Source organism: Nocardia sp. NPDC050793 (assembly GCF_040654065.1).
GTDB lineage: Bacteria > Actinomycetota > Actinomycetes > Mycobacteriales > Mycobacteriaceae > Nocardia.
This window is the reverse complement of record NZ_JBFAHG010000017.1, coordinates 18,234-75,904: the sequence shown is the minus strand read 5'-3', so window position 1 is coordinate 75,904 and position 57,671 is coordinate 18,234. Positions and strand designations below refer to the sequence as shown.

Annotated in this window: 39 protein-coding genes (1 of these 39 only partly in view); 23 read left to right on the top strand and 16 right to left on the bottom strand. The window is 67.8% G+C overall.

Annotation, left to right across the window (positions count from 1 at the left end; all coding sequences use genetic code 11):
* Window positions 1-385, top strand: the 3' portion of a protein-coding gene (locus AB0H50_RS34215) for a YafY family protein (protein WP_357461070.1). It extends 314 nt beyond the left edge of the window; 385 of the gene's 699 nt are visible here — the last part of the coding sequence; its start codon lies beyond the left edge, outside the window; its stop codon occupies window positions 383-385.
* A gap of 89 nt (window positions 386-474) precedes the next feature.
* Complete coding sequence (locus AB0H50_RS34210) at window positions 475-855, top strand: VOC family protein (RefSeq protein WP_357461068.1); 381 nt, start codon at window positions 475-477, stop codon at window positions 853-855.
* A 123-nt stretch (window positions 856-978) separates the two neighbouring features.
* Here the strand turns inward: AB0H50_RS34210 and AB0H50_RS34205 are convergent, their stop codons facing one another.
* Complete coding sequence (locus AB0H50_RS34205; RefSeq protein ID WP_357461066.1) at window positions 979-1,851, bottom strand: LLM class F420-dependent oxidoreductase; 873 nt, start codon at window positions 1,849-1,851, stop codon at window positions 979-981.
* A gap of 41 nt (window positions 1,852-1,892) precedes the next feature.
* Window positions 1,893-3,215, bottom strand: a complete 1,323-nt coding sequence (locus AB0H50_RS34200; RefSeq protein ID WP_357461064.1) for an NAD(P)/FAD-dependent oxidoreductase — start codon at window positions 3,213-3,215, stop codon at window positions 1,893-1,895.
* A gap of 63 nt (window positions 3,216-3,278) precedes the next feature.
* On the opposite strand from AB0H50_RS34200, the gene AB0H50_RS34195 reads away from it, so the two are divergent.
* Both AB0H50_RS34195 and AB0H50_RS34190 read left to right on the top strand, forming a co-directional pair.
* Window positions 3,279-3,848: a TetR family transcriptional regulator C-terminal domain-containing protein gene (locus AB0H50_RS34195; RefSeq protein WP_357461062.1), complete on the top strand. Its 570-nt coding sequence runs from the start codon at window positions 3,279-3,281 to the stop codon at window positions 3,846-3,848.
* Between the two features lie 138 nt (window positions 3,849-3,986).
* A complete protein-coding gene (locus tag AB0H50_RS34190; RefSeq protein ID WP_357461060.1) occupies window positions 3,987-4,889 on the top strand; it encodes a tetratricopeptide repeat protein in 903 nt (300 codons plus the stop codon).
* 243 nt (window positions 4,890-5,132) lie between these two features.
* Here the strand turns inward: AB0H50_RS34190 and AB0H50_RS34185 are convergent, their stop codons facing one another.
* The gene (locus tag AB0H50_RS34185) at window positions 5,133-5,339 is read right to left on the bottom strand and encodes an EF-hand domain-containing protein (protein WP_357461058.1); all 207 of its coding nucleotides are present in this window, start codon (window positions 5,337-5,339) and stop codon (window positions 5,133-5,135) included.
* Window positions 5,340-5,476: 137 nt separating this feature from the next.
* Window positions 5,477-5,812 (bottom strand): hypothetical protein, encoded by a 336-nt coding sequence (locus AB0H50_RS34180; protein WP_357461055.1) that lies wholly within the window; start codon window positions 5,810-5,812, stop codon window positions 5,477-5,479.
* Between the two features lie 177 nt (window positions 5,813-5,989).
* On the opposite strand from AB0H50_RS34180, the gene AB0H50_RS34175 reads away from it, so the two are divergent.
* The 8 genes from AB0H50_RS34175 (at window position 5,990) to fadD8 (ending at window position 14,218) form a co-directional block, all read left to right on the top strand.
* A complete protein-coding gene (locus AB0H50_RS34175; RefSeq protein ID WP_357461052.1) occupies window positions 5,990-6,838 on the top strand; it encodes a hypothetical protein in 849 nt (282 codons plus the stop codon).
* 272 nt (window positions 6,839-7,110) lie between these two features.
* On the top strand, window positions 7,111-8,028 hold the full coding sequence (locus tag AB0H50_RS34170) for a nitronate monooxygenase (RefSeq protein WP_357461050.1): 918 nt from the start codon (window positions 7,111-7,113) through the stop codon (window positions 8,026-8,028).
* 77 nt (window positions 8,029-8,105) lie between these two features.
* On the top strand, window positions 8,106-8,564 hold the full coding sequence (locus AB0H50_RS34165) for an OB-fold domain-containing protein (protein WP_357461047.1): 459 nt from the start codon (window positions 8,106-8,108) through the stop codon (window positions 8,562-8,564).
* Complete coding sequence (locus AB0H50_RS34160; protein ID WP_357461045.1) at window positions 8,557-9,042, top strand: Zn-ribbon domain-containing OB-fold protein; 486 nt, start codon at window positions 8,557-8,559, stop codon at window positions 9,040-9,042. The genes AB0H50_RS34165 and AB0H50_RS34160 overlap by 8 nt, the downstream gene beginning before the upstream one ends.
* Window positions 9,035-10,111 (top strand): lipid-transfer protein, encoded by a 1,077-nt coding sequence (locus AB0H50_RS34155; protein WP_357461043.1) that lies wholly within the window; start codon window positions 9,035-9,037, stop codon window positions 10,109-10,111. Before AB0H50_RS34160 ends, AB0H50_RS34155 begins: the two co-directional genes overlap by 8 nt.
* A complete protein-coding gene (locus AB0H50_RS34150; protein WP_357461040.1) occupies window positions 10,108-11,268 on the top strand; it encodes a thiolase domain-containing protein in 1,161 nt (386 codons plus the stop codon). Before AB0H50_RS34155 ends, AB0H50_RS34150 begins: the two co-directional genes overlap by 4 nt.
* Before the next feature lie 106 nt (window positions 11,269-11,374).
* Complete coding sequence (locus tag AB0H50_RS34145) at window positions 11,375-12,565, top strand: Nonspecific lipid-transfer protein (RefSeq protein ID WP_357461037.1); 1,191 nt, start codon at window positions 11,375-11,377, stop codon at window positions 12,563-12,565.
* Between the two features lie 48 nt (window positions 12,566-12,613).
* Entirely contained in the window at window positions 12,614-14,218 is a 1,605-nt protein-coding gene (fadD8, locus tag AB0H50_RS34140; RefSeq protein ID WP_357461035.1) for a fatty-acid--CoA ligase FadD8, read from the top strand.
* A 61-nt stretch (window positions 14,219-14,279) separates the two neighbouring features.
* Here the strand turns inward: fadD8 and AB0H50_RS34135 are convergent, their stop codons facing one another.
* Window positions 14,280-15,830: a succinic semialdehyde dehydrogenase gene (locus AB0H50_RS34135; protein ID WP_357461033.1), complete on the bottom strand. Its 1,551-nt coding sequence runs from the start codon at window positions 15,828-15,830 to the stop codon at window positions 14,280-14,282.
* 134 nt (window positions 15,831-15,964) lie between these two features.
* Here AB0H50_RS34135 and AB0H50_RS34130 point away from each other — a divergent pair, with 134 nt between their 5' ends.
* From AB0H50_RS34130 to AB0H50_RS34110, 5 genes are all read left to right on the top strand, one after another.
* Complete coding sequence (locus AB0H50_RS34130) at window positions 15,965-16,597, top strand: TetR/AcrR family transcriptional regulator (RefSeq protein ID WP_357461080.1); 633 nt, start codon at window positions 15,965-15,967, stop codon at window positions 16,595-16,597.
* Between the two features lie 65 nt (window positions 16,598-16,662).
* Complete coding sequence (locus tag AB0H50_RS34125) at window positions 16,663-17,889, top strand: cytochrome P450 (protein ID WP_357461030.1); 1,227 nt, start codon at window positions 16,663-16,665, stop codon at window positions 17,887-17,889.
* The gene (locus AB0H50_RS34120) at window positions 17,886-18,620 is read left to right on the top strand and encodes a TetR/AcrR family transcriptional regulator (RefSeq protein ID WP_357461027.1); all 735 of its coding nucleotides are present in this window, start codon (window positions 17,886-17,888) and stop codon (window positions 18,618-18,620) included. Before AB0H50_RS34125 ends, AB0H50_RS34120 begins: the two co-directional genes overlap by 4 nt.
* 253 nt (window positions 18,621-18,873) lie before the next feature.
* Window positions 18,874-20,664 carry a S8 family peptidase gene (locus AB0H50_RS34115; RefSeq protein ID WP_357461025.1) on the top strand — a complete coding sequence of 597 codons (1,791 nt, stop codon included), beginning with the start codon at window positions 18,874-18,876 and terminating at the stop codon, window positions 20,662-20,664.
* A 22-nt stretch (window positions 20,665-20,686) separates the two neighbouring features.
* Window positions 20,687-22,024, top strand: a complete 1,338-nt coding sequence (locus tag AB0H50_RS34110; RefSeq protein ID WP_357461022.1) for a serine-threonine protein kinase — start codon at window positions 20,687-20,689, stop codon at window positions 22,022-22,024.
* Window positions 22,025-22,034: 10 nt separating this feature from the next.
* On the opposite strand, the gene AB0H50_RS34105 is transcribed toward AB0H50_RS34110, so the two are convergent.
* The 5 genes from AB0H50_RS34105 to AB0H50_RS34085 all read right to left on the bottom strand — a co-directional run bounded on the left by AB0H50_RS34105 (window position 22,035) and on the right by AB0H50_RS34085 (window position 35,615).
* Entirely contained in the window at window positions 22,035-23,651 is a 1,617-nt protein-coding gene (locus AB0H50_RS34105; RefSeq protein WP_357461019.1) for a hypothetical protein, read from the bottom strand.
* A gap of 4 nt (window positions 23,652-23,655) precedes the next feature.
* A complete protein-coding gene (locus tag AB0H50_RS34100; RefSeq protein WP_357461017.1) occupies window positions 23,656-28,926 on the bottom strand; it encodes a LysM peptidoglycan-binding domain-containing protein in 5,271 nt (1,756 codons plus the stop codon).
* A gap of 22 nt (window positions 28,927-28,948) precedes the next feature.
* Window positions 28,949-31,831: a hypothetical protein gene (locus AB0H50_RS34095; RefSeq protein ID WP_357461014.1), complete on the bottom strand. Its 2,883-nt coding sequence runs from the start codon at window positions 31,829-31,831 to the stop codon at window positions 28,949-28,951.
* Window positions 31,828-34,560 carry a DUF6603 domain-containing protein gene (locus AB0H50_RS34090; RefSeq protein WP_357461011.1) on the bottom strand — a complete coding sequence of 911 codons (2,733 nt, stop codon included), beginning with the start codon at window positions 34,558-34,560 and terminating at the stop codon, window positions 31,828-31,830. The genes AB0H50_RS34095 and AB0H50_RS34090 overlap by 4 nt, the downstream gene beginning before the upstream one ends.
* 233 nt (window positions 34,561-34,793) lie before the next feature.
* On the bottom strand, window positions 34,794-35,615 hold the full coding sequence (locus AB0H50_RS34085) for an SDR family NAD(P)-dependent oxidoreductase (protein WP_357461008.1): 822 nt from the start codon (window positions 35,613-35,615) through the stop codon (window positions 34,794-34,796).
* A 116-nt stretch (window positions 35,616-35,731) separates the two neighbouring features.
* Here AB0H50_RS34085 and AB0H50_RS34080 point away from each other — a divergent pair, with 116 nt between their 5' ends.
* A complete protein-coding gene (locus AB0H50_RS34080; RefSeq protein ID WP_357461005.1) occupies window positions 35,732-36,331 on the top strand; it encodes a TetR/AcrR family transcriptional regulator in 600 nt (199 codons plus the stop codon).
* Window positions 36,332-36,338: 7 nt separating this feature from the next.
* On the opposite strand, the gene AB0H50_RS34075 is transcribed toward AB0H50_RS34080, so the two are convergent.
* Window positions 36,339-36,977, bottom strand: coding sequence for a helix-turn-helix domain-containing protein (locus AB0H50_RS34075; RefSeq protein ID WP_357461002.1), 639 nt, complete (start codon window positions 36,975-36,977; stop codon window positions 36,339-36,341).
* 194 nt (window positions 36,978-37,171) lie between these two features.
* Between AB0H50_RS34075 and AB0H50_RS34070 the strand changes: the two genes are divergently transcribed.
* Window positions 37,172-37,849 carry an alpha/beta fold hydrolase gene (locus tag AB0H50_RS34070; RefSeq protein ID WP_357461078.1) on the top strand — a complete coding sequence of 226 codons (678 nt, stop codon included), beginning with the start codon at window positions 37,172-37,174 and terminating at the stop codon, window positions 37,847-37,849.
* A 5-nt stretch (window positions 37,850-37,854) separates the two neighbouring features.
* Window positions 37,855-38,139, top strand: a complete 285-nt coding sequence (locus AB0H50_RS34065) for a hypothetical protein (protein ID WP_357460999.1) — start codon at window positions 37,855-37,857, stop codon at window positions 38,137-38,139.
* Window positions 38,140-38,165: 26 nt separating this feature from the next.
* On the opposite strand, the gene AB0H50_RS34060 is transcribed toward AB0H50_RS34065, so the two are convergent.
* From AB0H50_RS34060 to AB0H50_RS34050, 3 genes are read right to left on the bottom strand one after another with little or no spacing between them, the layout of a single operon-like run.
* Entirely contained in the window at window positions 38,166-41,531 is a 3,366-nt protein-coding gene (locus tag AB0H50_RS34060; protein WP_357460996.1) for a Swt1 family HEPN domain-containing protein, read from the bottom strand.
* A gap of 48 nt (window positions 41,532-41,579) precedes the next feature.
* A complete protein-coding gene (locus AB0H50_RS34055) occupies window positions 41,580-44,348 on the bottom strand; it encodes a DUF1156 domain-containing protein (RefSeq protein ID WP_357460993.1) in 2,769 nt (922 codons plus the stop codon).
* Window positions 44,349-44,406: 58 nt separating this feature from the next.
* Window positions 44,407-47,817 carry a helicase-related protein gene (locus AB0H50_RS34050; RefSeq protein ID WP_357460991.1) on the bottom strand — a complete coding sequence of 1,137 codons (3,411 nt, stop codon included), beginning with the start codon at window positions 47,815-47,817 and terminating at the stop codon, window positions 44,407-44,409.
* A 159-nt stretch (window positions 47,818-47,976) separates the two neighbouring features.
* Here AB0H50_RS34050 and AB0H50_RS34045 point away from each other — a divergent pair, with 159 nt between their 5' ends.
* On the top strand, window positions 47,977-50,610 hold the full coding sequence (locus tag AB0H50_RS34045; protein WP_357460988.1) for a DEAD/DEAH box helicase: 2,634 nt from the start codon (window positions 47,977-47,979) through the stop codon (window positions 50,608-50,610).
* A 192-nt stretch (window positions 50,611-50,802) separates the two neighbouring features.
* Here AB0H50_RS34045 and AB0H50_RS34040 read toward each other — a convergent pair whose 3' ends face one another.
* Window positions 50,803-50,994 (bottom strand): hypothetical protein, encoded by a 192-nt coding sequence (locus AB0H50_RS34040; protein WP_357460986.1) that lies wholly within the window; start codon window positions 50,992-50,994, stop codon window positions 50,803-50,805.
* A gap of 216 nt (window positions 50,995-51,210) precedes the next feature.
* On the opposite strand from AB0H50_RS34040, the gene AB0H50_RS34035 reads away from it, so the two are divergent.
* The gene (locus AB0H50_RS34035) at window positions 51,211-55,008 is read left to right on the top strand and encodes a hypothetical protein (protein WP_357460983.1); all 3,798 of its coding nucleotides are present in this window, start codon (window positions 51,211-51,213) and stop codon (window positions 55,006-55,008) included.
* A 253-nt stretch (window positions 55,009-55,261) separates the two neighbouring features.
* Here the strand turns inward: AB0H50_RS34035 and AB0H50_RS34030 are convergent, their stop codons facing one another.
* A complete protein-coding gene (locus AB0H50_RS34030; protein WP_357460980.1) occupies window positions 55,262-56,161 on the bottom strand; it encodes a hypothetical protein in 900 nt (299 codons plus the stop codon).
* A 638-nt stretch (window positions 56,162-56,799) separates the two neighbouring features.
* On the opposite strand from AB0H50_RS34030, the gene AB0H50_RS34025 reads away from it, so the two are divergent.
* Entirely contained in the window at window positions 56,800-57,198 is a 399-nt protein-coding gene (locus tag AB0H50_RS34025; RefSeq protein ID WP_357460977.1) for a hypothetical protein, read from the top strand.
* Window positions 57,199-57,671: the final 473 nt, after the last annotated feature.

Here is a 57,671-nt window from a genome sequence, read left to right as displayed (position 1 = left end):
GATCGTCGCGGTGCTGCCGGAACGCAACGCGGTCGCCGCCCGAGATCTCGCGGCGCGCATCCGTGTGCTGGATCGCGTTGACGCACAACAGCATCACCAGATCACGGCGGTGATCGAACGGGCCATCGAGGTCGGCAGGGTGGTGCGGATCGGCTATCTCGACCGGTTCGGCGCGCGCACCGAACGCGACGTCGAGCCGTTCGCGTTGTTGAGCGGGACCAACGGCTGGTATCTGGCGGCCTGGTGCCGGATGCGCGACCGTCCGCGCTGTTTCCGGCTGGATCGGATCGCGTCGGCGGCGGCGACCGAGCTGCCCGCGCCGCACCGCCCGTTCGACGGCACGGCCTGGGACATTCCGGACGGGCATCGAGTCGTCGCGCTCTGAAACCGATTCGAAAACACCGACAGGGGGTTGTCGCCGCGGCGGGAGATCGTGATCGGGCAAGACAACGACCCGAGATTCGGAGACGATAGATGACCACTCCCCCGTACAACACGGTGACCTGGTTCCAGGTCGGCAGCGACAAACCCGAGCAGATCAAGAAGTTCTACGGCGAGCTGTTCGGCTGGTCCTTCCGTCCCTACGGGAGCGACGACGAGGGCTACGACGTGATCCACTACCCCGGCAGCGAGGCGCCGAGCGGCGGTATCGCGCATACCCCGGACAGCGCGGCCAATCACGCCACCTTCTTTGTCATGGTCGAGGATGTCGCGGCCACCGTGGCCGCGGCGGAGGCACTGGGAGGCAAGGTGCTGAATCCGCCCGAGACCGCCCCGGACGGTCTGGTGTCGGCCGATCTGCTGGACGCCTCCGGCAACCATTTCGGCGTCTTCAGCCCGGCGCCGTCGGCGTGATCCAGCGGTGAGCTCGGCTCCCGGCGCATCGATGACGATGCGCCGGGAAGCGAGACGAACCACTAGGGCTGGCCAAGGGCGTCCGCAGAAAACGTATGGCCGGAGCGAAGGCGGAGGTAACGCCTAGCCGAGCTCGGCCAGTTGCGGAACGGCAGGCGCGAAACCATCGATCCACGCGGCCGGGGATCCGGTGGTCGGGACGACGATGGCGGCCTGCACGCCGAGCTTGGCGTAATCGGCCATCGCGCGGACGAATTCGTCGCGGGTGTCCAGGGTTGGCCGCGGGCTGCTCGCCATGATCGTCTTGCGGATCTCGTCGTAGTCGCGACCGACCTCGTCGCAGTGCCTGCGCAAGACGTCGAGCTTGTGTTCGACGTCCTGGGGCGTACCGAACAGGTTGCACGCGTCGGCGTACTGCGCGACCAGTCGCAGCGTCTTACGCTCGCCGCCGCCACCGATCATCACCGTGGGGCGGTTGATCGGCTGCGGCGAACACAGTGTCTCGGCCAGCTGGTAGTGCTTGCCCTCGAACGGTCCGTTGTTCGCCGGATCCCACATCTGCCCGCAGATGCGCAAGGTCTCCTCGAGTCGCTCGAACCGCTCGGCGATCGGAGGGAACGGCACGCCGAGCCCGTGGTGCTCGCGCTCGAACCACGCGGCGCCGAGCCCGAGCACGGCCCGTCCGCCCGACAGCACGTCGAGCGTGGTGACGATCTTGGCGAGCAGACCGGGATGCCGGTACATCACGCCCGTGACGAGCAGGCCGATGTCGATCGTCGAGGTGTGCGCGGCAAGGAAGCCGAGCGTGGTGTAGCCCTCCATCATGTTCGCTTCCGCGGGACGGCCGGTCTGCGCGATCTGAAAATAGTGATCCATGAAGGACAGCCAGGTCGCGCCCGACGCTTCCGCCGCGGCGCCCACCCTGGCCAATTCACCGGCGATGGCGGTGGTCCCACCGTCGATGTCGAAGATCGGTATGTGAAAGCCGAGCTCCATCTTGTGATCTCCTCGTGTGTCGGCAAGGCTGCGCCCCCACGCTACGACTTGGAGTGCACTCCAAGGCAAGTCGAGCGCAACGCCGCGCGAACCTCGTCGGCGGCGCGTTCACCGGAGAGGACCGCGCCTTCCAGGTAACCGCTCCACTTCGACGCGGTTTCGGTGCCCGCCCAATGGATCGGGACGGTCGGGCGTGCCGCGTCGGCGAGCGCGTCGAGCGCGCCGGGGCGCGGGATCGCGGTGTAGCCGCCGCCGACGTAGGGATCGAGGTGCCAGGACTTCTCGTGCCAGCTCAGCGGATTCAGCGCGGCGTCCCCGAGCTGGCCCGCCACCGCCGCCAGCACGGTGTCGCGCCGCTCGGCGCCGGTGAGCCGGTCGAGCGCTTCGGCGGCCCCGCCGGGAATCAGCACGCACAGGTGGCCGGGACCGCCGGGCGGTGAGATGTCGAAGGACGCGGGCACCGGCCCGTCCAGGGCGATGATCTCGCCGTTGAGCCCGCGCTCGCGCCAGAACGGCCTGTCGTAGACGGCGATCGCCTTGTAGATAGTGCCCATCCTGAGGTTGTCCTGGACGTACATGCGTTCGGAGGGCAGCGGCGGATGGTGCCGTATCTCGGCCGCGACGGGCGGGGGCACGGCGACGATCGCGCGCGCCGCGCGCACCGGACCGGCCGGGGTGGCGATGGTGACGCCGTCTGCCGACCGAGTGATCGCGGTGGCGGGCCGGCCGAGATGGACGGCGGAGCCCAGCTCGGCGGCCAGCTTCTCGGCCAGCCCGCCCGCCCCGCCCGAGAGCAGCGATTCCTGGGCGCCGCCCGCCGTGCCGAGCATGACCCGCAGCCCGCCCGCCGAGCGAATGCCGACGGCGAGCGCGCCGACGGAGATGCGGTCGAGGTCGCAGGCCGTCGCCTCGGGCAGGACCGCCTCGACCAGGCGACGCGCGCGTCCGCGGAGAACCCGGGCCAGCCAGTCCGCCACCGTCACCTCGTCCCAGCGGGAGCTTGCGCCCTTGCGCGCCAGCAACTCCAGCCGCAGCAGCGCCGCCCCCGCCGCCGCTGCGGTGAGCGGGCCGATCCGCAGCCGTCGCCCGCCGTCGACGACGACGGCTTTGCCGACCTCGGGAGTCGGGAACAGGGTCATGCCGAATTCCCTTGCGAGCGTGGTCATTCGCGCGTGCTGGTGGCCGACCCACTGGCCGCCGAGATCCACCGGCGTGCCCGCCGCCGAACGCTCGGTCTGCGCCCGGCCGCCGACCCGATCGGCCGCCTCCAGGACGCGCACGTCGATGCCGTGCGCACGCAAAGCGCGTGCCGCGGCCAGTCCCGCGAATCCTGCGCCGATGACCGCGACCGTCGTCTGTTCCATCGCCAACTCCTTTATGCAACGCCCGTTGTAAAACAAGTGTTGCACAAATGCTAGGCTGTGGCCATGCCCCGCACCGTCGACCGCACCGCCCGCCTGTCCGCCATCGGCGACGCCGTCGTCGCCCTCGCCGTCGACTCGGGATTCGCGGCGGTGACCATCCGCTCGGTGGCCGAACGCGTCGGCGCGTCCACCTCGGTGGTGACGCACTACGTCGGCGGCCGGGACGAGATGCTGCGCGTCGCGGTGCGCCGCGAGATCGAAGCGCGTCGCGAGCAGGCCGAGAACGCCATGGCGAACCACCGCGGCGCGAGGGCCGTACGCGCCCTGATCGATTGGGCGGTGCTCACCGCGGACGAAGCGACCCACCGGTTCTGGCTCGCGCTGATCGTCGCCGCCCCCACCGAACCGGTCCTGCGCGCGGAACTGGACGCGTTCAACGCCTGGTGGGACGCCCGGCTCCGAAACATGTTGCGCGAGGCCGGAGTCACGGAGCTCGAGCACGCGGCCGATCTGCTGAACGTCGTCGTGGACGGCCTCGTCGTCGGCGCGTTCGACGAGGGCGCGCCGTGGCCGCAGGCCCGCCGTCGACAGGTTCTCGCCACGACGTGGCGCGCGTTGGGCATCGCCGGGTGACCGGCGCACCCGCGCTGCCACGTCACCTACGAAAAATATTGCACACAAAGGCATTTCAGATTTTGGCCGAGCGGTAACGAACGCCTCGTCGCCGACGACGTGCTGGTACGAGCTCCGTCGGTGAAAAGGGGTATGGCGATGCCGGATCCGCGTTACGAGCATGCGAAGACGTTGCGGCGCGAGGGGCGCGCCGCGGAGGCGAGTTCGGTGTTGACGGCACTCCTAGCGGAACGGCCCGGCGATATCGGTGCGCTGTACGCCCTGGCGGTGTGTCAGATCGACATGGGCGAGCGGGGCCATGCGCGCGAGAATCTCCGGCGCATCGCCGGCGCGCACGCCGATCACTATGGCGCGCACTATCAATTGGGCCGCCTGTCGCAGGACGAGGGCGACCTGCGCGCCGCGGCCGTCCATTACCGGCAGGTGCTCGCGGTCAACGATTACGCGGACGCGGCGGCGCGGCTGGCGCAGTGCGAGCGGGCCACCGCGGTGCCGCCGGTGCGGAAGATGATCGAGCAGTCCTACGTCGCCGACCGCGGCAATCTCGTGCACAGCCTGCGGCTCAAAGCGCGGCACATCCTTCCGCTCGGCTCGATCGCGGGCGTACTGCTCGCGTTCGTCGCGGTTCGGCTCCTGGACACCACTGGCGCCGGTCTCGAGATGGCGTATCCGCTGGTGCTGATCGTTCTGGCGCTGCTGCTGAACGTGGCGCTGTCGCCGATCACGATCTACATCCGGACCCGCATGTACACCGCCCAGTTGTACGACTACGGCATGGATGTGAGCGCGGGTGTGTTCCGGCGGTCCAAGCAGTTCGTGTGGTACTACCAGATCACCGAGCCGCCGACGTATGTGCGCCGACCGGCGAATTACCTCACCCACACCGCGTCGCTGATCGTCAGCTACAACGACACCGCGGCGACCACGGTGCGAGTTCAGTTGCGCGGCTTCGGCTCTCCCCGGCAGGTGGACCAGATCCGGTCCTATTTGCAGTCGCGCATTCCGTCCGAGCGTCTGCCGATCCGCGGCCCCTGGACCTGACGCCCGTCACACGCCGGGCATCGGGCCGAACTCGGGCGGGCCCCCGCCGTCCGCCCACCCCGCGGTCCCGCCCCCGTAGTGTTCCGCTAAGGGGTTTCACCATAGATCGGCGGAGCCCTGAGCGCCGCTACCGCGCAGCTCCTATCGGCATGCCGCGAGGACCCCTCGGCCAGAGGGGCCCTCGCGGGTTTCGATCGCGACGCTCGCGGCGCGCAGCGGGCGCTCCGTCGACGCCGGGTCTGCTCAGAGCGGCGCGCGAGCGGCGGTCAGGAATTCATCCCTGCTGATCCTGCCGTCGCCGTCGATGTCGACTTCGTCGAACCGGGACATCAGGATGTCGATGTCCCGCACCCGGTCGCCGTAGTGCTGGATGAATTCCTCTCGGTCGATGTAGCCATCGCCGTCGATGTCCAGCATGTCGAATTTCTGGTGAATGTCCTGAATATCCATGCGGTTCTCTCCCTAGCTTCTAGGGGGCGGCGTCCGCCACCCCGAGAGGACAGGTATCGAGCCGTGTTGGAGAAACTGACCCGTCAAGGATAGTCGGGTGCGGTAACGCATGTACGGGAATCGCGCGACCGCGAAAACTACCCGCCGACCTCTTTCCTGGCCGACCCCGCGATCGCCGACACCCGCCACAACTCGACGGCGAGCAGGAACGCCTGCACGCGCCCCTCGGTTTCGTCGAGCACGACTCCGTCGGGCCAGGACACCCGGCAGTGATACCAGCAGCACCGCGCGCGGTCGCACCGCCCCGGCTCCGGCGAGAGCAGATCTCGGCAGACGCGCCTGGCGAGTTCGGCGAGCGCCGCCGACGTCTGCGCCGGTGTGCCCACGTTGCCGACGCGCCACCACAGCTCCTGCGTCCGGCCGGGGCGGGAGATCTCTACGAGGTAGATCAGTTCGGTGTCCTGATCGCTCATACCCATGCACTTTGCCAGAAACCGACCGGTCTTCCGCTACCTCGATGTGCGCGTGTTCTTCGCTTCCGAAAAGCCGGCCGTGTTGATTACCGGTTCGACAGGAGAATGCGGTTACTTTTCAGTTCGGCGCCGCACACCGAGGTTCGGCGCGAGCGACTGGACCCTGAATGGAACGCGATGAGCACACCTGTTGTCCCCGGTACTGCCGTTTCACCGCCCGGGTACCTCTGGCGGTGGGTTTGGCCCGAATCCCGGGCCGTCGCATGGTTGTTGGCGTCCTCGGCCGGGCTGGTCGGGGCGGCGGCGTTCTCCGTCGTGGGAATGCTGGCCGGCAACGACTTCGTCGCGCGCGTCGGCGGCCTTCTGCTGCTGGTGGCGGCCACGACCGGGGTGATCTATCTCGTCACCAGAATCGAGGATCGACCCTGGGTGCGCCAGGGTGACGAGGCGTCCACCTTCGTGCTGCGATACCTGCCGATCCGTGTGGCGCCCGTGCTCGCCGCACTCACGGCGCTGGCGATCGCGGCGCTGTGGATCGGTGTCCTCGAAAGAGCGCTCGAACCGATGTTCTTCGGGATCGCGCTGCTCGTCGCGGTCCTCGTCCTCGCCTGCCTCGGCATCCGATACCGGCGCACCGCGCGACTCTGCTTGTCCCCGCACACCATTCGCGTCACCACCCGTAACTTCGATTGGGAGTTTCCCTGGGAGGCAGTCGATTTCGCGGCCGGATTCGACGCGAAAGGCACCGAGACCATCGCGATCCGCTGCCCGCGCACCGCGGTGACCACCCGGCCGACACGGGGAAAGACCCCGACCCACCTGCGGCCCCCGGAGGACAGCCCGGACGGCCCGTGGAAGCTCGCGCCGATCATGTGGGGCGTCAGCCCGAACTCACTGTTCTCCACCCTCGAACACCTACGGACCGACCCCGATCTCCGCGCCGAACTGACCCACGCCCAACTCACCGCCATGCTCACCCCACCACCGTGGCAAACCCGCCGTCCACTCGACATCGACCCGCTGTGAGCGCGAGTACTGCCATCAGGCGCTGGAGCCCGTCCTCGACGGATCGCCGGCCCGGTTGCGGGAGCCGGCGAGCCGCGCGGAACGGCGCGCGCGTCTGGATCGACGACCTTGCGGTTCGCGACTCATGAGGTAGGTGCGGGCGGGAGACCCTGCTGCGCGAGCTGACCGGGCGGACGAGGCGCTGACATCATGGGCGGATGTCGTCGCAACGGGAATCGTTTTCTTCGGATGATCGAGTCGCGTCGCGCCTGAGTACCGAATGGTCGCGGGCGATGGGCTTGCGGGTGCCGGTGGTCAATGCGCCGATGGGTGGGGTGGCGGGCGGTCGGTTGGCCGCCGCGGTCACCTCGGCGGGCGGGCTGGGCATGATCGGGATGGGGAGCGCCGGATCGGCGGCGGCGCTGCGCGAGGAACTCCGGCACACGGCGTCGCTCGGCGGGCGATTCGGCATCGGCCTCGTGAAGTGGGTCGTCGACGCCGATCCCGAGTTGCTCGACGTGGCGATCGCGGCGGCTCCCACGCTGATCGCGGTGAGTTTCGGGAGCGATCCGTCCTGGATCGCTCGCGTGCGCGACAGCGGAATCCGCACGGCCACCCAGGTTTACAACGCGGCCGAGGCGCGCCGGGCGGCAGACGCCGGGATCGACGTGCTGGTCGCGCGTGGCGCCGAGGGCGGCGGGCACGGTGCGATGGAGATGGCGACGCTGCCGCTGCTGGACGCGGTGCTCGACGCCGTCTCGACGCCGGTCCTGGCCGCGGGCGGCATCGGGTCGCCCGCCAGTTTCGCCGCCGCGCTCGCCGCGGGCGCCGACGGCGTGTGGCTGGGCACGCGCCTCGCCGCCTGCGCGGAGTCGTCGCTGCCGGAGGCGGGCCGGCGCGCGCTGATCGCGGCCGAAGGAACGGACACGGTCGTCACGACGGCGTTCGATGTGGCGATGCGACTGCCCTGGCCCGCCCGGTTCCCGGCGCGCGTGTTGCGCAACGACTTCACGGCCAGATGGGCGGGTCACGAAGACGCGCTGGACGAGCAGGCGCGAGCGGAGCTGGCGGCCGCGGTCGCCGCCGACGATCCGCGGACCGCACCGATCGACGCGGGTCAAGGGGTCGGCGCGATCACCGCGGTCACCCCCGCCGCCCAGGTGATCGACGAGCTCTGCTCCGGCGCGGCGGAACTGCTCGCCCGGCACTGAGCGGCGGCGCCCACACTCTCAAGCACTTGATTGAATCAAGTGATTGAGGCAGACTCCAGCCGTGAAAGGAGCTGCCGATGTCCGCTGATGTCGACGAGGGCCTGCGCGCCCCGTATGAGATCGAGTTCCCGTTCGAGCGAACCGTGGGGCCGGTCGTCGGAACGTTCCTGGCGGGCCTGCGCGAACGCCGTCTCTTCGGCGCGCGGACCGAGCGCGGCACGGTGATCTGCCCACCGCCCGAGTTCGATCCGGTGACCGGCCGGGAGCTCGGCGAACTCGTCGAGCTGGCCCCGGTCGGCGCCGTCGAGTCGTGGACCTGGGTGCGGGGCCGCCCCGGCGATCCGATCGACGGCGACTTCGCCTGGGCGCTGATCGCCATCGACGGCGCCGAGGGCACGTTCTTCCACGCCCTCGACGCCTGCGGCGATCCGGCGCGAATCCGGCGGGGCCTGCGGGTGCGGGCGCGGTGGGCGGACGAACGCCACGGCACGCTGTCCGACCTGCGCTGTTTCGAGCCGGAGGAGGACGATGAATAGCCCACTGCCGGAACCGGTTTCGCTGATGCCGACCCCGCTGCGGATGGAGTACACGTTCGTCGCGGGCGTCGGGCGCTCACGGTTCCTGCGCGGTCTGGCCGAACGCAGGCTGCTGGCGGCCACCTGCCCGTCGTGCCGTCACGTCTACCTGCCCGCGCCGGAATTCTGCGCGCGCTGCCTCGTCGAGCTCGGCGAACCCACCGAACTCGACGGGCGCGGTATCGTCTCCACCTTCTGCGTCGTCAGCTTCCCGTTCCCGGGGCAGGAGATCGATCCGCCCTACGTGGTGGCCTACATCCAGCCGCACGGCGCCGACACCCGCCTGATGCACCTGATCCGCGAAGTCGAGATCGCCGAGGTCCACATCGGCATGGAAGTCGAACCGGTCTGGCGCGAGGGCGCCGATCTCGAGCCGTCCTGGATGAGCATTCGCCACTACCGCCCCGTCTCGCCCGGCCAGGAGGTTCCGCATGCGTGAGGTCGCCGTCGTCGGCTCCGCACAGTCCGCGTGCCTGGCCGCCAACAGGCGCGACGACATGGCGGGCATCCTGCTTCCGGTGATCCGCGAAGCGCTCGCCGGCATCCCGCTCGACCGCGACCGGGTCGATTTCGTGTGCTCCGGCAGTCACGACTTCCACGAGGGACGCACCTTCGCCTACATCGACTCGCTCGACGCCGTCGGCGCCTGGCCGCCGATCGTGGAGTCGCACGTGGAGATGGACGCGGCGTGGGCGTTCTACGAGGCGTGGGCGTGGCTTCAGCTCGGGCACGGCGATATCGCCCTGGTGTACGGGATCGGCCGCGGTTCCCTGCCGCGCGATCTCGACCAGGTCGTGCCGACCCAGCTGGATCCGTACTACCTGACGCCGCTGCGACCGCACCGCGACGCGATCGCGGGCATCCAGGCCCGCGCGCTGCTCCTGTCCGAGCTGACGGCCGAACGCGAGATGGCACGGATCGTCGCGCGCAGCCTGGCCGCTGCCACGAAGAACCCGCACGCCCAGGTCTCGGGCGACTACGAGATCGACGAGCTGCTCGCCGAACCTTATGTCGCGGCGCCGCTGCGCGGCCACGACGTGTCGCCGGTCGGCGACGCGGCGGCCGTGGTCGTGCTCGCCGCCGGTGACGTGGCCAGGTCGCTGTGCGAACGTCCGGCCTGGGTGCGCGGCATCGACCACCGGATGGACGGGCACTATCCGGGATCGCGCGATCTGACCAGGGCCCCCTCGGCGGGACTCGCGGCCGTCCGCGCGGCCGCGGCAGCGGGCTTCGACGCAAGCCGGGTCGAGATCGCCGAGCTGCACGTCGAATACTCCGCGCAGGAACCCCTGCTGGTCCGCGAGCTCGGCCTCGGCGCGGCGACGGCGATCAATCCGTCGGGCGGGCCACTGGCGGGCAGGCCGACCACCGCGACGGGCCTGATCCGAATCGCCGAGGCCGCCAAGGGCATTCACTCGGGGCGGGCGCGGCGCTCGCTCGCGCATGCCACGAACGGCCAAGCGCTACAGCAGAATCTGGTCTGCCTGCTGGAAGGAGACCCGGCATGAGTGAACCCGTCGCCGTCATCGGCATCGGTCAGGGCAAGCAGGCCAAGCGCCGCGAGGTGACCATCGGCGCGCTGGTGCGCGAAGCGGTCGCCGCCGCGATGGCCGACGCCGAGCTCGAACTGGGCGATGTCGACGCCGTCGTGCTGTCCAAGACACCGGACCTGTTCGACGGGGTGATGAACCCGGAGCTCTATCTCGCCGACGCGCTCGGCGCCCGCGGGCTCCCCGTGACCAGGGTCTTCACCGGCGGCAGCGTCGGCGGGCACGCGGCCATCTACGGCGCGCACCTGATCGAGGCGGGGTTGGCGAGGCGCGTGCTGGTCGCGGCGTATTCCAAAGAGTCCGAAGGCAATTTCACCTGGGCGCTGTCGCGTGGACTTCCGTTCAGCGCCAAACTCGGCGCGGGCGCGGGCGGTCATTTCGCGCCCGTCATCCGCGAGTACATCCGCAGGTCCGGGGCGCCGGAGCACATCGGCTGGCAGGTTGCGGTCAATCACTGGCTCAACGCGATTCGCAACCCGTATGCGCACGTGCATATGCCCGACATCACGGTGCGGAAGGTCAAGGAGTCCCGCATGCTGTGGGACCCGATCCGCTACCTGGAGTCGTGTCCCTCCTCCGACGGCGCCGCCGCGATCGTGCTGTCCGCGGGATCGGACATCGGGAATCCGGCCCGACCGCCCGCGTGGATCCACGGCATGGCGTTCCGTACCGAGACCGGACACTTCGCCGGACGCGACGAGGTCAATCCGCGCGCGGGCGCCGAGTGTGCCGCCGACGCCTACCGGCAGGCCGGAATCACCGACCCCGCAAGCGAAGTCGACGTCGCCGAGCTGTACATCCCGTACAGCTGGTACGAACCGATGTGGCTGGAGAACATCGGCCTCGCCCCGCTGCACCAAGGCTGGAAACTCGTCGACGACGGCACCACCCGGTTCGGCGGGTCACTGCCGATCAACCCGTCCGGCGGTGTGCTGTCCGGCAACCCCACCGGAGCGACCGGCCTGATCCGCTTCCTCGAGGCCGCCCTCCAGGTCCGCGGCCTGGCCGGCGAGCACCAGGTCCCCGACGCCCGGCTGGCCATCGGCCACGCCATGGGCGGCGCCTCCCAATTCCACGCCCTCTGGGTCGTCGGAGCCGAAAGGCCGACCACGTGAACCGGATTCCGCGCAGACCTCCCGCACGCCTCGCAGCGGCCACGACCCGTGCGAGGCGTTCGAAACCTCTGCGAGAGCGGCGATGAACCGAGACAGGAGTGCGAAAATGCGGCGGGTGTTCGTCGTCGGCGTCGGCATGACGCCATTCGTCAAAATCGGGTCCAAGGCGTGGACCTATCCGGAGATGGTCGGCGCGGCGGTGCGCGACGCGCTCGGCGACGCGGGCCTCGGTTACGAGCGGGTCCAGCGTGCGGCCGTCGGCTACGTGTTCCAGCCCTCCGCGGCGGGGCAGCGCGCCCTGTACGACGTCGGCATGACCGGCATTCCGGTGGTCAATGTCAACAACAACTGTGCCACCGGCTCCACCGCGCTCATGCTGGCGCGCGAATGGGTCGGCGCGGGCCTCACGGACGTGGCGCTCGCCGTCGGGTTCGAGCAGATGACCAAGGAGGCGATGGCCGGGCCCGCGACACCGCCGAAGACCACCACCGTCGACGCGCACCTGCGAGTCATGGCCGCGCAGTACGACTTCGGCCGCGCGCCGATGACCACGCAGTTCTTCGGCAACGCCGCGCTCGAGCACAGCAAGCGCTACGGCACGACGCCCGAGCAATTGGCCGCCGTCGCGGTGAAGAATCACGCACACTCGACGCGTAATCCTTTGGCGCAGTTCCAGAATGCCTACACGTTGGAGCAGGTCCTCGGCGACGCGCCCGTGCACGGCCCGCTGACCCGCTCGCAGTGCTCGCCCATGTCGGACGGCGCGGCGGCGGCCGTGCTCGTGAGCGAGGACGTGGTGCGCGAGCACGGGCTCGCGGCGCAGGCCGTGGAGATCCTCGCGCAGGAATTGGTCACCGACGGCGAGACCGCGTTCTCCACCGCGTCGATGATCGATGTCGTCGGAGCTCCGATGACCCGCACCGCGTCCCGGCGCGCTCTCGGCACCGCGGGGATCACCATCGGCGAAGTGGACGTGATCGAATTGCACGACTGCTTCTCGATCAACGAACTCATCACCTACGAGGCGTTCGGCCTGTGCGGGGAGGGCGAATCGGGCCCGCTGGTGGAATCCGGCGCCACCACCTACGGCGGCGACTGGGTGGTCAACCCGTCCGGCGGACTCATCTCCAAGGGACATCCGCTCGGCGCCACCGGGCTGGCGCAGACGGCCGAACTCTCCTGGCAGCTGCGCGGACTCGCCGCCGAGCGGCAAGTACCGGACGCGCGGATCGCCTTGGCGCACAACCTCGGTCTCGGCGGCGCCTGCGTCGTTACCCTCTACGCCGGACCGGCATGAGTCCACGACAGACAATGGTCAACGACGAGCCTCGGAGCTGAAACACCCATGACGACAATCGATCCCGACACGCACCTGCGACTGCCGGTACACAACGGTCACAGCCTGGTGGCCGGGCTCCGCAGGCACCGGCACGATCCGGTGCTGACCCTCGGCGACACCGTCCTCACCGGCGCCGATGTGCTCGACGCGATCGGCCGCTACGCGGCAGCGTTCGCGGCCAACGGCGTCGACACCGGAACGCCCGTTGGCGTGCTGGCTCTCAATCGGCCCGAGGTGCTCTTCACCATCGCCGCGGGGCAAGTCCGCGGCTATCGGCGCACCGCGCTGCATCCGATGGGCGGACTGGACGACCACGCCTACATGCTGGACGACGCGGGCATCACCACTTTGGTGCTCGACCCGGTACCCGCTTTCGTGCAGCGGGCACGCGAACTGATCGACAAGGTGCCACAACTGAATCGCGTTCTGGTGCTCGGCGCGGTGCCGCCGGAGCTGGCCGACGTCGGCATCGATCTGACGGCGGCCGCCGCGGCGGTCGATCCGGAACCGATCGAGGCCACCGACCTGCCGCCGGACGCGGTGATCTCGATCAGCTACACCGGCGGCACCACCGGAAAGCCCAAGGGCGTCATCGGCTCCGCGCTCACCATGGCGACGATGACCCAGATCCAGCTGTCGGAATGGGAGTGGCCGCAACGACCGAAATTCCTGATCTGCACACCGCTTTCGCACGCGGGCGCCGCCTTCTTCCTGCCCGTTGTCCTGCTCGGTGGGCAGTGCGTCGTGCTCCCCCGGTTCGAACCGGGCGAGGTGCTGCGCGCCATCGAGGAGCACCGGATCACCGCGACCATGCTGGTGCCGTCGATGCTCTACGCGCTGCTCGACCACCCGGATCTCGCGACCCGCGACCTGTCGTCGCTGGAGACGGTGTACTACGGCGCCTCGGCCATCGATCCGACCCGGTTGACGCAGGCGATCGAGCGCTTCGGGCCGATCTTCGCGCAGTACTTCGGTCAGTCCGAAGCACCGATGGCGATCAGCTATCTCGGTAAGCGCGAACACGATTCGCAACGCCTCACCTCCTGCGGACGCCCATCGGCCGCGCTGCGCGTCGCGCTGCTCGACGGCGACGACAAGGTGGTCGCGCCCGGTGAAGTCGGCGAGATCTGCGTCTCCGGACCGCTGGTCGCCGCCGGCTACCTGAACAAGCCCGAGGCGACCGCAGAGACCTTCCGCGACGGCTGGCTGCGCACCGGTGATCTCGCCCGCCAGGACGAGGACGGCTTCCTGCACATCGTCGGGCGCAGCAAGGACATGGTGGTCACCGGCGGTTTCAACGTCTTTCCGCGCGAAGTCGAAGACGTGGTCGCCGAACACCCCTCGATCTCGCACGTCGCGGTCGTCGGCGTGCCCGACCCGCGCTGGGGCGAGGCGGTCACCGCCGTCATCGTGCTCGACCCTGCCGCGCAAGACGATTCGACCGCCGTCGAGACGGTGATCGCCGAGATCCAGGAGAGCGTGCGGCAACGCAAGGGTTCGGTCCAGGTACCCAAGCACGTCCTCGTCATCGACGAGCTGCCGCTCACCGGCCTGGGCAAGCCCGACAAGAAGGCCGTGCGCGAACTGGCGGCCGACCGGCTCGGTCACTGACGAAGAAGCGACGAAACCGGCTGACACTCAGCCGGTTTCGCTGACCACAAGGCGCTGGATATCAGCGGATGCGGAAGCGGCGCAGCAGCGAAAGGGTCGTGAGGGTGCGATCGAGGTAGGCGTCGTACGGCTGACCCGGCCGCGGTCCGAGCACCTGCCGCTTCAAGGTGGCCACATTGGTCGATTCGGTGAACTTCAACAGTCCCTGATCCCCGTTGCGCACGCCCATCCCCGACGCCTTGAAACCGCCCGAGGGCGCGCTCTTTCCGGCGTAGGCGAGCGCGGCGCAGTCGTTGACGTTCACGTGTCCGGCGGCGAGGCGCGCACCGACCGCACGTGCCGCGGACAAGTCGCGCCCCCACACACTCGCACTGAGGCCGTAGCGCGTGTCGTTCCCGAGCTCGACCGCCTCGTCGACGGTCGCGAAGGGGTACAGCGCGACGACGGGACCGAAGGTCTCCGCACCGAAGACGTCCATCGCCGCGGTGACACCCTCCAGCACCGTCGGCGCGTAGAAGGTCGGCCCCAGTTCCTGCAGCGCCCGGCCGCCGGTGAGCACCCGCGCACCGGCCGCCCTGGCCTGCTCGACCTGCTGCGCCACGCGCGCGCACTGATCGGCCGAGATCACGGCGCCCATGTCGGCATCGAAGTCGTAGCCCGGCCCGACTCGCAGCGCCGCGACGCGGGCGGTGAACTCGTCGCGGAACGCGGGATACACCGACTCGTGGACGTAGATCCGCTCGATGTGCAAACACAGCTGACCGGTGTTGGCGAAGACCCCGTTGATCGCGCTGTGCACCGCCGCGGGCACGTCCGCGTCGGCCAGCACGATCATCGGATTCTTGCCGCCCAGTTCCAGACACGATTCGACGAGACGCTCCCCCGCCTGCCTCGCCACCAGCCGCCCGGTCGTCTCGGAGCCGGTGAACATCACGAAATCGGCGCCGTCCACCACGGCGGGCCCCACCACCGGCCCTTCGCCGCAGACCAGCTGAACCAGCCCCTCGGGCAGCCCGGCTTCGAGCAGCAGCCGAAGCCCGAACGCCGGGCTGAGCGGGGTTCGGTTGTCGGGCTTGAGCACGATCCCGTTCCCGGCCATCAGCGCCGGGATGGCGTCGCAGTAGCCGATGGCGAACGGGAAGTTCCACGGCGCGATGACGCCGACGACGCCGCGCGGCTTTCGAATCTCGGTCGACGAGCTGACCAGCGGGATGGCGCCGGGATGCCGTACCGATCGCAGCAGTCGCGGCGCGCGCTTCAGGTAGTGGCTGATGACCATCGGGATATCGCACAGCTCCTCGAAGGCCATCCGGCGCGCCTTGCCCGTCTCGATCTGGATCAGGTCGGTGATCGTCCGGTGGTTCTCCAGGACCAGGCGGTGGAAGCGCTCGAAGACTGCGAGGCGACGCCGCACCGGCAGGCCCGCCCATTCGGCCTGGGCGGCGCGGGCGCGGGCGAACGCCGCGGCGACGTGGGCGGGCGAGGACTGCGGCAGGTCCGCAACGACGGTTCCGGTGAAGACCTCCGCCACCGGAACGGTGTCGGACGGATCGCCCGTCACCAGGCTGGTCAGTGCCGCGAGGTCGTGGGCGGGAACGGTCGATGTGGTCACGACCCGCACTCTATCAAGTGATTGCATCAGTTGATAGAGATTGCGTTTACGCTGGGCGAACGGTGATTACAATGCAGCAGGTGACCAGCGCAGCGGACCGTGCCGAGCTCCGGATCAGCGAAGAAGAACTAGCCATGCCGACCGACCGGCGCCTGATACTGGCCGCCGAGCGACTGTTCGCCGAACGCGGCATCGACGCGGTGTCGCTGCGCGCGGTGATGACCGCCGCGGGCGCGAACGTCGCCGCGGTGCACTACCACTTCGGCTCCAAGGAAGCCCTGATCGAGGCGTTGATCAAGCAGCGAAGCGATGCGGTCGCGGCCCGGCGCGCCGCCCTGCTCGACGACGTCGAGCACTCGGGCGCGGTCACCGCCCGCGGCTTGGCCGAGGCGTTCGTGCTGCCCGTGTGGGAGATGGCGACCGGCGAGGGCGGATCCTGGGTCAAGTTCATCGCAGGCATCCTCGGCAGCGGCCATTCGGCGCTGTCGACTGTCGCCGAGGGATTCTCCGACCAGGCCGTCCGCTTCATGACCCTGCTCGGCCGCGCCTTCCCCGACCTGCCACGCCCGACCCTCCGCTTCCGCCTCGCCCAGGCGATGACGTTGACCTTCCAGGTGCTCGGCGACGTGCACCAGACCCAGGACCTGCTCGCGATCTCCGGCGTCCAGCTCAGCCCCGAGCAGGTGATGACCGAGCTCGTGGACGTCGTCACGGCGATCCTCGCGGGGCCGCCTTCGGACCGAGACTCGGTGAAACCGATTTACTAAATGGTGTTCACAAATTCGGTGTGGTGTGGTTCACTCCAGTGGAACGTGTTCCAAAGGAGGTACCCGTGTCCGCGCCGTCCATCTCACACGATTTCGACTTCACCGATCCCGACCTGCTCGCCACCCGCCTCCCCGTCGAGGAGTGGGCCGAGCTTCGCCGGACCGCTCCGGTCTGGTGGGTCGACCAGCCCAAGGGCGTCAGCGGCTTCGACGACGGCGGGTACTGGGTGGTCAGCAAGCTCGACCACATCAAGGAGATCTCCAAGAACTCCGAGGTCTTCTCCACCAACGCCAACACCGCGGTGATCCGCTTCAACGGCGACATCACCCGCGACGAGATCGACATCCAGCGCGCCATGCTGGTCAACACCGATCCGCCCATCCACGACAAGCTGCGCCGGATCATCTCGCGCGGCTTCACGCCCCGCGCCGTGCAGAGCCTGCGCGACGCGCTGCACGAGCGCGCCGAGCGAATCGTCCACGAGGCCAAGAAGACCGGCGGCGGCGACTTCGTCCAGCAGGTGGCCTGCGAGCTGCCGTTGCAAGCCATCGCCGAGCTGCTCGGCGTGCCGCAGTCCGACCGCGGCAAGCTGTTCGACTGGTCCAATCAGATGATGGGCTACGACGATCCCGATTTCGACGGCAACCACAAGCTGGCCACCGCGGAGATCATGGGCTACTCCTGGAATCTCGCCGAGGAGCGCCGCAAGTGCCCGGCCGACGACATCGTCAGCCAGCTGGTCACCGCCGACCTCGACGGCGAAGCGCTCGGTTCGGACGAATTCGCCTGGTTCGTCATCCTTTTGGCGGTGGCGGGCAACGAGACCACCCGCAACGCCACCACCCACGGCATGAAGGCGTTCATCGACTTCCCCGAGCAGTGGGAGCTGTACAAGGCGGAGCGGCCGCGCACCGCGCCCGACGAGATCGTCCGGTGGGCGACGCCGGTGATCGCCTTCCAGCGCACGGCGTTGCGGGACACCGAGATCGGCGGCCAGGCCGTGCGGGAGGGCCAGCGCGTCGGCCTCTTCTACGCCTCGGCCAACTTCGACGAGGAGCACTTCACCAAGCCGTTCGAATTCGACGTCACCCGAAACCCCAACCCGCACGTGGGTTTCGGCGGCACCGGCACGCACTTCTGCGTCGGCGCGAACCTGGCGCGGCTGCAACTCGACCTGATCTTCAACGCCATCGCCGACGTGATGCCGAACCTGCGGGAGACTTCCGAGCCGGTGCGGCTACGCTCGGGCTGGTTGAACGGCATCAAGAGCTGGCAGGTCGCATACGAATGACACAACCCGCACGACGGGGCCGGATGCCCGCGGTGAACGACGCGGACATCCGGCGAGTGGCCAGGACGGTGCTGGCCGGACACGGCCCCGAGGCGCTGACCCTGCGCGCCATCGCGCGCGATCTCGGCATCACCGCGCCCGCGCTGTATCGCTACTACGCATCGCGCGAGGACCTGGTCGCGGCGCTGCGCCGGGACATCTGCGTCGACCTGGCCGACGATCTCGCCGGGCAGGTGGCCGAACTCCCCGACGACGGCGTGGTGCAGTTGTTCGCCATCTGCAAGGGCTTTCGGCGCTGGGCCCTCACCCACCCGCACGAATTCACCCTGGTTTTCGCCTCGCCGAACGGCGAGAACCCCGGCGGGATGCGGCAATTCGACGAACCGTTCGGCCGCGTCTTCCTCGGCGCGGCCGGCAGGCTGCTCACCACCTACGACCTGGTGACCCCGTCGACCGACACCATCCCCGGCGCGCTGCGCGAGGATCTGATCGAGTTCCAGACCGAACTGCTCGCGATGCTCGCCGAATCGGGTCAGAAGTTCCCCGCCGAGAAACTCGATCTCGGAGTGGCCTATCTGATGATGACGCTGTGGGCGCGGCTGTACGGGCACGTCACCCTCGAGGTGTTCGACAACTACCCGATGCCCGTCACCGATCCGGACGCGCTCTTCGACGCCATCCTGGCTGACCTCGCGGGCAGCATCGGCCTGGCCAGACCCCAGCTGCCCTGAGGTAGTCCTCGAAGCCATCCTTACCAGCGCACCGAGGCACGGCTGACCGGCGACGCCACCTCTACGCGTCGCGCCACGTCGCTACCGCGCGGCGGCATCACCCATCACCACACCTCGAAATACGCCCGCTACGGGCGGGTACGCGTCCGCACCGCCCGGCACGCAGGCAAGAGAAGTAGTGCACTACTCATGACGGCAACAGCCGCCGGGTGGATAAAGAGGATATGCGTTTCCCCGGCCGCTGCGGCGCGTCATGAGCGACGACTCGCTCTGGACCGATCGTGTGCTCTGCGCCCTCGGCGAGCTCTCCTCGCTGTATGTGAAGCTCAGCGAGCAAGCGGTGCTGACGATGGTCGCCGCCCGGTTCGCGTCGCGATTCGACGCGCGGGCGCGGCTGTACGAGGCCGACAAGCCCGCCTGGCACCACCGGGTCACCGAAGCGCTGAACGAGCTCGCCGCGCGGGGGCTCGTCGACGCCATGCGCCTGACCGCGGCGGGACAGGAGGCGTTCCCCGCCGCCTGCGCACGGTCGCGCGACGTGCCCGAACGCGAGCTCGGCGTGACCGAGCCGAGCTCCGACCTGCTCATCGCGGGGGTGCTCACGCCGCCGTTGCGCGAACAGTTCGCCACCGGCGACGGACGCCCCGAACGTTCGCGGCAGCGGATCCCCGTCATGATCGAACTGAACCTGCGCTTCCGCAGCGGGTCGCGGGCGGCGATGGCCCGTGTCGATCAGCTGTGGCAGTACCTGGACGCCGACGGCGCGCCGCGGCCGCTCGCCGACGAGTACGCGGTCGGCGAGCTCACCACGACCCAGATCGAAGGGCTGGTCGCGGCCGACGCCGTCGGCATCGACTGGCCCGACCGCGCGATCTACCGGATCTGGCCCGACTTCGACATCCGCGCGCAGATCGATACCTCGGCCAGGACGATCAAGGCCACCGCCGCGCAGCGATCCTTCAACAGCTTCGGCGACGGAATCGTCTGGGCCGTCATCGATTCCGGCATCCAGGGCGATCACCCGCACTTTCAGGGCTTCCACACGCTCGACGATCCGGCGGTGCGGGACCTGCACAAGGATTTCACCGATCCCGGCGGCGACGCGCTGCACGACGAGAGCGGGCACGGCACCCACGTCGCGGGCATCATCGCGGGCGGACTCCGGCTCTGGGACGGCAAACCCGACCAGATCCTCGTCACGGAGCGCCGGTTCAACGTGGCCGAACCGGGCCTGCCGATCGTGAAACCGAGACCGGTCGAGAGCCCGGAGTGCCTCGCGGGCGTCGCACCGCGCACGAAGCTGGTGAGCCTCAAAGTGCTCGGCGGCGGCGGCAATCTCGTCGCCCGCACCACGCGGGTGATCGAGGCGCTGGCCTACGTCCGTGAGGTCAACGCCGCCAGCGGGAAGCTGTCTCGCATCCACGGCGTGAACCTCAGCCTCGGCTACGAATTCGACCCGGAATGGTTCGGCTGCGGACGCAGCCCGCTGTGCCTCGAGGTGGACAAGCTCGTGCGCTCGGGCGTCGTCGTGGTGGTGGCCTCCGGCAACTCCGCCTACATCACGCTCGCTCCGAAGATGTCGGACGTGAAGAAGTTCAGCGCGGCGATGACCATCAACGACCCCGGCAACGCCGAACGCGCCATCACCGTCGGTTCCACGCACAAGGACGCGCCGCATTCCTATGGCATCTCGTATTTCTCGTCGCGCGGACCGACCGCGGACGGGCGATGCAAACCCGATCTCGTCGCGCCCGGCGAACGGATCGCCTCGGCCGCCGCGGGCGAGATGTTGCTGCCGGTCAAGCGCACGCTCGAGCACGGCGTCGACGGCATGGCGATCTATGTGGAGAACACCGGCACCAGCATGGCCGCCCCGCACGTCTCCGGCGCGGTCGCGGCGTTCCTCTCGGTGCAGCGCGAATTCATCGGCGATCCCGACGCCGTCAAGCGCATCTTCGTCGATTCGGCGACCTCGCTCAACCGCGATCGCGCATTCCAGGGCGGCGGACTCGTGGATCTCATGCGCGCCCTGCAGTCAGTGTGAAATTCCCGGAAGGACTGCGACAATGACCGACACCATCGCGGGCCGCCCGTTCTGGCGGCTGATCTTCGACAAGGACGGCGACACCGACCAGCAGCTGGTCGACACGCTGGCCCAGGAGCGCGCGGCGCTCGGCATCACCGACCTGGTAATGCTCTCGCACGGCTGGAACAACGGTCATGACACCGCGATTCGGCTCTACCATCGCTGGTTCGACCTGCTCGCCGCCCACCTCGGCGCCGAGCGCAAAGTGGGGTTCGTCGGAATTCTCTGGCCCTCCCAGCTGTGGCGCGACGAGCCGATTCCCGACCTGGCACCGACCAGGCAGCCCGTCGAGGGCGGCGGGGCCGCGGCGCTCGAAGTGACGACGCCGGTGTCCGCGGGCGCGCCCACCCTCGAACCCGAGATCCTCGCCGACCTGAAGAGCCTCTTCCCCGACGGCGCGGCACAACTCGACACGATCGCCCAGCTGCTCGCCGGGCCGCCGACCCACGAGACGGCCGAACAGCTGTTCACCGAGCTGCGCTCCTTGCACGCGGCCACGTCCGAGGGATTCGACGACGGCGAGAACCCGGCCGACGAGCCGGGCATGCTCGACACCGACCGCGCTCCGGAGGACCTGTTCACCGAATTCGCCGACAAGCTCGCCGACACCGGCGTCGAATTCGAGTCCGGGGGCGGCGAAGCAGGCGCCGTCGGCGACTTCGTGTCCCGCGGCCTCAACGGCGCCAAGGAGGCGCTGCGGCAGCTGAGCTACTGGCAGATGAAGAACCGTGCGGGCGTGGTCGGTCGCGTCGGCCTCGGCCCGGTCGTCGCGAAACTCGCGGCGGGCGACAGCGGTGTGCGGGTGCACCTGGTCGGCCACAGCTTCGGCGGCCGCGTCGTCGCCTACGCGCTCGACGGACTCGGTGACGCCGGCGGGGCGCCGGTCAAGTCGATCACCCTGTTGCAGGGCGCGTTCTCCCGGTTCGCCTTCACCGACGCCCTGCCGTTCCGCGACGGCGGCGGCGCGCTCGCCGGCCGCCTCGCCAGGCTGGACGGACCGCTGTCGGTGTGCTTTTCGAGTCACGACACGGCGCTCGGCGTCATGTACCCGCTCGCCTCGCTCGCCGCGCGTGACGACGCGGCCGAGGCCGAGGACAAGCTCTTCCGGTACCGGGCCATGGGTTCGCACGGCGCTTTCGACTCCGACCGGATGCCGCTCGAGGGCGCGGGCACCGTCTATCCATTCCTGACGCACCGCATCCTGAACCTGGACGCCTCCGAGGTCGTCACCGCGGGCGACCCGCCCTCCGGGGCTCACAGCGACATCTTCAAGACCGAACTCGCCTGGGTCGTCGCGGCCGCGGGCGGACTGACCTAGCGGGCGGTGTTCACGGCCAGGCCTCCGACGGGTGCACGATGTCGAAGGCCAGGCCGCTCGAGCTCTCGCCGCGGCCCGGGTTCTTCTCGCGCCGGACCCACGTGTGCCACGAGCCGTCGAACCAGCGGGCGAGCACCGGCCTGCGAATGACGAGCGCGCCCTCGCGCGGCACCTCCTCCTCGTGCACCCATGTCTCCGAGTTCAGCAACCGCCCAAGCGGTTTCGATATCGCGCCGGGCTGTACGAGTTCGACGAGCGCGAACCGGATCGAGGCGGGCGAGAGCGCGTGCGGCACGAGGGGCAGCCAGTAGTCCGGCACGATGGTCTGCACCATGTAGGAACCCATCGGATTCGGCGGCGGCGGAGCGGGTTTGTTCCGCTCCCAGAGCTCGCCGCGGTCGATCTCCTGGCCGCGGGCGCCGGTCACGGATCGTTCGATCGCCCACGCCAGGTTGGCCAGTTCGTCGCGAGCCAGCGACACCACCTCGGCGGGGTCGCCGACGGCGCCGCGTTCGGACGGCATCACCAGCAGTCCGTCGTCGGTTCCGGTGACGGTGAACAGATTCCACTGCTCGTCAGCCGAACCGGCGCGCTCGATCACGTGCCTGCCGCCGAAGGTGTCCGTGACGACGAACGTGCCGATCGTGGTGAACGATCCGGCGGGCACCTCGACCGGCACCATGAACCAGTCGTTGCCGTAGACGGTGCCGAACCCGATCAGCAGCAGCCGGCCGGTGTCGAGGGTGGCGACGGCGGCCGAGCCGAAATCGATCTGCGCGTCCTCCATCTCCCAGAAGCGGTCCGCCGGAATGCCGCCGAACCGGACGGTCGAGGCGAGCGCCTCGTGCCGGAAGACGAACGGCGTTGCGGCGGCGGCCGGTTGGGCGTCGGTATCACGGTCGACGGTGAACCAGTCCAGGCCGTCGCCGAGGTATTCGTCCGCGTGGAAGACGTGCTCGCCGATCGAGAAGTCCGCCCGGTGCTCGAAGCGGTGCGGGTCGAACGTGTCGGGCGCGTCGACGGGCAGGACCTCGCGCCACCACGCCAGCCAGGCCGCGCCGACCTCGGCCAGGCCGGCGACCCGCAGGCCGCCGCCGGACAGGTCCTGCGCGAGCCTGCCTGCGTCGGGGACCTTCCGCGCGAGCAGGGTCACCACGTCGGGCGTCTCCGGCTGTCCCTGCGGAAATCCGTACTCGGCGAGGACATTCGGCAGCTTCGCCGTGAGCCCGGCCTCATCGAGCAGGCGCACGAAATGCACACCGCCCTCGACCCGCAACCGCTCGTCGGGCGCGGCGGCGTCCTCCGATTCGATCAGCGCGTCGAGCGGGCCCGACGCCGGGGTGTAGGGCACCCACTGCCCGTCGACGTCGAGTTCGCTCGCCGGACCCGAAGGCCGCCACGCGCTGATCGGGACGCTCTGCCCCGCCAGTTCGACGAGCACGGGCGAGGCCGCGTCCTGCGCCGCGAATTCGCCGAGCTGCCACTGCCGGGTCAACGACCATGCCGGATCGTGGATCCGGGCCGAGAGACCGGTCTGGACCTCGTTGGTCCGCGGCAGCGGTTCCACCCGGAACGTGTCGTCGGCGCGGAAGAGGAAGTTGCCGAGAATATCGTGGGTTCGTCGCATGATCTCACTCCGCCAGCTCGAGCCAGAAGTCGTGCAGTATCGAATGGGGCCTGCTGAACACGGGCGGCCGGACGACCGGCAGGATGTCGTCGAGCAGCGGAAGATCGCCGAGGTCGACGGCCCGCAATTTGGCCAGTTCCAGGGTGTCGCGCACCACCATCGCGAGCACGTCGGCCGTCCAGCCGCGCTTGGCGTCCGGCGGCACCGCGAGCAGGATCGCCTGCGGCGCTTTGGCATCCGGCCGGTCGAAATGGAACGACACTCCGGTCAGCTCGGACTCCACCGGGACGGCGTCGGGGCCCGCCTTGGTGGGCGACAGACCGTACGAGCCGGGCAGCACCTCGACCCACTCGTCGAACACGATCCCGGCGACCCGCCCGTTCGAGGGAACAGGGAAGGGCCGATGGGTCACGAGATGTTCGCGCGCGCCCGGTCGTTCGGTAGGCGTGAAGGGCGCACCGATCCACGGCCCGCCCGCGGGAAGCTGCGAGACCGACAGCGGGCACGGCCGCCCGGATCGGGCCCCCGCCAGCATGAGCGTCTCGTGCCACGCGCGGGTGGCCGGACGGATGGTCGCGAAGCGGCGGACCCAGTCCGCGATGGACGATTGCCGGATGCCGGGCTGGGCGGCCGGGATCGCGGCGCCGCCGAGCAGCGGGGCGATCGGCACCCCGGTACCGAGAAAATCGCCGAGCGCCAAGGTCACCGCGCCGACCCAGCTCGCGTCGTCGGTCTCTCCAACGGCCCGCGCCAGCCGTTCCGGATCGGCGTCGATGCCGAGCGCCGCCCGGTTCTGCGCGGAGGTGACGGTGTCGACGAAGTCGCGCAGCCGCCCGCGCACTTCCGCCATGTCCGGCGCGAGACCGGTCGCGCCCTCCCCCACCAGCTGCGCCGGGGTCAGTGCCCTTGCGCTGCCGAGCAACCGTTGCACCCGCCGTGCGATCTGCATGAGCTCGAGCCAGTCACCGCCGTATTCGATGGCGTCCGAATCGAATCCGGCGAGCTGGGCGACCCGCAGATCGAGTCGCCGGTGCGCGTCGCTCGCCACGTCCAGCGCGAAACCCAGCGCGCCGAACTCGAGCTCGTCGGCGGTGAAGGAGAAGGTCGTCGCGCTGCCGACGCGCTGCGCGGACAGCCGCCATCCGGTCGCGGGCCCGAGCACCGCGGCGACCCAGGCCTCGACCCGCGGTTCCAGCTTCGCGAAGGCGTCGCGCGCCCAGCCCGCGGGCAGCGCCGGGTCGGCGGGCAGCAGTGCGGCGGCCCGATGCGTGATGGGGCTGCCGCGGTGCGGGGTGCGCAGCACGTCGAATCGGTCCGGCACGTCGGTTCCCTGGCCGAGCGTGTCCGCGGCGATCCCGGCGCGCATCGGGTTGCCGCCGACGAGCTGGTGCACACTCTCGGCGAGCAGCAGATCGCCGACCGCGTCGAGCGCGTCGACGAGATCGTCGAGCATCGGACGCGCCCGCCCGTCCGGAATCGCCAGATTGCCCTCGGCATGGGCGCGGGCGAGCGCCATGCCGTCGACCACATTGACCGGTGCTATCGCGTCCGCACTTCGCCGCCACAGCTCGGGCTCTTCCTGCCCGTCGGCCGGCTCCGGCACGACCGGCGTGGGAAAGTGCCTGCGGTAGAAGTCCTTCAGCTGATCCAGGTTCGCGTCGTGCAGCGCGCGCTCGAAGCGATAGCCGAGCAGGGCGCCCAGATTCTGGCCGCGCCGGACGCCGCCGAGCAGCCAACGCGCCGTCCGCGCCCGGCGCGACGTCAGATCCACCGCCAGTGAGCCCCCTCGATCGTGCGCGAGGAATCCCGAGCGCAGCACCGCGGCGGTCGCGGCATGGTGTTGCGAGGGGGCGTGAATGTAGCCGTCGCTCACCGTCCGCGAGGGCGGGTTGCGGCGCAGGTTCTCGACCCACCCGTAACCGCCGAGCCGGACGCCGGTCGCGCCCGCGCCGCGGGTGTCGGCGAGGCGCTTGGTCGCCAGCGAGGTCGCCCAGGCGTCCCACCGGTGCGAGTAGATATCGAGAATCTCCATCAGCAGCGGCAGGAACCGATCGGCGGGGACCTGTTCCAGCGCCGCCAATCCGGCGAGCACGGCCGCCGCCCCGGCCCGTTTGCCGCGCGCATGGTCACGCTTGGCGTCGAGCTCGTCCCGCGGCGTGTCCGGGCGCGACACCTTCTGAATGATGAGATCGTCGATCAGCCCCGGGATGTCGAGCGCGTCGCGCAACGGCTCGCTCGCCTCGTCGAAAAGGTGCGTGCGGGGGTTGTCCTTGAAGGTGAGCGCCGGGATGAAGTCCTCGTCGCCGGGGAAGCCGAACAGATCCGGCTTGCGCTCGTCCTGCTCGCCGTGCAGTACAGGAATCGGCCACTTCTCGTCGTAGGCCGCGATGCGCCGCTCGTATTCGGCCTCGGGGATGCCTTCTTCGAGGATCGCGAGCGCGTCGGCCAGATGTCTCCTGCTGCGGCCGAAGAACTCCGGGTAGCCCTTGGCGTTCGGGGTGAGGCGCTCGGCGACTTTCGCGAAGTCGGCGGGCGTCCGGTCCGACGTCCACGCCAGGTGGCTGATCAGCGGCGTCGGCGTCGCCCAGCGCAGACCGGATCGGAAGTCGATGCCGCCGACCGAGAGCACCGGTCCCGGCGCGCGGCGACCGATCTCGAGCCCGTCCAGCGTCTCGGTCATCTTGTCGAACTTCTCCAATCCGCCTGCGGGCGAGAGCACCCGGCGAATCACGAGATTGTTCGAGACCGGCAGCCGCGTCATCACGTCGACGGCGAGCCGGTCGGCGGGCTGCCCGTCGGTCACCCGCGGTATCCATCCCGAGATGAGCGCCCCGCGCCAATGATCGCGCAGCCGAAGCAACCACGGCGCCAGCAGCGCGTCGGGTGCGTCCTTGCGATGCGATCGCCATTCGTCCACGGTGGACACCGGAAGGATGCCGTAGGGCTGGCGGCCGACCCGGATGGTGGGCAGCGGTCCGCGCCCGCGCACGTAGTCGACCAGGTGGTCGCGAAACCCGATCCAGGCCCTGCCGCTCAGCTGAGCGAACTCGGTGTCGGCGACGCCGAGGACATTGGTGGCGGCGTCGACGAAACCGAACGCAAGCGCGTCCCAGCTGAGCAGCGAGAGCCCCGCCACCGCGGCGTCCGAATCGAGCTGGCCGCCATCGCATTCCATCAAGAACTCGCCGTCGGCGATGCCGAGCGCCTCGGCGACCCGGGCGGCATCGGCGCCGTCGACGAACGACGGTGCGGCGGGACCCGGAGCGCGCGAGGACGGGCGCGCCGACCAGGCCGTCCGGCTCTCTGGCGTGTTGTTGGTCGGCGTCCCCGCCGTCAGGAATCCGAGCCCGCCGCCGAACGCGTGGCCAAGCAACGTGTTTCGCAGCCGCGCCGCCGACTCCGCGGCCGATCGTTCGCTGACGCCGACGACGAACAGCTCGTCGAGATGTTCGATACCCTCCGGCAGGGTCAGGGTGATGCCCATGCCCGCCGCGACGGCCGCGGGGAAATCGACCGCCCACGCGGCGTGTTCGTGGTCGCGCGCGGCTACGTCGGCCTCCAGCAGTCCGAGCGGCAGCGGATCCGGGATGTCCGCGCCGGTGCTGTCCACCACCAGCGCGCCGTCGACGAATCCGAGGAACCGCCATCGCGACGGCATGGTCGTCACCTGCGGGGCCCGCCGCTGCTGCGCGTCACGCAGTCTCGGCTCCGGCGCGCCGGGGCGGGTCTGGCGCGTCGCCCATGCGGCCCGCTGCGGGCTCAGCTTCGTGAGCAATTCCTGCCACGCGATGTCGCCCGGGTTCGCCCAGTAGGTCCGCGCGAGATCGCGTTCCTCGGGGGTGAGTTCGGGTGCGAACGCATCGATGTGGATGTCGTCGGGATAGACGCGCACTTGGATGGTCCGCTCGGCGATGCCGTTGGCGGCCGCGATCAGATCCGCCGCCCCGGCGTCGCCGAAGGCGGCCTGGGCAATGCTCGCGAGCGTGTCGCCCGCGACGACCGTGTGCGTGCGGGTCACCGGCCGCGGGTGCGGCTCGCGCGCGGGGATCACCAGCACCTGGCCGACCCTGATCCGATGCGGGTTCACCAGGCCGTTCGCCTGCGCGATGAGCGGAAAGAGCGTGGCGTCTCCGTAGAACCGCAAGGCCAACGCGGACAAGGTATCTCCGGAGACCACCGTGTGACGCCGTACAGGGGCCTCGCGCTCGGGGATCACCAGCACCTGGCCGATCCGGATGTCGTCGGGCAGGAACTTGGTCTCGATCCGGACCGGCAGCAACGCGATCGGTTCGACGGCGGTCGGCGACAAGTCGGGGATGACGATCACCTTCCCGGTGGGGATAGTGTTCGGATCATCGATGTCGTTGGCCTGCGCGATCACTGGCCACAGCTCAGCGTTCCCGTAGAACCGCCGCGCCAGCGCGAACAACGTATCGCCATCGCGCATGGTGTGGGTACGCCTCGACCCACCCGGCCGCTCGGGGATGACCAGAACGGTCCCGATCTGGAGACGGCGCGGTTCGATGATTCCGTTCGCCTGTGCGATCAGCGGCCACAACTCGGGGTTGCCGTAGAACCGCTGTGCGAGATCGAACAACACCTCGCCCGAGCGGACCGTGTGGGTGCGTGTCGGCTCCCGCCCGGCCTCCGGAATGACCACCACCGTCCCGATGGGAATCGTGTTCGGATCATCGATGTTGTTGGCCCGTGCGATCAACGGCCACAACTGACCGTTCCCGTAGAACCGCCGCGCCAGCGCGAACAACGTATCGCCATCGCGCATGGTGTGCCTGCGTAGCGGGAAGAGCGGGGTTCCCGCGTCGAGCGAGGCGGCCAGTTCCGCCGTGGTCGCTTCGAGCTGGGTGTGGAGTTCGTCGAGGCGCTTCCGCCGCGCGGCCTGCTCGGTTTCGGCTCGCCGCAGGATGGATTGCGCGGTATTGCCGTGCGGAACGTTGGTCGGATTGGTCGCCGCCCACTGCCGGGTGCGGTGCAGGCCCGCTTCCTTGTCGTCCGCCTCGGCCAGCAACGTGTCGTAGTGCAGCCGGATACGATCCGCGCCGCGCCGCAACGCGAACACCCGCGCCGGATCCGCGGTGGGCGGATGCGGCGGCGGCACGAGGTCGGGGATGGTCAGCAGCTGGCCCGCGAGAATGAAGTGCGGGTTGGGCAGGCCGTTGGCCCGGGCGATCACCGGAAACAGGTTCGCGTCGCCGTAGAAGCGTAAGGCCAACGCGGACAGCGTGTCTCCCGGCTCGACCCGGTAGTGCGTGGGCATCATCGGCTCCTTGCTCGTGGGGTCACTGGGGTGGGTTGCCGATCATGCGCAACGGCGAGAACGCCAACTGGAACGGCCGTTGAAACGCGATGCGCGCCATATCGGCGGCGTCGAAGCCCCATTTCGCGAAATGCGCTTCGTGCAGCGGCAGCGGGCGCGGCGGTTCCGGATTCGGCGACGGCGTCGGCGGCAGCCCGCCGCGGTGCTCGGGCACCACGAACCCGCGACCGTCCTTTGGCACGTCGTCCCAGGTGAGATCCGCCCATTCGTCGAATCGCGGCGACTCCGCCGTCTTCAGGTCGAACCCGAACTGGGTGCCGCGCATCGGTTCTCGCAGCACGAACAGCCAGCGCTGGTCGATCGCCTGCTGCGCGTCGAGGTCGAAGCAGTACAGGCTGGTCCGTTCGTCCACGGCCATGGCGAAATTGGGTTCCTTCCACTCACCGCCGACATCGGGGACCCGCCGGTCCGCGGTCGCTCTCGCCGCGAGCACGCTGGTGCCCGGATACCGCTGCAACACCTCACCGCGGACCAGCAGCACCAACCGGTCCTTGCCGCTGTTCGCGTCGTGGTCGCCGAGTTTCACGTCGGCGGCCCAGCGCGCGATCTCGCCGTACTCGGGCTCGGACAGATCGCGGCCTGGCCAGAAGCGCGCGAACGGGGTGCCCGCTTCGTCGGTCGGGTATTCGCGCCAGCGCAGTTCGCGATTGAATTCCTGGTTCAGCCCGACCAGCAGCGCCTCCACGAACGCCGAATTCGTTTCCAGCAGTGTGGTGCTGTTCTCCGGGAAGCCGGAGATGCCGGGCAGGGTCCATTCCGGCCACCGCTGGAGCAGTTCCGCGCCGATCGGGAAGAGGAACCGCGGGTGTTCCATGATCGGCCGGAACGGGCGGCGTTCCGCCGCGCTGCGCAGGGCGAGGGCGGGTGCGCTGATCGCCGCGCGCATCGACTCGACCAGCTGCCCTACGGGTTCCAGGCTCGCTCGCACGGACCCGGCGAGCTCGCGGAGCACCCGGCCGTCCGCGAACGAAATCGCGGAGACGGCACCGATGTCCTCACCGTTGACCGCGCGCCGCAGCCCGCGCAGCGCGACGGGCGCTGGGGCGAGCACCAGCCTGTGCCCGCCCGCCATCTCGTCGCTCATGCTCGTCGTCAGTGACGCGAGCCGCTCCGCGGCGGTCGCGCCGACGAAACCGCTGCGGTCCGCGAAGAGCGTGTGCTGGCCTGCGAGCAGTCCGGCCATCGTCTCCACCGCGAACCGCGCGGCGGGATCGTTCACCACCCGCGCGGATCGTTCGTCCACCTCCGCGCCTGCCAAGGTTGCCGTCGGCGGCCTGACCTCGGTCCGCTCGAAGTACTCGCGCAGTGCGGGCGTCGATGGCATGTCGGAGGCCATCTCGCCCGCCGCGCGCGCGGTTCGCCTGGCGAGGGCGCCGCCGCCGCGCGTGAGCCGGACGAACGCGGTCGACGCGAGCCCGTCCGGCGCGGCGGACTGCGCGAGCACGGTGGCGAGCGAGGTGTCCGCGAACATCCGCTCGTTGTCGCGCAGCGGATCCGCCAGCTGGGTCAGCGCGGCATCGTCCATCGCGCCGAGATGTTTGTCCAGGGCTGTCGCGCCGACCACGGCGGCGAGCTCGGTCGCCGCGAGCAGCCGGTTCGCCTCGTTGATCGCGCCGACCTGCTCCCACGCCCTCGCCATCAGGAATTCCTGCTCGAGCTGGATGTACCTGGCGCCGAGCGCGGCTGGAATCCGGAACTGCACCTGCTGATTCAACGACTGCATCCAGCCGCCACCTGGCATCGTCTGGACGCCGGTGTGATGACTGCCGTACAGCGGGGGCGCGACGGCCTTCTCGTCGCGGTCCAGTTCCGCGCTTCCGCGGCGGGCAGCGGGCGCGTCGAGTTGCTTCTTCAGCTCGACGCGGAAAGTCTCCCTGGCGGCCATGTCGGTCCACTGCTCGTCGTCGATCTGTGTCCTCGGCAACCGCAAGGCGCCTTGGATATCGACAGTGACCACTTCGTCGGCGCTGGCGAGGACATCCCTGTGCGGCCACGGGTTGCCGACGTCGATCCTGCGGGAACCGAAGCCGGGCAGCGTGTTTCCCTGCACCGGCTGGATCTTGCGGGCGAGGTCTTCGAAAGATCCTCTGGCGCCGGTGTCGAACCGCCAGAAGTAGTAGACGGGCAGGCGAGCGCCCTGGCCCGTGGTCCATGCGTCGCTCGCGGCGTCGGCCGTGTGCCCGTCGCCGCCGAGTCCCGCCTCGCGACCGCCTTTGGTGGCGGGCACCACGCACGCCAGCCAGCCTTTGTTCGGCTCGAGTTCGCGGGGGCAGATCAGCCGGGAGATCACGGCGTCGACGCCGGTACGCAGATCCGCTTCGATGGCCGGTACGGGCGGCTGCGCGTCGTCGACGCGGGCCTCGACATGCGCCCACGCCCAGGAGTGTCGCAGATCCGGCAACGCCGCGGCGGGCGCGTCGATCACGGGCAGCGGTCCTTCGCCGGGAACGAAACGGACTTCGTCCTCGCGCAGCACGATCAGCACCAGCCACGGCCGCCGCTGTTTGCCTGCGGGCGTGGCGATTTCGGTTCCGGGCAGGCTGAACATCCAGGGCAGCGCGCCGTCGGCGAACTCGATCGACGCCAGATTGCTTGCGATGCCGTTGGGGCAGCCCGCGGGTGGTTCGACGCGGGTCACCATCGCCTGGTCGAATCCCAGTGTGTCGCCGGGACCGAGCAGTTGCAGGTCGGGTCCGTCGACCTTGCCCAGATCTTCCTCGGCCTGGCCGGTGAAGGTTCTGGCGACCCGGACTTTCGGCTGGAACTCGGGCCTGCCGAACTCGGCCTTGCCGGCCGCGGCGGCCGCGCCGATCGCGACCGACGACACGAAGAAGCGGCGGCTCATCGGTTCACCACCATCGGCCGGGCGGCGCTCACCTGCGCCGCACGCCAGCGATCGACGCGTTCGGCGGCGGTGACCGGACGCGACCAGGTCTCCAGCGAGAACCGGGCTCTGCCGATGAGGCGGATGCGCTTGGGGCGGTCGTTCTGCGGGAACCAGTTCGCGTCGACCTCGTAGTCGGTCTCGTAGGTGTCGTCGGCCAGACGGACCGGACCGATGTCGAGATCCGTTTCGGTGAGCGCGAAACCGCTCGGATGCTTCTCGAAGGCCGGTGCGCCGAGTTGCCTGTCCTCGGTCATGGCGAAGAACTCGCCGGGGACGAACAGATTGTCCTTCGGCCTGGTCAGGTCCGCCCGATTGTTCGGTTCGAGCTCCACCTCGACGAATTTCCACTCCTGCTCCGGGACGGTGACCCGGTGGAATCGCGCGATCTTCCGCTGCAACGGCACGACGTTCTGATCGACCGCCAGCGTCGAATCCGGTTGCGCCACTGTGCCGTCCGCGAGCGCCTTGGCCGCAAGGTCGGTGTAGCGCACCAGCGCCCGCTGCGCCGCGCGTTCGATCGTCCACGACTCGCGACGGGAGATGACCTTGCGCAGTTCGTCGAGGATGTCGTCGGCGCGCGGCGTGACCGCGGGCTTGTCGCCCCAGCGGACGTCGAAGTCCAGCGACACGTCCCAGAAGAGCACCGAAATGCTTCCGGTGCCGAAGGCGTGCCACTCGCCGGGGCCTTCCAGCGTGAAATCGAGCCCGACACTGGCCAGGCGACGTCCGAACGCCAGCACCGCGACTCCGGCGTAGACGTGCACGGAGAAGAACAGCACCGGATCCCACACCAGCAGCGCGTCCAAACCCAGGTTGCCCTCGACCCCGCAGCCCGCGATGGTGGCGTCGAGTTGCAGTTTCGCCCCGAACTGCAAGGAATTCGAGGTCAACGCCAGGTACGCCTCGGCACGAAGCCGCAGCAACCCGCCGCCCAGATTCATCCCGAGCCGCTGCAGCTGCGGGACACCCGCCGGGCGTGCATAGCGCGGATGGAAACCACCCGCGGACAGCACGAACACCGGATCGCCTCCGCCGCGGAAGAGCACGTAGATGTCGCCGGTGAGCGGATAGCCCACGATCCAGGAGCCGTTCAAGGAGACCAGGAAGTCCACCATCGGAACGCCCGCATCGATTCGCCCGAACACACTGGCCTGCAACAGGATCAGCGGGACCGCCGGGTCCGGCACGGCCACCACGACGCGGCCGAGCACGACGGCGCGCGCCGACCCTGGCAGGTCGAGGACGACCGCGACGGCGAGCGTGACGATCCGCCCGCCCCAGTTGATCCGGACCATCGGGCCGACGACGAACCTGCCGCGCGCCACCGGGAAGCAGGAGTCGAGCGATCGGGTGATCTCGTCGGCCCTGGCGACGACGTCGTTGCCGGGGAACAGGATTCGATCCACGTTGCCTTCGCCGACCAGGCCGCGCAGCCGGTCGATGTCGATGCGCCGGTTGACGCCGACGATCCCGCCGACCGCGTCGAGCGCGAACCCGAACCCGAGCTGAACGCCCGGATACGGCAGTTGCAGGCCGAGCAGCACCAGGAAGGACAGCGGCTCGAGGTTCAGCACCCCGACGGCTTTCACCCCGACGACGCCGAGATCGATGTCGAGGACGCCGCGATACCCGTTGCCGTCGCGGAGCAGCGCCCCGCCACCGGAAACCGGTGGGAGCGCGAGAGATACGCCGATGTCCGAGGGCATCTTGGCTTCCAGAGACGGGCGCACGCCGATGCCGCCGACCCCGATGTCGATCGGAATCGAGACGCCGAGGCCGCCGAGGAGCAGCGCGAGCGGCAAGCCCGGCGGCTGAGCGAAGGCGGTGAGGCTGGGCAGCAGGGCGAGCTTGCCCTCCGCCATCCCGATCCCGACCGCGCAGCCACGCGTCGACACTCCGGGGAGTTTCAGCTGGAGCGGCAGGTTGACCTGAATGCCGCCGTCCGCGAACCGGATTCCGCTCGATCGGTCGGCGTGCACGGTCAGCGGCGCGCTCGCCGGCCCCACCGACGCGCCCTTCGCCGCGCCGAGCAGTCCGGCGAGGGCTTGCGGGAGCAGGGCGGCGCTGAAGTCGTGCAGGGCGACCTCGACGGCGAACGGACTGGCGGGGCCCACCCGAAGCCGGGTCTCGACGCGCGAAGTCGTCGCGCCGGGGCCGTCGGCTGCTCCCATCGTCAGTCGCCGTTTGCGGAGCACACCGAGCGAGGCGGTGCCGACGGCCGCGGGCGGGGCCGGGTCGCCCTTGGTCAGCGTGGTGTTCCAGACGGATTGCGCGGCGACGGTGACGGTCGCGTCCCATTCCGCGGTGGAGGTCAGCGACACGGCGGCGTTCGTCCCGGCCGTCACGACGACGTCGATGATCTTGCCCGGCGAGAACGCGAGCACCGCGCGCCCGCTCGCGTGTGTCAAGACCAGCGCCAGCCCGTGTGGCGCGCCTTGCGCCCGCCGCCACCCGTGCACCCGGAGTTCCGGCGGGAGGACCGGGACGATCGCGTGCAGCAGGTCCAGCAGCGCGCCGCCCTGCGGTAGCTCGGGCAAGGGATCGAGCAGTCTGCCCTGCAAGGCGGGCTCGGTCTCACCCGCGAGCGGCTGGAGGGGATTCAGCGCCGGGGCCAAGGGCGCGAGTTCGTCGTCGACCAGCTGCCACAGCATCGGTGCGACGGCGTCGAGTAGTTCGCGAGGGTTCATGCCCCCTCCTCCCGTTCATCGGCGAGACCGACGTTAAGGAGGTCCGCGAGCGCGGGCACGAGTAGTGAACTACCTGGAAAGCCGAACACAGCTACGCCGTCCGGCTGCTTCTGGAGCGCGGTGTCGACCCGCACGCGCAGCACGACCCGGATTCACTCCCGCCGCACTCGCCTCATCGCGAGCCCGGCGCGCAGTGCTCGACGTGCCGCGGGCGGCCGGTTCGTGGCCGTGTGTCAGCCCGCCGCCATCCGGCTGAGCTGCTCCCACTCCCGGTACAGCTCGCCGCGCGCCCGGTCGAGCTCTTGGACGATGTCGTACGACTGGCCGCCGACGATGAGCCGCCGGGGCGGGTCGGGGAGGCCGGCCAGCTCCATGATCACGGGGGCGGCCGTGCTCGGATCGGGACCCGCCTCGTCACCCCACATCTCGGCGAGCTCGACCCTCAGCTCCTCGTACTGCGGAAGAGATTCGGTCGCGGTGATGCCCGCGGTGAACAGCCCCGTGGCATAACCGCCCATCTGCACGATGGTGACCTTGACGCCGAACCGCTCGACCTCCATCGCGAGCGCCTCGCTGAGCGAATCCAGCGCGGCCTTGCTCGCGCCGTAGAGGCCGACGGACGCCATGCCTCCGCTGGTACCCATCGAGGTGACCTGGAGGATGCGACCGGATCCCTGCGCGCGCAGGTGCGGGAGCACGGCCTGCACCACCCAGACGGCGCCGAAGAAATTCACGTCCAAGTGGGCGCGGATCTGCTCCTCGGTGGCCTCCTCCACCATGCCGTAGAGCAGACCGCCCGCGTTGTTGACCACTATGTCGAGCCTGCCGTAGGCCGCCATCGCGCGTTCGACGCCGGCGAACACGGCTTTGCGATCGGAAACGTCCAGCGACAGCGGGAACAGGTCGTCCGGGTATTCGGCGGCCAGTGCGGCGAGCGGCTCGATATTGCGGGCGGCGGCGACCACGCGGTCTCCCGCAGCGAGAGCCGCCTCGGTGAACGCCCTGCCCAGGCCACGCGAAGCGCCGGTGATGAACCACACTCGTGCGGTCGTCATGGAAACCACCTTTCTCTTTGGCGAGACGATACGTCTCGGTTCGCTAAAGAGTGCGCGCATCGCGGCCCGTTGTCAATACGAACCGTTGCGTCTCGTCACTCTGCTAGTCTCGGGGCATGTCCAGCACGGAGAAGCCGGATCGGTCCCGGCGCAGCGAACGTTCACGGCAGGCGATCCTCGCGGCCACACGCGCGCTGATCTCCGAGGTCGGGTACGCGAAGGTCTCGATCGAGGCCATCGCGGCGCGGGCGGGCGTCGGCAAACAGACGATCTACCGGTGGTGGCCGTCCAAGGGGGCCGTCATCTTCGACTCGTTCCTCGCGCTGAGCGAGGACGCCGAGGGGCAAGGCATGGCCCTACCCGACACCGGCGATCTCGAGGCAGATCTCAAGCTCGTCCTGCGCGCGACGGTCGCCGAGTTCGCCGACCCCGAGTTCGAGCGGCCGATCCGGGCACTCCAGACCGAGATCGTCAACGATCCGGATCTCGCCGCCCAGTACCGCGAAAGGCTGGCCGGCCCCATGGACGAGGTCAAGCTGGCCCGCCTGCGCAGCGCGCAGCAGGCGGGCCAGCTCGCCGCGGACGCCGATCTCGACCTGGTGCTGGAAGTGCTGTACGGGCCGCTCTTTCAACGGTGGCTGCATCGCACGGGCCCGCTCACCCCCGAGTACGCCGACTCGCTCGTCGACCTCACCCTCAGAGCCTTCCGACCCTGACCATCGCTCACATCTGCGGCAGCGGAGGCAGCTCGGTCGAGGTCAGCTTCTGCGCCGCGCGCTTGTTCATGCCGAACATGCGCAGCACATGGAAGGTCATCTCGTCGGAGAGCTTGCCGCCGTCGACGTCCGGCCGAGCGTCCAGTAGTTGCAGCAGGCCGAGCAGCGACCCACCCGCGGCCATCACGGCCATGTCGGGGTCCATCGGCTCGAAGCGACCCGCCTCCTGGGCGGCGATGATGTCGCGGCGGGCGCGCGGCGCGAGGCCCTCGTCCCGCAGCATGATCGACATGCCGGAGTTCAGCACGACCCGGACGATCTCGGGCACCTGCCGCTGCAAGCGTCCGGTCATCCGGAAGCTGACGGCGAACACCTCGGCCGGATCGTCGTACAGCGACACGATCACGTCGCGCATCTCGCTGTAGACCTGGAGCGCCGAGCGCACCGCCTCGTCGAACAGCTGCTCCTTGGACTCGAAATGGTTGTAGAAGGAACCGAATCCGACGTCGGCGGCGTCGGTGATCTCCTGGATGCTGACCGCCGAGCGCCCCTCGGAGAGGAACTTGCGCGCCGCGCCGAGCAGTGCGTTGCGGGTGCGCTCACGGCGCCGGTCGACGCGGTTGCGCGCTACGGGTTCGGCGGTCATCGGTCCTTCTCCCACTCGGAAACGACCTGAGAATCATATCTGACGAAACGATCAGAGACGATTCTACACCGAGTCCGGCACCCCAATTGAGACCATCATCTTTTCTGATGTTTTCATCATTTTATCTTGACAAAGCATTTCCTCGTAACTGATGATTTCATCATCTGAACCTGTGGGAGGTAGCTGTGACAAGCATCGACAAGGCGGTCGGCGCCGAGCGGACGGTTCGGGTCGGCGGCCGCGACATCTTCCTCACCGAGTTCGGGGCGGGCCCGGCGGTCGTGCTGTTGCACGGCGGCGGCCCGGGCGCGTCCGGACTCTCGAACTACTCGCGCAACATCGAGGCGCTGGCCCAGCGTTTCCGGGTGATCGTCCCCGACATGCCCGGATACGGACGGTCCAGCAAGCGGGTCGACCAGTCCGATCCGTTCGGCGATCTCGCGTCCGCGCTCGGCGGACTGCTCGACGCGCTCGACCTGCCGAGCGCGCACCTGGTCGGCAACTCCTACGGCGGCGCCGCGGCGCTGCGGCTGGCGATGGACCGGCCGGAGAAGGCCGGCAGGCTGATCCTGATGGGCCCCGGCGGCATCGGCACTACCGGTTGGAAGCACGGCGCGGATCTCGACGCGCTCACCGACGCCGCCAACGACCTCGTTCGCCCGCTCATGGACCGTCCCGTGCAGGTCGACAGGGAAACGCTGACCCTCGGCTATGCCGGGGTGTACTCCAGCTTCCTGCGGCACGCCGAAAACGCCTGCGCCACTTACGATATCGACATCCGCACGCTGCTCACCGAGGCGGGACGGCGTGGCCTGGTCGGCGGCCAGGAAGACATGATCGTCGACATCGCCCTCGAACTCACCGGGAAGTAGCCACGGTGACCGAGCCTTTCCTCTCTCGCAGGCACATCCTCGGGTGGCGCGGGTGGCATCAGCGTCGCCGCGCTCGCCTTCCCGGATTCTCGACCGCGCGCGCCGGAGCCGCACCCGCTCGCAGGCAGCCCGCGCCGAGCGGTACCTCTCGCATCGATCTGCACGCGCATGTCCTGCCACCGGACTATCGGGCGGCGCTGCTCGCCCACGGACACTTCACCATCGGCGGCTACCCGACGCCCACGGTCTATTCGACCGGGGGCCGTGTCATTCATGAAATAGCCGCGTAAAGCGAAAGACCAACGAAACAACGCACTCATTCATCTTCGAACCCTGCCTGGTCGAACTTGAGGGTGCGCGCGTTCTCTGAGACGGTACGGATCTTCCCTTCATCGAAACCCGCAGTGTCGATGGCTTCAATTTCGATGCTGACGGTGAGCTGAGTGCCATCGGACCGAAGGTGGCTGATGACCTCCTCGGCGATGTTCTTGAAGTCGAGAGCGATCTTGCCGGTGTTGAGCGTCTTGACCCCGTAGAAACGCGTCTTGGGATTCGGCAATGGGATGTCTGGTCCGGGTTCGGCGGCCGCGGTACTAGTCCGTGACGGTCGCACCCCGACCGGTTCGTCACCAGCCGGATCCGCCGATGTGGTGAGCTTCTCCGCGGCGCGTTGCTGCTCTGCACGGTCGGGACGCACGAGTAGCAAGGTGTCCGTCGGCGCGGGGGCAGGGCCGACGTCGCCGGGTATCCAGAGGCCGCTGTAGCGGCCGACCTTCTCGTCGAATCCGGCCGCCAGGGCGAAGGCATCGGTCTGCCAGATCAGCGGGATGTTGAGGATACCGGCGTTCAGTACGCCCCGGTCGCGAAGCCGTGGCATGTACGGATATTGGGTGTACAGACCCCACAGTGCGCCGAGAGTGACATGACCGTCCTTCCATATGACCGGAACCTGGTTGATGGCGAAACGGATGGTGGCCGCAGCCTGCTGGGTAAAGAGCGCACCATCGTTGCCGAGGCGCCGAGACGCACGCTCGGCCAGGGAATCGGACTGGCCATCCGCCTTGGTTTCGCGAATCGTGATGCGCGAGTTCGGCTCCGCCCGCTGCATCGGAACCAGTGCCCAGACGAAGGTCTGCAGTAGCCGCGAAGCGACGGTCTGGTCGGCCTGCAGCTGGCGCTGGGTCGCCTGGTTCTTCTGGTTCTGGGTCAGGTCGAGATCGGCTTCGGCAGCGAGCACATGGGTCCATCCGAGATAGTCGCGCGTCGCCGCCTCGAGCTCGGCCAGCCGGGCCTCGTCGGCGGCGAGATAGACGAGGGTGTTGCGATGGGTGCGGTTCGCGGTGCCCCGTTGCTCGGTGGCCTGCTGCGCGAAAGCCTTTGCCGCGGAGTCGGTGCCGCGCTTATGACAGACCTTCGGATGCAAGATGACAAGCCGTGCCTCGTCGGTGTCCGGGATGTCGGCGTTGCTCTCGGGGCAGACATGGACTGCCGCGAAGTCACCGCGAGTGCGGCCTTGGCCTTGCAACCTGCGGACGATGTCAGCCCACACGTCCTCCTTGTGGAGCCGTTCGGCCTGATCCTTCGCGGTGCGGGTGATATTGGCCTGAAGATCGTACCAATATCGTCCTGAGCCGGAGTAGAAGTACGTCGCGCGATCACCGAGCTGAGTCAGGGCAGCGTGGAAGTTCCCAGGCACATCACCGGGTATGGCGGTGCCGAGGAATACCCGTTGGGTGACGATGCCCTTGCTGGCAGCGCCGGGCGCGATGGTCGGCGCGGCGCCGAAGAATACGGTGCGGGCGAGACGCTTGGTCAACGACCGCTGACCGAAAAGTGGTTTCTCCTGGTCGATCCGGACCGGTTCGGAATGGGAACCGTCGACATCGGCGTCGATAATCGCCTTCCACGAATCCTGAAGATATTGGGTCAGTTCCGAGTTCACGTTCGCGGTCGCGAGCGGAATTGACCCAGGCATGATGAGAGGTGATGCGTCTTCACCGGTCCACAGCGCGTGAATGACGGTGGACATCAGTCGCAGCACACCGCGGGTGCGCTGGAACCGTTCGAGCGACGACCACTCCTCGTAGAGGGTGTCAAACAGCTCCGGATGAATTGGGTACGTCTGTTTGATCCGTTGCTCATATGCGGAATCTCGTGCTTCGCGCGGGAAGTCGTCGGTGTACTTGCGGTACATCTCCATATATGCGCGGGCAGTAGCGCCGATGGCGGCCAGCGCTGCGGCGTCCGGTTGTGTGAACAGGCGCTGTTTGACGATGTGGTAAGCCTCGGTCGAGGAGGCTGGACGCCATTGATCCGCTACGCGGCGCACCACGTTCTGGAGTCGTTTGAGCGCCTCAAGCCCGTGCGAGCCACCGACCTCCTCGGCGTTTCCTGCGATTGCCTGGCTGGAGTCGTCGCCGACCTCCGAGGCCGGAATAGAGATGGCCAGCAGCACACCGGAAGTGCCCTTGGCCGCTTCGGTCAGTGATTGAGCGAAGGTGAACTGGTCGTCGAACGTGCCTCCGGCAAGATCATCACGGACCACCAGCGAACGGGCATAGGCGACCCACTCATCGATGAGGATCACCGCTGGCGAGTACGTGGCGAGCAGTTCGTGCAATGCCTCGCCAGGCGGGGTGCGAACGGCATCCGACTTCGCCACCAGCGCATAGGCCTCCGCGCCGCCGAGCTGCCACGCCAACTCGCCCCACACGGTGTTGACGTGGGTTCCGTCCGGCTTCGCCACTCCGGACGGGCTCAGGTGATTGCCGACAATGGCGACCCGATTGACCTTCTCACCGGTGTAACCGCTGCCGGACAGCAATTCTTGGGTGTCCTGCGGGAATTCGCCGATCGGCAGCCCTGCCGCGATGTGCCAGAGGGACAGCATCGAGTGGGTCTTGCCACCACCGAAGTTGGTTTGCAGATTGATGACAGGTGAGGCGTTGTTGTCGCCGGACAGGCGTCGCACGGCCCGGCCGATCAGGTCACGCAGCCCCTCGGTGAGGTAGGTGCGCTTGAAGAACTCCACCGGGTCGGTGTAGTCGGCGTCCACCTCACCGCCGTGCGCGACTTTGTACAAGTCCGCCGCAAACTCGGAAGCATGGAAGTTGCCGGTTGCTACGTCCGTGTGTGGTGGCAGTACCTCGCGCCAGGGTTTCAGACCGGTGGCTTCCGGATTGTCGACCGCGGCCTTGAGAGCCTTCTTGTCGTCCTTGTCGGCAGTGACACGGCGCAGGTTCAGTCGGATCGCTTTGACCTCGTCCGCCTCCGACGCGGCGGCGATCAATCTAAGCAGGCGTTCCCCGGTGTCGAGCGCCCGATAGGCGTCATCGTCACTGAATGTCCTATTGTGCGCCCACGTGTTCCGGACCTCGCGCAGCTCGCTGGCGAAGGTCTCTCCGACCCGACCGATCGTCTGCTCGAACGGATACCAGCGCGGTCTGAAGCCGGAGGTGATATTGCGCTCGGTGAGTATGCGGAACTGAACTTGCGGATCCAGCGGATCGTAGGCCTTTGTGGCGGGCGCGCCGTTCTTCGTGTCCTTCGCCCGCACTAACTCCACCCAGTTGGCCCCCAGCTCAGCGTCGGCCTGCCCGATCGCCGCCGAGATGAAATCGTTGAGGGCCGGTACAAGCACCTGGAACATACGATCGATCCGGTCGCGGTTACTCACTGCCACTTCAGTGCCACTCCTCGCCGACTTCGATCGGCGTCATTCCCTGCTGTCTCATTCGTCGTCCTCGAAGTCGAAAGCGGCTTGCGCCGGAGCCGGTTTCCTGACAGTGCGAGCCACCTTGAGAATTTCAGGCCAGCTCGTGACGAGGGTATTGAAGCTCAACGCATCTTTGGTCCAGCGCTTGTCTTCAGCGATGCGGAAAAGAAGGTGAGCCAGCTCCCTCACCATTTCGGGGTCGACGCCGCCATCGGCTCTACTCATCACCCGTTGAAGAAATCTACCAGTGGTGGTGATTCCCTCGCTCTCAAGCGCTCGAATTGAATGGTGGAGTACCTCCCATTGACTGATTTGAGGATCGTCGACGGCATCGTAGCCCTCGGGTAGCTTGATCGGTGACAGCAGCTCAACCCTTCCGGCGCGCTTGATCAGAAGACCTTCCCGCTCCATCGTGTCGACCGACGTATTCCGCCCGCGGGCGATATCATCAGCATCACCGAACGGGCCAGCGGTATAGCCGTTGTAGCGATACCATTGAATCGCGAAGCGAGTGGGCGCGTCGAAGTCACCCTCCTCTTCATTGATCACTTCATCTAGCGCTTCGTTAATCCGAACAAGCGCGGATGACACTGTCATCGGAGAACCGTCTGCCTCGAGAACTGCTCCGTACTGACTGAACACCGCCATTCCGGGACCGATCGCCGCTTGTTGCAGATCAACTGGTGCGACCCCACCTGACTGAAGCTCACTTACCATTCTACTTAGCGAGGTGCGTAGTTCGTCGAGGAAGGTTGAGAAGCTTACCCTAGGAGCATCTACTCCTCTGGGGCGAAGCACCAGAACTGTAGATGTGGTCATCGAGTTGTTTCCGATTGCAACACGACGACTGACGTTCTCGGTGCGAATGGGCCATGTCCGCACCACCTGCCAGTTCGCATCGACCATCGCTTGGAGAATTGTCGACCATCGACTGTTTCCGCCACCTACACTCTCTGCCTGTTTCGACGCGTAATAGACGACGATCGGGAATTCAGGAGAGACATTTTCGCGGATATGGCCAAAAACTTCCACGAATCCTTTCAGAAATTCGCGTGATGCGAGTTCACTCCCTCCGCAGCGATGAGCGTTGGCAACTAGCTCGCCAACCTTGGGAACAAGCATAGTGCGAAATAGGTCGGGAAAGAACTGACCCAAGATGTGGCGTTGCCATACGTAGAAGAAATCCGAAAGATCAGAGTAGTCGATGTTGTCGAAATATGGAGGGTCGGTTGCCACAACACAATTTGCGAGAGGCGCGTGTCGCGCGTCGAACTGTCGGACGCGGTGTTCCCCTCCTGGTCGGGCCAGGCGAAGAGGATTTATGATGCTCTTCAAACATGCCAGGAACGATCCACTATTCCCGTCTCCCAAGACATTCGCCTCAGATATGTCCCAAGCCATGTCCATGGCTTGGGCTGTATACAGATGCTGAGACACTTCGCCGTTAGCTTCCCATTTGCACTGGTTATTGGACCAGTCGGCGAGGCGACTTACAGCCAGAGCAAGGTAGAGGCCGATCGCGTCAGCATACGCCTCAGCCCCACTTCCCCCACGGACTAACGTTTCTCCGCGTCCCATCCCCGCACGGAGGGCATCCTTTAAGGCCATCTGTCGGGCATCGGCTATCAAGCCGCTGAAGATTGCCATCGCCTTGAGTTGTCGGTTCGTGAACAGGTCAGAAAAATCCGTAAGGCCATAGAGTGGCGGTGAGAACCATCTCGGATTGCTTGAAATATCGCCACTCACAGGCGCTACGGGACGCGCTACGTTGGCCGCTGCCACATGTTCATCGGTTGGTGCGTAGTATAGCCGTTTTGATCCGCCATCAGCTACAATTGCAATTAGCGTCATACCCATTCGCCCTGCCAAACCCTCGTTGCGAACGTGGCCGACTGGCACTGGAGCGCCGCAGCTCAAACATTCAGTTCCCGTGCGGCCAGACATAATGCCTGATTTGGGAATGTCTCTGACATCATGACTGATCGAGAATGAAAAGCGGAGACCACTTATGTGCGATGGGTCGGTAACGATCTGAGGGACAACAATGGCCTCTCTTCCCGCCTTCTTTGCCAGCCACCATTTACTGACGAGAGGCACATCAATTCGACACACAGGGTTCCGGCATGCAGCGGTCCGTGCCCAGACCCATGCGAGCGTCGGGTATCCGTCGACAGCGGGAAAAAGCGGTCGAAGATGTTCAGCCGCTTGGCTATGCATCCACCGTCCGTAGGCCTCGATATCGGCGGCCAGGCCATGCAATCCATTCCAATCAGTGAGCTGGGCAGCCGCGCTGTCCGGGTGAACCGGCTTATAGTCAACGAACCGGGACGGCACCTCAACCAACGCTTTGGTCAGCAGAACGGCAACCGGGTTTAGGTCGCTTGAACATGAATTCACACCCAATTGCGCTGCGGCCAACGGTATGGATCCGCCACCGACGAAGGGATCTGTAACTGTCACATCTGGGAGTAGCGGGCGCAGGGCGGTCTTTAGAGCGGAAGAAGGCTTCGTTACCTCGTCCCATTCCACTGCTTGGGCGATCAGTTGATGCAGTCGTTCGCGCTCCGCTCGTACAGCACCCTCTGTTGGAAAGCGGTCGGGATCCGAGGACGGGTCATCGATAAGTTGTGCGAGGAGCATTGCGCGAGCAGCGGTAATTGGCTTACGCGACCACCAGTGGTGGAGATTCTGCGGTTTTCCAACTTTGCGGTTTTTCTCCGCCAGAGATGCTCGATTAATCGCTTCCAGCGGCAGCGCCACTTCGATCAGCTTCCGCTTCTGCACCAAATCCTCAATCCTTCATCGTTCGTATATCAGGGCTGTCATCGGCACGGGGCCGCTATCAAAACGGCGGCAGCCCCTTTGTCCACATCCTGCCCCAGTCACCCCGGATACCGGTGGCTTCAAAACCACCGAGATCGGTTGTACCGAAAGGGTTGTCGAGATAGCGAACCTCGTCGCGCGACCGTCCTCGGGGATCAACCTCGACGAGCGCCAGTCGATACCGGGGGTAGGAGTTCTTTCCGGTTATCACCTCGTTGTGGGTGACGAAGAAGTCCTTCGCCCCTTCGATCCTGGCCTTCACCTCGATCCGGTAGGTCTCACCGTTCGGCGCTGTGGAGAGGATGTCGAATCCCTTGTTATTCCATGCCTGTTCGACCGGTTCGCGACCGAGTTTCCGTTCCTCCGCCATCACTAGGTCGACGCCGCGACGCTCGACCGCTTCGGTCTCCTTCGCATGGATCGGCGCACCCGAGGGAATGTTGTTCTCCACCATGCTGATCGGCAGCACAATCGCGGCTGTCTTGATGGTCGGTGGCTTGGTCGACATCAGTGCCTGCTGGGCGAGTAGCTCCAGACGACGCCGCAGCCGACCATCGAGCTCGACCGCTTTGCGGTGCAGGCTGTCCGAGGACTCCTTGGGTTTCTCGTTCTTCAGCTCGGTCTCCGCGGCCACTGCTGCGTCGAGGATCAACCGGTCACATTCGCCTTTCAGGCGTTTGGTGACGAGCTCGCGGGTCTTGCTCAGCTCCGCGGCCCGGCGGGGCTGGACCTCGGACAGGTATTCCGGAAGCCGGTTGGTGATGATCCAGCTCATGGCTCTGTCTTCCGCGTCGGCCAGCCATTGCTCCTCTCGAGCTCGCGTAACCGATGGAACACGCGGAGCAGCAACACAATCCAGGTAAGGCGCTGGACCGGCCGGGGTGACAGTGCTGGTACGGTCGACGTGGGCGTAACCGAAGCGGCGGGCGACGAACGCCCCGGTGGCGTCGGTGACTTCTTCAACGACTCCGACGAGGAGCTGCGGCTCCGTCACCGTCGGGGAGACCAGCACGGTCCCCATGTGGAGCGCGCCGCCGAACTGCCGGATCACTTCATCCATTACCGCATCGTGCAGCGGGTGACCGGGTGCCAGCAGATCGGCGCGGACCAGATCGCGGGGCTGAACGTAGGGCAGGTCGAAGGTGACCCGGTCGTAACGGGTCGCGATCGGGCCGTGCTTGCTCGCCCGGATCTGAGCCGGCACGTTCGCGATCTCGTAGCGGCCTAGCTCACGCCGGGCGATACGGCCACCGAACCGCGCGAACGCCTCCTTGAACGCCAGCTCGATGTAATGCGGCTGGAGGCGGCGGGCGCGGGCATCATCCATCGCCGCGCGGAGCGTATCGAGATCGGTCTTGGTGAGGTGTTCGGCGGCCAGCGCCCGCTCGTTCAACAGCTCCTCTAGACCTTCACCGACGGAGCGGTCGATGACCTCCTGCATCCTGGTCTTGACGTCCGGCCGTTCGCCGTACTGGATGGCCTTCATCAGCAGCTCACGCAGCGGAGTCTCGATGAATGCCTCGCCTAGCACGTCGAATACCTTGCCGCCGTAGGCTTTTCGCTGTTCCTCGACCTTTTCGAGCAGCCTCGCGAACACTTCACCCTCACGAGTATTGGCGGCGACGAGATTCCACAGGCGGCAGACCTCTTCCTGTCCGATGCGGTGGATGCGGCCGAAGCGCTGCTCGATGCGGTTCGGGTTCCACGGCAAGTCGTAGTTCACCATGAGGTGCGCTGCCTGCAGGTTCAACCCCTCCCCGGCAGCATCGGTGGCGATGAGAATCTGGCAGTCGCGGTTCTTGGTGAACTCCTCGGTGATACGGCGACGCTCGCCGCGCCGCACGCCACCGTGGATCGCGGTCACAGCTTCTGGCCTACCCAGCAGCGTGCCGACCTGCCTTCGAAGATATTCCAGGGTGTCGCGATGTTCGGTGAAGATGATGAGTTTGCGCGGGCAACCGTCGGCGCCGGTGGTCAGGGCGTGGTCCTGCAGGATGGCCGACAGCTCGGTCCATTTCCGGTCGGTGCCCCGGTCGCGGACCTGTTTGGCGAGCCGGACCAGGTCAGCGAGCTCAGCGAGTTCGGTTTCCAGCTCAGTCGCAGTCTGCGCCGCAGTGGCCGCGTCGAGCAGCTCCTCCTCGAGATTCTCGAGCTCCTCCGCGCTGTAGGCATCGGAGTCGATGTCGTCGACATCAAACTTCGACTCCTCGTCCTGGTAGGTGCCGTTGAGGATTTCCTGCTTCTTGCGCTCCAGTCGCTGCGAACGCCGAACAAGGCTGCGATAGATCGCTTCCGGGCTGGAGGCGAGGCGCCGCTGCAGAACGGTGAGCGCGAAGCCAACAGTGTTCTTGCGTTTGCCACCGACGCGGTCCGCACGATTCATACCCTCGCGGACGTAGGCCGTGACCTGCTCGTACAGCTCGTACTCCAGCGCGGTCAGCTGATAAGGGACGGTTTCGGCGATGCGCTCGGGAAACAGCTTCTTGCCCTCGAAGGTGAGAAGATCCTCCTTCACCATGCGGCGCATGATCCCGCTGGTATCGGCCGCGGTCCTGTTCTTGCCTTCGAACCGGTCACGGTCGAGCAGAGTGAGGAAGAGCTGAAAGTCCTCCTCCTTACCGGAGTGCGGGGTGGCGGTCATCAGCAGCAGATGACGGGTAAGTGCGCCCAACGCTTCGCCGAGCTGAAAGCGCTTGGTCTTCTCCAGCTTCCCACCGAAGTAGTGGGCGCCCATGCGGTGCGCTTCGTCGACGACGACGAGGTCCCATTCGGTCTCCTCGAGCTGTGAGCGTAGTTGCTCGTTGCGCGCAAGTTGATCCATGCGCGCGATCAGAAACCTGTGCTTGTCGAAGACGTTCTGATTGGTGTTCGCGTCGATCAGCTGGTTGGTGAGGAGTTCGAAGGAGAGGCCGAACTTGAAGGCCAGCTCGTCCTGCCACTGTTCGACCAGGCCTCCAGGGGCGACGATCAGGCACCGCTCCACATCGCCACGCAGGACCAGTTCCTTGATGTAGAGACCGGCCATGATCGTCTTACCGGCACCAGGGTCGTCTGCGAGCAGAAACCTCAGCGGGGTGCGGGGAAGCAACTCGCCGTAGACGGCCCGGATCTGATGTGGAAGTGGTTGCACATCGCTCGTTGTGACGGCGAGCATTGGGTCGTACAAGCCCGCGAGCTGAATGCGCTGGGCCTCGGCGACGAGCTTGAAATCGTTTGCTGCAGCATCGAAGGGGCGGCTGCCGGTGTACGCGATCGAGAGGCCATCCTGATCCTTGCGGAACACGACCCGCTGGTTCAGCCTGCCGGCGGTGGTCTTGTACGTCAGCTCTAGTGCGTCGGTGCCGTGCCACTGCGCGTAGATCACGGTGACTACCTCCGAGGGGACAACCCCCTCGATCCGCAGTCCGGGTTTCAATTCCTCGAGCAGCACCCTCAGCCTCCCGATCGGCAACTCTCCCAACGGTAGTCGAGATATCCCACCGAGTCGTTTCATCTCCGGTGCGGAAGCGACTGCAATGCCATCTATTACCGCGGAGGGCGCTGTCGGTCTATCGTCACGAGACTCGGAGAAGTCGGACGGGGGCAGCGTATGGCACGACGAGAGCGACAGAACGGTACAGCAGTCGAGCAGGTCGCTGACTGGATTACTCTCGCACGGGAACTCCGGTCCGAACGCGCCGAGATCGAGCGGCAGGCCGACGACGCATCGGTGGCTTTGCGGCGCAGTCTCGTCGACGTTCGACGCGGCGGTACGCGGGCGTGGCGCGTACTCGTGCTGCGCGGCAGCGACAGTCGGCACTTGAGCGCCTTGGCCCGCAAGACTCGGCTGTCGCCGATCCCCGGTCAGGTCGATATGATGCTCACGTACCTGGTCACCGAGTGTGACCGAGCCGTCGGGGGAGTGCGCGCAGCGAGCGGTATCCGCCGATTCTTCAGCGGCAGCAAGAAGCGTCGCGCGGCTCTCGAATCAGAGACACTCGTAATTGATTTCGCGGCTCGAGCCGAGGCGCAGCGCCTGCCAGAGCAGTTGCGGACGCTCGTAGAAAATGCTCGCGGGGCCAATGTTGTCGCAGTCACCGATGTGCTCGGCAGCCAAGTGGGTTTGCGGCACATAGTCGGAGACCTCGGGCAACCTCCGGAACTGGTCGAGGCTTCCAGGCTCGCGGAGCTGCGCTCCTCGGTACATGCGATCGGCAATGCTGCCGCCATCGGGCAGCGTCTGCGGGCCGCAGCGGTGGAGGCGGGCAACGAGACGAGACGCGCCGACACCCGTCGGATGCTCGCGGAGATGCCGGTTGATCGCCTCCGGCAAGCCACGAGCGACAAGCTGCGCATCGGGCCGCTTACCGAGAACGGCGTCATGACGGCGATGCAGGTCATCGACCACGGTCCGTGGCTCGAACAGCTGCCTGGGCTCGGCGTGACGACCGCCACCAGGATCCGGGGTGCGGCCCAAACACTTTGGCAGACAACGTTCGATGAGATGCCGACACGGATCGATGTCACCAATCGCACCTCAGAGACCACTGAGCTGCTGCGGCGTCTGCGCGCATGGGACATTCATCGCAAGGCGATCGGCGATAGGAACAACGTGCCTGTCGGTGATCTGTACGCACTGGCCAATACGATAGATCGCCAAGTCAATCACCTGGTGGTCTTCCCGACCGCCGATTACCCCACCACCGGCCTTCTGGCCGCAGCCGACAGCGTCGTTCGGAGCGCGCGCGGGCTTCTGGGTATCGCAGAGGAAGCGGGCTCGGATCCTTGGGAGGATTTCATTGCACGGCCCGCAGACTACTTCGCGTTGCTCGATGAGCTGGGCTTCATCACTGATGACGAGAAGGTGCACGGCGATCTTCCTGAGGAGATCGTCGAGGCCGTCCGCGCAACGGAATTGGTGACAAAGTACCTGTCGGCCTCCCTCCGGGGCTATCAGGCCTTCGGTGCCCGTTTTGCGCTCGCGCAGCGGAAGGTAATCATCGGCGACGAGATGGGTCTCGGCAAAACCGTTGAGGCGCTGGCGGTTCTCGCGCACCTGCGCGCCAAGGGGCAGAACAATGCGCTGGTGATCTGTCCGGCCGCTGTGGTTCCCAACTGGGTGCGGGAGGTCAACGCCAAGTCCCACCTCAGCTCGCACCGCATCCACGGCCCCGAGCGTGCAGCGGCCGCGCGGAACTGGCTACGCAAAGGCGGTGTCGCCGTCACCACCTTCGAAACGCTCAAGTGGCTGGAGGGGACGGTCGTTGATCTCCCCGATCTGGGTTGTGTCGTCGTCGACGAAGCACACCTCGTGAAGAACCCTGCGGCGCAACGGAGTCGACGCACTATAGCGATCCTCGAATCCTGCCAGCGGGCGATCCTGCTCACCGGCACGCCGCTGGAGAACAAGCTCGACGAGTTCCGGAGCCTGGTCGGCTACCTGCGTCCCGATCTCGTGGTGAATGTCTCCGAGCTCGCGCCGAGACTCTTCCGCCGCCAGGTCGCTCCGGCCTACCTGCGCCGCAATCAAGAGGATGTGCTCATCGAGCTCCCCGAACTCGTCGAAGTCGAGGAACTGCTGCCACTGTCCGACCAGGATGCGGCTGCCTATCGGAAAGCCGTGCGGCAAGGCAACTTCAGTGCTATGCGCCATGCGGCGATGGGATCACCGACCACATCTCGGAAGATGCAACGCCTCCTCGAGATCGTCGTGGAGGCCGAGGACAACGGCCGCCGGGTCATCGTATTCTCACACTTCCGCAATGTTCTAGATGCGGTCACTCAGGCCCTTCCCCCGCGAAACGTGTTCGGGCCGCTGACCGGTTCCGTCCCAGCCGGGAAACGACAGGAGATGGTCGACTCCTTCTCAGCGGCCAGCAAGGGCGCGGTACTGGTGGCCCAGATCGTCGCTGGCGGTGTCGGTCTCAATATCCAAGCTGCTTCGGTCGTCGTGATCTGCGAACCTCAGCTCAAGCCGACCACCGAATGGCAGGCTATCGCCCGGGCACGCCGCATGGGTCAGCTCGAGTCCGTTCAGGTGCATCGGCTGCTCTCGGAGGAAGGCGTCGACCAGCGGATCACCGAAATCCTCGCCAGAAAACGAGCGCTGTTCGAAGAATTCGCGCGTGTCAGCGAGACGGCGGCCAGCGCACCCGAAGCCGTCGACGTAACCGAAGCTGAACTGGCGCGTCAAGTCGTCGCCGCAGAGCGAGAGCGGCTGTTCTCGACGGTGACAGCCGACTGAAGTGTGAGAGTGCGGCGGGCCGGTCCTCGTTCGGCGAGAAGGTTGTGCGCAGCCAGCATCGTGGGCAAGGCCGGCCCCAGTCCTCCACCTACGGTCGCCGGCTTCAGCCGACTTCCGTTCCACCACGTCCGCATACGACCGCGCTGTGCCATCACAGCAGGGTGCCGCGACGGGCCCGAGTGATGCGAAGAATCAGAGCAGGATGCAGACAGTGACGGTCGCCAGTAACAACGTCATGGTGGCGCCGAACCCGATTGCGCCGGCCCGCAGAGTGGCAGGCACGGTGGCGCCGTCGGCTTTCGCCAGCAGTGCTGCACCGACCCCGGCGAGGACGGCCAGCAGGGCGAGGACGGTCAGCAGCAGGCTCTCGAGGATGGTCGACATGGGTGTTCGTTCCGTTCGGTCTCGTCGATGGTCGGGTCGAGATCCAGTGCAGCCGTAGCGATGTGGCGCGTGCCCGCGCGTACCCGGCTACAGTGCCTCTGTGCAGGCCGTATCGATTCGCGAGTCGCTGCGACTCGCCACGAGTCCCGCCCCGGCAGCGACCCGAGCGACAGAGGCCGACCCACGGTGACCGCGTCGGGGGAGGACGCCTACGAGATGTTCATCTCGGCGCTGGACAAGTTGCATGAAGATGCAGGTCGGCCGACCGCGGCCCATCTGTCCTCGGCGATTCACCGCATCCGGCGGTACACGATCGCGGAGAAGACGATTCAGGGCTGGCTCGGTGAGAACGGCGCCACGCGCCGTATCCCCCGCGCTGGTATCGAATTCGAGTACTTCATCGACTACTTGCTCGAGAAGGCCGGCACTCCGCCACACAAGCGGCCTGCCGCCATGGCGAACTTCAAACGGCTGCTCCGCAACGCCACCCGCGTCCGCAGGAGCAAGAAGGCATGGGCGGGGCCGGTCGCGCCATCACTGTATCTGGCTCAGGTGCGCGAGTACCTCGCCCCGCCCGGCGGATTGCGATCCCGTGGCGACGAACTGGAGATGCTGGCCGACTTCTGCCGCCGCGGCGACCAGCCGTACCTGTGGATACAGGGCGCACCGTGGGCGGGCAAGACGGCGCTGCTGTCGTGGTTCGTGTCGAACCCACCACCGGATCTCACGGTGATCGGATTCTTCGTCACCAACCGGCTCGCCGACCAGCGCGACCACACCGCATTCACCACCGCGGTCCTCGACCAGCTTGCCGTCCTGCTGCCCGACTATCGGGCTCGGATTCACACCGAGGCCGTCTACCGCGACGGCCTGCGCGCCGAACTGCTCACCCTCGCCGCCGACCGCGAAGCCGCAGCCGGACGGCGGCTGGTGCTGGTGGTCGACGGCCTCGACGAGGACCACGGGCGTCCGCCGATCGTGAGCCTGCTGCCCGCCCGGCCCGGCGACGACCTCCGCGTCGTCGTCGCCAGCCGCCACGGGCCACGCCTGCCCATCGCCGACGGCCACCCGCTGGCCGCCGCATCGCGCTACCAGCTCACCGACTCCGAGTACGCCGCGGGCATACGCGACCTGGCCATCCTCGAACTCGACAGTCTGCTGAACGGGCCCGACCACCATCGCGACCTGCTCGCACTGATCACCGTGGCCAACGGTCTCACCATCGGCGAACTCGAAGAACTCACCGACTTGGCGCCGTACGAGATCCACCCGCTGCTCGACGGCGTGACCGGGCGGAGCTTCCGCGCCTTCACCTCCACGGACGGACACGACCATGCCGATCCGGTGTACGCGCTCGCCCACGAGTCCCTGTTCGAGATCGCCCAACGACGGCTCGGTACCCGGCTGCTGGCCGCGAGCCGCGACCGCTTGCACGCGTGGGCGCAGGACTACCGCGCCAAACACTGGCCGCCCGACACGCCGGAATATCTGCTGCGCGGTTATTTCAGCATGCTGCACGCGACCGATGATGTGGCACGGATGGTAGCGTGCGCGACCGATCTCGCCCGCCGGGATCGCCTGTTCGATCTTTTCAGCGGTGACGCCGCCGCGCTCACCGAGATCATCAGGACTCAGGACGTCATTGCTGCTCACGAGCACCCTGATGTGATCGCGATGCTGCGTCTGGCCATCCACCGCGATCATCTCACCAATCAGAGCAAAAGCATTCCGCCCCACCTTCCTGCGGTCTGGGCGCTTTTGGGACAGGTCAATCGGGCCGAGGCGATCGCCCGCTCCATCCCCGACCGCTACGTACAGGCGTCGGCTCTGGTGTCGCTGGTTGAAATCGTGGCCAGAGCTGGCGACCTCAACCGTGCCCTGGCCATCGCCGACTCTCTCACCGGCCTCCCCGCGTGGGAGGCGTCGGTGCTGGCGTCGGTGGCCGGAGCCGCAGGCAGGGCCGGCGGCCTCGACCGAGCGGCCACATTGATCGCGCGCGCCGAGACCATCGCCGACTCCATCACCGACCACTACGAACAGGCGAGGGCGCTGGCGTCGGTAGCTGAAGCCGCGGTCGCGGCCGGCGACCACGACCGAGCGGCCACATTGATCGCGCGCGCCGAAACAATCGCCCGCTCCATTACCGACCGCTACGGACAGGCGTCGGCCCTGGTGTCGCTGGTTGAAGCCGTAGCCAGAGCCGGCGACCTCAACCGCGCTGAGGACGTCGCCGACTCGATCACCGACCCCGAGCGGCAGGCAAGGGCGCTGGTGTTGCTGGTTGAAGCCGTGGCTAACGCTGGTGATCTCAACCGCGCGGCGGCCATCGCCGACTTCATCACCGACCGCTACTGGCACGCAAAGGGGCTGGCGTCGGCGGCCGGAGCGGTAGCCAGGGCCGGCGACCTCGACCGGGCGGCCGCATTGATCGCGCGCGCCGAGACCATCGCCGACTCCATTACCAAGCCCGAGCTGAAGGCGTGGGCTCTGATGTCGGTGGCTGAAGCCGCAGCGAAGGCCGATGATTTCGATCGGGCGGGCGCGTTGATCGCACGCGCCGAGACCATCGCCCGCTCCATCCCTGCCGGCTCCAGCCTGATGCTCGACCAGCAGGCGCGGGTGCTGGTGTCGGTGGCTGAAGCTGCAGCCAAAGTCGGCGATCTCGACCGCGCCGAGACCATCGCCAACTCCATCACCGTGTTCGAACAACAGGTGTGGGCCCTGGCGTCGGTGGCTGAAGTCCTAGCCAGGGAAGGCGATTTCGATCGGGCGGGCGCGTTGATCGCGCGCGCCGAGACCATCGCCCGCTCCATCCCCGACCCCTTCCAACAGCAACGGGCCGTACATGCCCTGGTGCTGGTGGCTGATGCCGTAACCGATGCTGGTGATCTCGATGGAGCGGGCGCATTGATCGCGCGCGCCGAGACCCTCGCCCGTTCCATCACCAGCCCTGAGGATCAGGCAACCGCCATGGTATGGGTGGCTAAGGCCGTCGCCAAGGCTGCCGACTTCGACCGTGCCGAGGCCATCGCCAGCTCCATCGCCGACCTCTACGTGCAGGCGTGGGCGCTGAAGGCGGTAGGTGAAGTCGTAGCCAGCGCCGGTGATTTCGATCGGGCGGACTCGTTGATCGCGCGCGCCGAGGCCGTCGCCCGCTCCCTCGCCCACTCCCTCACTCAGCAGGACCGCTACCAACGGGCGAGGGCGCTGGAGTGGTCCGCCCGGGCAGCAGCCGAGGCCCTCGACCTCGACCGTGCCGAAGCCGCAGCCAAGGCTGGCGACCTCGACCGAGCCGAAACCCTGGCCGACTCCATTCCCGACTCGGAGCGGCAGGCGAAGGTGCTGGTGTCGATGGCTGAAGCTGTAGCCAGGGCCGATGATGTCGATCGAGTAGGCGCGTTGACCCTGCGCGCCGAAGCCATCGCCCATTCCATTCGCTCCACCCGGCCCTTCATTCGCGACCGCTTCGAGCAAGCAAGGGCCGTGCGAATCCTGGCGCTGGTGGCTGATGCCATGGCCACAGTTGGTGATGTCGACCAAGCAGGCAATATGATTGGGCGCGCCGAGGCCATCGCCGACTCCATCCCCGACGCTGACCAACAGGCGGGTGCCTTGGTGTCGGTAGCTGAAGCCGTGGCTACTGTTGGTGATGTCGACCGAGCAGGCGCGTTGATCGTGCGTGCCGAGACCATCGCCCACTCCATCACCAACCCCTACACACAGGCGCGGGTGCTGGTATCGGTGGCTGAAGCCGCAGCCCAGCTCGGCGACCTCGACCGAGCTGAAACCATCGCCAACTCCATTGACTTCGTCACCACCCCTGAGGAGCACGTGCGAGCTTTGCTGGCGGTGACGGCAACTCAGGACCCACGCCGCCGCGCGCATGCGGTGGCACAAGCCTTGAGGATCGCCGACTGGCACCTCCCGATTCGACAACTGATCGAGATAGCGCCTGACGCCCGGCACGCCGTCATCGCTGAATTCGACGCCGTAACCAGACTCGATGCCTCGTGATGTCAGCACCCCGGCCCCGAGCTCCAGCGCCAACACGACGAGGCGGTGCAGGTCAGCAAGTCACCCTGTGGCCTGCAGGGTATAGACCGGGTAAGCACCCACTATGACCAGGCGTTTCGCGGTTGCCCATGTTCTGTGTGCCCTGCCCAGGATTCCGTTCATCCTGGCACAGCCGACGCTGCGACGGCTTATCGACCAGCGTCACGGATAGGGCAACGCCGACGACGCACCGAAACGGTGCGCGGACCCGCGATCACGCGGAGAAGATTCGACTGCGGCGGGACGGGTCGGACAGCACGTCTCGGATCAGCAGGCCGAGGTCGAGATCGGGCGCCACCGCGCGGTAACGCACGTCGCACACTGTGGCACCGCCGACCGTCAGCACGAAACGCGTTGTGCGCTCATCGATGCGCTGCCATTCGACTCCGACGTTCGTGGCATCGAGGTCGACAGTCCGCCCAGCCGCGCGCAGTATGAGCCGTGCGCCGTCACGGTAGAACACGACTGGCGTCTCGCCGAGGGAACCGTAGACGCCGCCGACCGGACCGAGGCCGCTGTTCACCGCGCGAAGATCACCGGTGCCCAGATCCATTTCGGAGAACTCGCCGAAGCCGGTGTGCGAACGGACGACGATCGCGTTCCGCCGCGGTTGCGCGCTCTCGCCGCCACGCCCGTTGCCGAACATCGACGCGCGCGGCAGCGACCGGGAGGGACGCGCGGGCGCACTCGATGCGGCAGGGCCTGGCGCGCCCGGTGTGCCCATCGCGGCCTGCGAACCGTTCGACGGCGTGCCGTTCTGCTGCGGGTGACCGTTCGACCACGGTGCCTGCTGATCGCCGTTCCGGCCGCCGGACTCGCCGCCGTGCGATCCGTTCAACGGCGGGTCGTAGTGCGGGGCGGGCGAATCCGGTCGCGTCGACGCGTCGGGATACCCGCCCCCGAACTGGCCTGGCGAACCGAATCCATTGCCGCCGTGTCCGTTACGAGTACCGCCCTCCTGTGGGGAGGACCGGTCGAAGCCGGGATCCGGAAGCGGCGAGCCACCGGGAGACCCGAATCCGTTACCCGGCCCCGACTGTCCCGGCATCGGCCATTCCGGCCGCACTGGAGCTTCCGGCAGCGGCACCTGCGGAACCTCCGGCACCTGAGGCACCGACGGAACCTGCCACTGCTGCGGCGCAGGCGGAACCTGATGCCCCTGCGGTGCCGACGGCGAGCCTGTATCCGGCCACGACGGCACCCCCGGCGACCACGGCGTCTGCGGCGCAGGCGGTTGCAGCGAGTCCGGCCTCCCGGACGGGAACGGCTCCTGCCAAGGCAGCTCCGGCATCGGTTGCACCGGAACATGCGGCGGAACAGGAAGCCCAGGCGGCACCGGCGTATTCGGCGACACCGGAACATCCGGCAGCGGCGGCCTCGATGGAAGCTCCGGCGCCTCCGGCGCAGACGGGACCTGCCACGGCGGCACCGGCGTGACAGGTGGCACCGGCCGCCCAGGCGGGAACGGCTCCTGCCAAGGCAGCTCCGGCACGGGCGGAACCGCCGGCAGCGCGGGATCCGGCGTAGGCGGAACCGGAACATACGGCGGCACAGGCAGTTCCGGCACAGGCCACTGCGGCACCGGCGTCACAGGTGGCACCGGCCGCCCAGGCGGGAACGGCTCCTGCCAAGGCAGCTCCGGCACAGGCGGAACCGGCGGCACCGGGGGAACCGGCAACGGCGGCACGGGAACATGCGGCGGCACAGGCGGTTCCGGCACGTTCGGAGGCACAGGAAGCCCAGGCGGGTTAGGTGGAACAGGTTGCTCGGGTGGCACCGAAGGTACAGGCGGCCACGGCGGGACCGGCGCAGGAGGCACCGGCGGACGCGGAGGCTGCGGAGGCACCGGAGGCTGCGGCGGACGCGGAGGCTGCGGCGGACGCGGAGGCTGCGGCGGAACCGGCGGCACCGGCGGACGCGGAGGCGGAACCGGCGGCTGCGGCGGACGGGGAGGCTGCGGCGGAACCGGCGGACGCGGAGGCTGCGGCGGAACCGGCGGACGCGGCGGAACCGGCGGCACTGGCGGCTGCGGCGGACGCGGAGGCTGCGGCGGAACCGGCGGACGCGGCGGAACCGGAGGCACCGGCGGACGCGGAGGCTGCGGCGAAACCGGAGGCTGCGGCATCGGGGAGACCGGAGGGAACGGCATGACCGGCGGTGACATCCGCGGCTCACGATCATCCTCCGCGCCACTTCCGGTCCAAAGCCCGGCGGCTGCACCACCGTCGGGCCTCTGACGCGTGCCGCCACTCTCAGGACGCCGCTCCCCCTCGGCCCGGCGCCGACCTTCCTCACCCTCCGGCCCCGCACCGGACTCAGACCGAACTCCACCGTCAGGCCGCGATCCACCCTCGGGCCCCGACTGCTCCTCTTCACCTTCGGTCACAGACAGGCCGACCTCACCCTCAGGACCAGTCGTCCGCTCCCCCGCACCGCCAGCACGATCAGGCAGCCGACCACTCTCCGGCGGCACACCACCTTCCGGCTGCGCCCCACCCTCGGGCGGCGTTCCACCCTCAGGCCCCGACGGCTCCTCTTCACCTTCGGTCACAGACAGGCCGACCTCACCCTCAGGACCAGTCGTCCGCTCCCCCGCACCGCCAGCACGATCAGGCAGCCGACCA

Excerpts from the sequence above, each read along its gene's own strand:
- AB0H50_RS34210 (WP_357461068.1), top strand. The coding sequence starts at position 475 with ATGACCACTCCCCCGTACAACACGGTGACCTGGTTCCAGGTCGGCAGC.
- AB0H50_RS34205 (WP_357461066.1), bottom strand. The coding sequence starts at position 1,851 with ATGGAGCTCGGCTTTCACATACCGATCTTCGACATCGACGGTGGGACC.
- AB0H50_RS34200 (WP_357461064.1), bottom strand. The coding sequence starts at position 3,215 with ATGGAACAGACGACGGTCGCGGTCATCGGCGCAGGATTCGCGGGACTG.
- AB0H50_RS34195 (WP_357461062.1), top strand. The coding sequence starts at position 3,279 with ATGCCCCGCACCGTCGACCGCACCGCCCGCCTGTCCGCCATCGGCGAC.
- AB0H50_RS34190 (WP_357461060.1), top strand. The coding sequence starts at position 3,987 with ATGCCGGATCCGCGTTACGAGCATGCGAAGACGTTGCGGCGCGAGGGG.
- AB0H50_RS34185 (WP_357461058.1), bottom strand. The coding sequence starts at position 5,339 with ATGGATATTCAGGACATTCACCAGAAATTCGACATGCTGGACATCGAC.
- AB0H50_RS34180 (WP_357461055.1), bottom strand. The coding sequence starts at position 5,812 with ATGAGCGATCAGGACACCGAACTGATCTACCTCGTAGAGATCTCCCGC.
- AB0H50_RS34175 (WP_357461052.1), top strand. The coding sequence starts at position 5,990 with ATGAGCACACCTGTTGTCCCCGGTACTGCCGTTTCACCGCCCGGGTAC.
- AB0H50_RS34170 (WP_357461050.1), top strand. The coding sequence starts at position 7,111 with ATGGGCTTGCGGGTGCCGGTGGTCAATGCGCCGATGGGTGGGGTGGCG.
- AB0H50_RS34165 (WP_357461047.1), top strand. The coding sequence starts at position 8,106 with ATGTCCGCTGATGTCGACGAGGGCCTGCGCGCCCCGTATGAGATCGAG.
- AB0H50_RS34160 (WP_357461045.1), top strand. The coding sequence starts at position 8,557 with ATGAATAGCCCACTGCCGGAACCGGTTTCGCTGATGCCGACCCCGCTG.
- AB0H50_RS34155 (WP_357461043.1), top strand. The coding sequence starts at position 9,035 with ATGCGTGAGGTCGCCGTCGTCGGCTCCGCACAGTCCGCGTGCCTGGCC.
- AB0H50_RS34150 (WP_357461040.1), top strand. The coding sequence starts at position 10,108 with ATGAGTGAACCCGTCGCCGTCATCGGCATCGGTCAGGGCAAGCAGGCC.
- AB0H50_RS34145 (WP_357461037.1), top strand. The coding sequence starts at position 11,375 with ATGCGGCGGGTGTTCGTCGTCGGCGTCGGCATGACGCCATTCGTCAAA.
- fadD8 (WP_357461035.1), top strand. The coding sequence starts at position 12,614 with ATGACGACAATCGATCCCGACACGCACCTGCGACTGCCGGTACACAAC.
- AB0H50_RS34130 (WP_357461080.1), top strand. The coding sequence starts at position 15,965 with ATGCCGACCGACCGGCGCCTGATACTGGCCGCCGAGCGACTGTTCGCC.
- AB0H50_RS34120 (WP_357461027.1), top strand. The coding sequence starts at position 17,886 with ATGACACAACCCGCACGACGGGGCCGGATGCCCGCGGTGAACGACGCG.
- AB0H50_RS34115 (WP_357461025.1), top strand. The coding sequence starts at position 18,874 with ATGAGCGACGACTCGCTCTGGACCGATCGTGTGCTCTGCGCCCTCGGC.
- AB0H50_RS34110 (WP_357461022.1), top strand. The coding sequence starts at position 20,687 with ATGACCGACACCATCGCGGGCCGCCCGTTCTGGCGGCTGATCTTCGAC.
- AB0H50_RS34105 (WP_357461019.1), bottom strand. The coding sequence starts at position 23,651 with ATGCGACGAACCCACGATATTCTCGGCAACTTCCTCTTCCGCGCCGAC.
- AB0H50_RS34100 (WP_357461017.1), bottom strand. The coding sequence starts at position 28,926 with ATGCCCACGCACTACCGGGTCGAGCCGGGAGACACGCTGTCCGCGTTG.
- AB0H50_RS34095 (WP_357461014.1), bottom strand. The coding sequence starts at position 31,831 with ATGAGCCGCCGCTTCTTCGTGTCGTCGGTCGCGATCGGCGCGGCCGCC.
- AB0H50_RS34090 (WP_357461011.1), bottom strand. The coding sequence starts at position 34,560 with ATGAACCCTCGCGAACTACTCGACGCCGTCGCACCGATGCTGTGGCAG.
- AB0H50_RS34085 (WP_357461008.1), bottom strand. The coding sequence starts at position 35,615 with ATGACGACCGCACGAGTGTGGTTCATCACCGGCGCTTCGCGTGGCCTG.
- AB0H50_RS34080 (WP_357461005.1), top strand. The coding sequence starts at position 35,732 with ATGTCCAGCACGGAGAAGCCGGATCGGTCCCGGCGCAGCGAACGTTCA.
- AB0H50_RS34075 (WP_357461002.1), bottom strand. The coding sequence starts at position 36,977 with ATGACCGCCGAACCCGTAGCGCGCAACCGCGTCGACCGGCGCCGTGAG.
- AB0H50_RS34045 (WP_357460988.1), top strand. The coding sequence starts at position 47,977 with ATGGCACGACGAGAGCGACAGAACGGTACAGCAGTCGAGCAGGTCGCT.
- AB0H50_RS34040 (WP_357460986.1), bottom strand. The coding sequence starts at position 50,994 with ATGTCGACCATCCTCGAGAGCCTGCTGCTGACCGTCCTCGCCCTGCTG.
- AB0H50_RS34035 (WP_357460983.1), top strand. The coding sequence starts at position 51,211 with ATGTTCATCTCGGCGCTGGACAAGTTGCATGAAGATGCAGGTCGGCCG.